Annotated in this window: 52 protein-coding genes and 1 pseudogene; 21 read left to right on the forward strand and 32 right to left on the reverse strand. The window is 42.7% G+C overall.

Annotated features, from left to right (window positions below):
* Nucleotides 1–192: transposase (locus AAEZ00_RS15660; RefSeq protein ID WP_351089024.1), on the reverse strand; the 192-nt coding region annotated here is incomplete at its 3' end.
* 257 nt (nucleotides 193–449) lie between these two features.
* Between AAEZ00_RS15660 and AAEZ00_RS15665 the strand changes: the two genes are divergently transcribed.
* Nucleotides 450–1,226 carry a haloacid dehalogenase type II gene (locus AAEZ00_RS15665; RefSeq protein ID WP_502959332.1) on the forward strand — a complete coding sequence of 259 codons (777 nt, stop codon included), beginning with the start codon at nucleotides 450–452 and terminating at the stop codon, nucleotides 1,224–1,226.
* 61 nt (nucleotides 1,227–1,287) lie between these two features.
* Here the strand turns inward: AAEZ00_RS15665 and AAEZ00_RS15670 are convergent, their stop codons facing one another.
* Complete coding sequence (locus AAEZ00_RS15670) at nucleotides 1,288–1,776, reverse strand: DUF2846 domain-containing protein (protein ID WP_351089028.1); 489 nt, start codon at nucleotides 1,774–1,776, stop codon at nucleotides 1,288–1,290.
* A 357-nt stretch (nucleotides 1,777–2,133) separates the two neighbouring features.
* On the opposite strand from AAEZ00_RS15670, the gene AAEZ00_RS15675 reads away from it, so the two are divergent.
* The 3 genes from AAEZ00_RS15675 to AAEZ00_RS15685 all read left to right on the forward strand — a co-directional run bounded on the left by AAEZ00_RS15675 (nucleotide 2,134) and on the right by AAEZ00_RS15685 (nucleotide 4,729).
* Nucleotides 2,134–3,795, forward strand: a complete 1,662-nt coding sequence (locus AAEZ00_RS15675) for an amidohydrolase (RefSeq protein WP_351089030.1) — start codon at nucleotides 2,134–2,136, stop codon at nucleotides 3,793–3,795.
* A 155-nt stretch (nucleotides 3,796–3,950) separates the two neighbouring features.
* Entirely contained in the window at nucleotides 3,951–4,226 is a 276-nt protein-coding gene (locus AAEZ00_RS15680) for a type II toxin-antitoxin system TacA family antitoxin (protein WP_124012866.1), read from the forward strand.
* The gene (locus AAEZ00_RS15685; RefSeq protein WP_124012867.1) at nucleotides 4,220–4,729 is read left to right on the forward strand and encodes a GNAT family N-acetyltransferase; all 510 of its coding nucleotides are present in this window, start codon (nucleotides 4,220–4,222) and stop codon (nucleotides 4,727–4,729) included. The genes AAEZ00_RS15680 and AAEZ00_RS15685 overlap by 7 nt, the downstream gene beginning before the upstream one ends.
* A 289-nt stretch (nucleotides 4,730–5,018) precedes the next feature.
* Here the strand turns inward: AAEZ00_RS15685 and AAEZ00_RS15690 are convergent, their stop codons facing one another.
* Nucleotides 5,019–6,272 carry a DUF3644 domain-containing protein gene (locus AAEZ00_RS15690; protein WP_124012868.1) on the reverse strand — a complete coding sequence of 418 codons (1,254 nt, stop codon included), beginning with the start codon at nucleotides 6,270–6,272 and terminating at the stop codon, nucleotides 5,019–5,021.
* 289 nt (nucleotides 6,273–6,561) lie between these two features.
* On the opposite strand from AAEZ00_RS15690, the gene AAEZ00_RS15695 reads away from it, so the two are divergent.
* Nucleotides 6,562–6,750 (forward strand): hypothetical protein, encoded by a 189-nt coding sequence (locus AAEZ00_RS15695; RefSeq protein ID WP_124012869.1) that lies wholly within the window; start codon nucleotides 6,562–6,564, stop codon nucleotides 6,748–6,750.
* Between the two features lie 114 nt (nucleotides 6,751–6,864).
* On the opposite strand, the gene AAEZ00_RS15700 is transcribed toward AAEZ00_RS15695, so the two are convergent.
* On the reverse strand, nucleotides 6,865–7,104 hold the full coding sequence (locus AAEZ00_RS15700; protein ID WP_101033374.1) for an HP1242/YdcH family protein: 240 nt from the start codon (nucleotides 7,102–7,104) through the stop codon (nucleotides 6,865–6,867).
* 181 nt (nucleotides 7,105–7,285) lie between these two features.
* Here AAEZ00_RS15700 and AAEZ00_RS15705 point away from each other — a divergent pair, with 181 nt between their 5' ends.
* A complete protein-coding gene (locus AAEZ00_RS15705; RefSeq protein ID WP_351075410.1) occupies nucleotides 7,286–9,157 on the forward strand; it encodes a DUF885 domain-containing protein in 1,872 nt (623 codons plus the stop codon).
* 170 nt (nucleotides 9,158–9,327) lie between these two features.
* Here AAEZ00_RS15705 and AAEZ00_RS15710 read toward each other — a convergent pair whose 3' ends face one another.
* Complete coding sequence (locus AAEZ00_RS15710) at nucleotides 9,328–10,527, reverse strand: alpha/beta hydrolase-fold protein (RefSeq protein ID WP_351075408.1); 1,200 nt, start codon at nucleotides 10,525–10,527, stop codon at nucleotides 9,328–9,330.
* A 213-nt stretch (nucleotides 10,528–10,740) separates the two neighbouring features.
* Between AAEZ00_RS15710 and mtnC the strand changes: the two genes are divergently transcribed.
* A complete protein-coding gene (gene mtnC / locus AAEZ00_RS15715; RefSeq protein WP_124012872.1) occupies nucleotides 10,741–11,421 on the forward strand; it encodes an acireductone synthase in 681 nt (226 codons plus the stop codon).
* A gap of 63 nt (nucleotides 11,422–11,484) precedes the next feature.
* Here the strand turns inward: mtnC and AAEZ00_RS15720 are convergent, their stop codons facing one another.
* Entirely contained in the window at nucleotides 11,485–12,501 is a 1,017-nt protein-coding gene (locus tag AAEZ00_RS15720) for a hypothetical protein (protein ID WP_124012873.1), read from the reverse strand.
* A 142-nt stretch (nucleotides 12,502–12,643) separates the two neighbouring features.
* Between AAEZ00_RS15720 and AAEZ00_RS15725 the strand changes: the two genes are divergently transcribed.
* Together AAEZ00_RS15725 and AAEZ00_RS15730 are read left to right on the forward strand one after the other, a co-directional pair.
* The gene (locus AAEZ00_RS15725) at nucleotides 12,644–13,066 is read left to right on the forward strand and encodes an acyl-CoA thioesterase (RefSeq protein WP_101033379.1); all 423 of its coding nucleotides are present in this window, start codon (nucleotides 12,644–12,646) and stop codon (nucleotides 13,064–13,066) included.
* Between the two features lie 60 nt (nucleotides 13,067–13,126).
* On the forward strand, nucleotides 13,127–13,330 hold the full coding sequence (locus AAEZ00_RS15730; protein WP_267898632.1) for an N-acetyltransferase: 204 nt from the start codon (nucleotides 13,127–13,129) through the stop codon (nucleotides 13,328–13,330).
* Between the two features lie 4 nt (nucleotides 13,331–13,334).
* On the opposite strand, the gene AAEZ00_RS15735 is transcribed toward AAEZ00_RS15730, so the two are convergent.
* The 5 genes from AAEZ00_RS15735 to AAEZ00_RS15755 all read right to left on the reverse strand — a co-directional run bounded on the left by AAEZ00_RS15735 (nucleotide 13,335) and on the right by AAEZ00_RS15755 (nucleotide 17,440).
* The gene (locus tag AAEZ00_RS15735) at nucleotides 13,335–13,721 is read right to left on the reverse strand and encodes an acyl-CoA thioesterase (protein WP_372491486.1); all 387 of its coding nucleotides are present in this window, start codon (nucleotides 13,719–13,721) and stop codon (nucleotides 13,335–13,337) included.
* 54 nt (nucleotides 13,722–13,775) lie between these two features.
* Nucleotides 13,776–13,949, reverse strand: coding sequence for a hypothetical protein (locus AAEZ00_RS15740; protein ID WP_351089032.1), 174 nt, complete (start codon nucleotides 13,947–13,949; stop codon nucleotides 13,776–13,778).
* Between the two features lie 312 nt (nucleotides 13,950–14,261).
* The gene (locus AAEZ00_RS15745; protein ID WP_351089034.1) at nucleotides 14,262–16,055 is read right to left on the reverse strand and encodes an AMP-dependent synthetase/ligase; all 1,794 of its coding nucleotides are present in this window, start codon (nucleotides 16,053–16,055) and stop codon (nucleotides 14,262–14,264) included.
* Nucleotides 16,056–16,182: 127 nt separating this feature from the next.
* The gene (locus AAEZ00_RS15750) at nucleotides 16,183–16,323 is read right to left on the reverse strand and encodes a hypothetical protein (protein WP_157822234.1); all 141 of its coding nucleotides are present in this window, start codon (nucleotides 16,321–16,323) and stop codon (nucleotides 16,183–16,185) included.
* A 730-nt stretch (nucleotides 16,324–17,053) separates the two neighbouring features.
* Entirely contained in the window at nucleotides 17,054–17,440 is a 387-nt protein-coding gene (locus AAEZ00_RS15755) for a GntR family transcriptional regulator (protein WP_124012879.1), read from the reverse strand.
* A 94-nt stretch (nucleotides 17,441–17,534) separates the two neighbouring features.
* Here AAEZ00_RS15755 and AAEZ00_RS15760 point away from each other — a divergent pair, with 94 nt between their 5' ends.
* From AAEZ00_RS15760 to AAEZ00_RS15775, 4 genes are all read left to right on the forward strand, one after another.
* Complete coding sequence (locus tag AAEZ00_RS15760) at nucleotides 17,535–19,145, forward strand: alpha/beta hydrolase (RefSeq protein WP_124012880.1); 1,611 nt, start codon at nucleotides 17,535–17,537, stop codon at nucleotides 19,143–19,145.
* Nucleotides 19,146–19,147: 2 nt separating this feature from the next.
* Nucleotides 19,148–19,882, forward strand: coding sequence for an ABC transporter ATP-binding protein (locus AAEZ00_RS15765; RefSeq protein WP_101033385.1), 735 nt, complete (start codon nucleotides 19,148–19,150; stop codon nucleotides 19,880–19,882).
* Nucleotides 19,882–21,015, forward strand: a complete 1,134-nt coding sequence (locus AAEZ00_RS15770; RefSeq protein ID WP_351089036.1) for an ABC transporter permease — start codon at nucleotides 19,882–19,884, stop codon at nucleotides 21,013–21,015. The genes AAEZ00_RS15765 and AAEZ00_RS15770 overlap by 1 nt, the downstream gene beginning before the upstream one ends.
* Nucleotides 21,016–21,155: 140 nt before the next feature.
* Nucleotides 21,156–21,296 (forward strand): hypothetical protein, encoded by a 141-nt coding sequence (locus tag AAEZ00_RS15775; protein WP_164839420.1) that lies wholly within the window; start codon nucleotides 21,156–21,158, stop codon nucleotides 21,294–21,296.
* 605 nt (nucleotides 21,297–21,901) lie between these two features.
* Here AAEZ00_RS15775 and AAEZ00_RS15780 read toward each other — a convergent pair.
* From AAEZ00_RS15780 to mog, 3 genes are all read right to left on the reverse strand, one after another.
* Nucleotides 21,902–22,267 (reverse strand): hypothetical protein, encoded by a 366-nt coding sequence (locus AAEZ00_RS15780; RefSeq protein WP_124012882.1) that lies wholly within the window; start codon nucleotides 22,265–22,267, stop codon nucleotides 21,902–21,904.
* Nucleotides 22,267–23,289: a hypothetical protein gene (locus tag AAEZ00_RS15785; protein WP_124693458.1), complete on the reverse strand. Its 1,023-nt coding sequence runs from the start codon at nucleotides 23,287–23,289 to the stop codon at nucleotides 22,267–22,269. Before AAEZ00_RS15785 ends, AAEZ00_RS15780 begins: the two co-directional genes overlap by 1 nt.
* Before the next feature lie 192 nt (nucleotides 23,290–23,481).
* Entirely contained in the window at nucleotides 23,482–24,015 is a 534-nt protein-coding gene (gene mog, locus AAEZ00_RS15790; protein WP_101033387.1) for a molybdopterin adenylyltransferase, read from the reverse strand.
* A gap of 244 nt (nucleotides 24,016–24,259) precedes the next feature.
* Here mog and AAEZ00_RS15795 point away from each other — a divergent pair, with 244 nt between their 5' ends.
* Nucleotides 24,260–24,757 (forward strand): prepilin-type N-terminal cleavage/methylation domain-containing protein, encoded by a 498-nt coding sequence (locus AAEZ00_RS15795; protein ID WP_124012885.1) that lies wholly within the window; start codon nucleotides 24,260–24,262, stop codon nucleotides 24,755–24,757.
* Between the two features lie 155 nt (nucleotides 24,758–24,912).
* On the opposite strand, the gene AAEZ00_RS15800 is transcribed toward AAEZ00_RS15795, so the two are convergent.
* Entirely contained in the window at nucleotides 24,913–25,536 is a 624-nt protein-coding gene (locus tag AAEZ00_RS15800; protein ID WP_124012886.1) for a TetR/AcrR family transcriptional regulator, read from the reverse strand.
* Between the two features lie 410 nt (nucleotides 25,537–25,946).
* Here AAEZ00_RS15800 and AAEZ00_RS15805 point away from each other — a divergent pair, with 410 nt between their 5' ends.
* Together AAEZ00_RS15805 and AAEZ00_RS15810 are read left to right on the forward strand one after the other, a co-directional pair.
* The gene (locus AAEZ00_RS15805) at nucleotides 25,947–27,179 is read left to right on the forward strand and encodes an efflux RND transporter periplasmic adaptor subunit (RefSeq protein WP_124012887.1); all 1,233 of its coding nucleotides are present in this window, start codon (nucleotides 25,947–25,949) and stop codon (nucleotides 27,177–27,179) included.
* A gap of 12 nt (nucleotides 27,180–27,191) precedes the next feature.
* On the forward strand, nucleotides 27,192–30,353 hold the full coding sequence (locus tag AAEZ00_RS15810; RefSeq protein WP_351089039.1) for an efflux RND transporter permease subunit: 3,162 nt from the start codon (nucleotides 27,192–27,194) through the stop codon (nucleotides 30,351–30,353).
* Between the two features lie 232 nt (nucleotides 30,354–30,585).
* Here AAEZ00_RS15810 and AAEZ00_RS15815 read toward each other — a convergent pair whose 3' ends face one another.
* The 15 genes and pseudogenes from AAEZ00_RS15815 to AAEZ00_RS15885 all read right to left on the reverse strand — a co-directional run bounded on the left by AAEZ00_RS15815 (nucleotide 30,586) and on the right by AAEZ00_RS15885 (nucleotide 44,554).
* Nucleotides 30,586–31,140, reverse strand: coding sequence for a C40 family peptidase (locus AAEZ00_RS15815; protein WP_351089041.1), 555 nt, complete (start codon nucleotides 31,138–31,140; stop codon nucleotides 30,586–30,588).
* Between the two features lie 87 nt (nucleotides 31,141–31,227).
* Complete coding sequence (locus AAEZ00_RS15820) at nucleotides 31,228–31,812, reverse strand: TetR/AcrR family transcriptional regulator (RefSeq protein ID WP_351089043.1); 585 nt, start codon at nucleotides 31,810–31,812, stop codon at nucleotides 31,228–31,230.
* A gap of 332 nt (nucleotides 31,813–32,144) precedes the next feature.
* Nucleotides 32,145–33,797 (reverse strand): diacylglycerol kinase family protein, encoded by a 1,653-nt coding sequence (locus AAEZ00_RS15825; RefSeq protein WP_124012890.1) that lies wholly within the window; start codon nucleotides 33,795–33,797, stop codon nucleotides 32,145–32,147.
* Between the two features lie 211 nt (nucleotides 33,798–34,008).
* The gene (locus AAEZ00_RS15830; RefSeq protein WP_101033394.1) at nucleotides 34,009–34,203 is read right to left on the reverse strand and encodes a hypothetical protein; all 195 of its coding nucleotides are present in this window, start codon (nucleotides 34,201–34,203) and stop codon (nucleotides 34,009–34,011) included.
* A gap of 80 nt (nucleotides 34,204–34,283) precedes the next feature.
* A pseudogene (locus AAEZ00_RS15835) lies at nucleotides 34,284–34,459 on the reverse strand (DUF1328 family protein).
* 326 nt (nucleotides 34,460–34,785) lie between these two features.
* Nucleotides 34,786–36,003 carry an organoarsenical effux MFS transporter ArsJ gene (gene arsJ, locus AAEZ00_RS15840; RefSeq protein ID WP_351075396.1) on the reverse strand — a complete coding sequence of 406 codons (1,218 nt, stop codon included), beginning with the start codon at nucleotides 36,001–36,003 and terminating at the stop codon, nucleotides 34,786–34,788.
* 5 nt (nucleotides 36,004–36,008) lie between these two features.
* Nucleotides 36,009–37,019: an ArsJ-associated glyceraldehyde-3-phosphate dehydrogenase gene (locus AAEZ00_RS15845; RefSeq protein WP_124012892.1), complete on the reverse strand. Its 1,011-nt coding sequence runs from the start codon at nucleotides 37,017–37,019 to the stop codon at nucleotides 36,009–36,011.
* 54 nt (nucleotides 37,020–37,073) lie between these two features.
* On the reverse strand, nucleotides 37,074–37,592 hold the full coding sequence (locus AAEZ00_RS15850; RefSeq protein WP_124012893.1) for a phosphatase domain-containing putative toxin: 519 nt from the start codon (nucleotides 37,590–37,592) through the stop codon (nucleotides 37,074–37,076).
* A gap of 85 nt (nucleotides 37,593–37,677) precedes the next feature.
* Entirely contained in the window at nucleotides 37,678–38,697 is a 1,020-nt protein-coding gene (gene arsB, locus AAEZ00_RS15855) for an ACR3 family arsenite efflux transporter (protein WP_124012894.1), read from the reverse strand.
* Between the two features lie 24 nt (nucleotides 38,698–38,721).
* Nucleotides 38,722–39,564 carry a metalloregulator ArsR/SmtB family transcription factor gene (locus AAEZ00_RS15860; RefSeq protein WP_206191844.1) on the reverse strand — a complete coding sequence of 281 codons (843 nt, stop codon included), beginning with the start codon at nucleotides 39,562–39,564 and terminating at the stop codon, nucleotides 38,722–38,724.
* Nucleotides 39,565–39,695: 131 nt separating this feature from the next.
* The gene (locus AAEZ00_RS15865) at nucleotides 39,696–40,535 is read right to left on the reverse strand and encodes an alpha/beta hydrolase family protein (protein WP_233768595.1); all 840 of its coding nucleotides are present in this window, start codon (nucleotides 40,533–40,535) and stop codon (nucleotides 39,696–39,698) included.
* A 552-nt stretch (nucleotides 40,536–41,087) separates the two neighbouring features.
* Nucleotides 41,088–42,269, reverse strand: a complete 1,182-nt coding sequence (locus tag AAEZ00_RS15870) for a BaiN/RdsA family NAD(P)/FAD-dependent oxidoreductase (RefSeq protein WP_124012896.1) — start codon at nucleotides 42,267–42,269, stop codon at nucleotides 41,088–41,090.
* Nucleotides 42,270–42,404: 135 nt separating this feature from the next.
* The gene (gpsA, locus tag AAEZ00_RS15875) at nucleotides 42,405–43,421 is read right to left on the reverse strand and encodes an NAD(P)H-dependent glycerol-3-phosphate dehydrogenase (RefSeq protein ID WP_101033401.1); all 1,017 of its coding nucleotides are present in this window, start codon (nucleotides 43,419–43,421) and stop codon (nucleotides 42,405–42,407) included.
* 3 nt (nucleotides 43,422–43,424) lie between these two features.
* Nucleotides 43,425–43,913 (reverse strand): protein-export chaperone SecB, encoded by a 489-nt coding sequence (gene secB / locus AAEZ00_RS15880; RefSeq protein ID WP_101033402.1) that lies wholly within the window; start codon nucleotides 43,911–43,913, stop codon nucleotides 43,425–43,427.
* A 206-nt stretch (nucleotides 43,914–44,119) separates the two neighbouring features.
* Nucleotides 44,120–44,554, reverse strand: coding sequence for a rhodanese-like domain-containing protein (locus tag AAEZ00_RS15885; protein ID WP_101033403.1), 435 nt, complete (start codon nucleotides 44,552–44,554; stop codon nucleotides 44,120–44,122).
* 249 nt (nucleotides 44,555–44,803) lie between these two features.
* Between AAEZ00_RS15885 and gpmM the strand changes: the two genes are divergently transcribed.
* From gpmM to AAEZ00_RS15900, 3 genes are all read left to right on the forward strand, one after another.
* The gene (gene gpmM, locus AAEZ00_RS15890; protein ID WP_351079276.1) at nucleotides 44,804–46,348 is read left to right on the forward strand and encodes a 2,3-bisphosphoglycerate-independent phosphoglycerate mutase; all 1,545 of its coding nucleotides are present in this window, start codon (nucleotides 44,804–44,806) and stop codon (nucleotides 46,346–46,348) included.
* Between the two features lie 10 nt (nucleotides 46,349–46,358).
* The gene (locus AAEZ00_RS15895; RefSeq protein ID WP_124012898.1) at nucleotides 46,359–47,492 is read left to right on the forward strand and encodes a murein hydrolase activator EnvC family protein; all 1,134 of its coding nucleotides are present in this window, start codon (nucleotides 46,359–46,361) and stop codon (nucleotides 47,490–47,492) included.
* A 255-nt stretch (nucleotides 47,493–47,747) separates the two neighbouring features.
* Nucleotides 47,748–48,464, forward strand: a complete 717-nt coding sequence (locus AAEZ00_RS15900) for a divergent polysaccharide deacetylase family protein (RefSeq protein WP_335686938.1) — start codon at nucleotides 47,748–47,750, stop codon at nucleotides 48,462–48,464.
* On the opposite strand, the gene AAEZ00_RS15905 is transcribed toward AAEZ00_RS15900, so the two are convergent.
* Both AAEZ00_RS15905 and AAEZ00_RS15910 read right to left on the reverse strand, forming a co-directional pair.
* Nucleotides 48,439–48,894, reverse strand: coding sequence for an Rrf2 family transcriptional regulator (locus AAEZ00_RS15905; RefSeq protein ID WP_124012900.1), 456 nt, complete (start codon nucleotides 48,892–48,894; stop codon nucleotides 48,439–48,441). The two genes, AAEZ00_RS15900 and AAEZ00_RS15905, sit on opposite strands and share 26 nt — an antisense overlap.
* Nucleotides 48,895–48,929: 35 nt before the next feature.
* Nucleotides 48,930–49,181, reverse strand: a complete 252-nt coding sequence (locus AAEZ00_RS15910; protein ID WP_101033408.1) for a YkgJ family cysteine cluster protein — start codon at nucleotides 49,179–49,181, stop codon at nucleotides 48,930–48,932.
* A 319-nt stretch (nucleotides 49,182–49,500) separates the two neighbouring features.
* On the opposite strand from AAEZ00_RS15910, the gene rihA reads away from it, so the two are divergent.
* Together rihA and rbsK are read left to right on the forward strand one after the other, a co-directional pair.
* Nucleotides 49,501–50,433 (forward strand): pyrimidine-specific ribonucleoside hydrolase RihA, encoded by a 933-nt coding sequence (gene rihA / locus AAEZ00_RS15915; protein WP_124012901.1) that lies wholly within the window; start codon nucleotides 49,501–49,503, stop codon nucleotides 50,431–50,433.
* Between the two features lie 53 nt (nucleotides 50,434–50,486).
* Nucleotides 50,487–51,395: a ribokinase gene (gene rbsK / locus AAEZ00_RS15920; RefSeq protein ID WP_351079282.1), complete on the forward strand. Its 909-nt coding sequence runs from the start codon at nucleotides 50,487–50,489 to the stop codon at nucleotides 51,393–51,395.
* Nucleotides 51,396–51,777 lie beyond the last annotated feature (382 nt).

Here is a 51,777-nt window from a genome sequence, read left to right on the forward strand (position 1 = left end):
TAAAAATCGACGGTAAATGGTATTCCATAAGCCAAAATATTCAGGTAAATCTCGCCAAGGGCAGCCAACACGCAATCGGTAAAGGATACCTTCCATCGTAAATCGATGCTCTTGCTTGTTATAAACTCTATCATCAAGCAGAATAGCTTTTAGCTTCGACCACATCTCATCAGTGAGCATTAATCGGGGCATGGTAATCTCGTTGTATTTGTTTTTGGCGAAGTGAATTATACGAGATTACCTTCTTCGCACAAAATTCAAACAAAGATCAACAGCCCCTAGTAAACGTGACAATAAAACCGTGATTTTAAGGTCAGTTTCATTTAGGCTGACTATATTAATGAACAATCGTTCAACTTGTTAATGTCAGTATCACTGACAACAACAGTGAGATGAAGACTCGATAAATTCTTTTCAACCAACATTACATTGTCAGAGGTTTTATGAAAATCCGTATTTTATTATCGCTTGCCACTGCTTTTTTTATGCTTAATGCCAGTAGCGCTTTTGCTAAAGATCCAGCAAATACTGCGGTGCAACCCCCATTAACTAAGCCTAAAGTGATTATTTTTGATGTTAATGAAACCTTGTTAGATCTTGAAAATATGCGCGCCTCTGTGGGTAAAGCACTTAATGGCCGTGAAGATTTACTGCCATTATGGTTCTCAACCATGCTGCACCATTCTTTGGTTGTTTCAGCGACAGGTGATTACCAAACGTTTGGCAGTATTGGCGTTGCGTCACTGCAAATGGTCGCCGAAATCAACGGCATTGCCATCACACCAGAACAAGCTAAAACCGCCATTCTAACGCCACTACGTTCATTACCTGCCCACCCAGATGTTGCCGAAGGCTTAGCTAAATTGAAGGCCCAAGGCTACAAACTAGTCACCTTAACTAACTCATCATTAGAAGGCGTAACCTTACAGCTTAAAAACGCTCATTTAAGCCAGTATTTTGATGCCAACTTAAGCATAGAATCTGTTGGGGTATTTAAGCCGTATTTAAAAACTTACCAATGGGCCATTAAAGATTTAGGCGTTAATGCAGATGAAGCGTTAATGGTTGCTGCACACGGCTGGGATATTGCCGGTGCAGATAAAGCCGGCTTACAAACCGCCTTTATTCGTCGCCAAGGTAAAGTGTTGTTCCCACTAGCCGCACAACCAGACTACAAGGTACTGGATGTTAACGAACTCGCCAGCACCCTAGCTAAGGTTAAATAGCCTTAACGACTATCGCCCAGCATTGGCTGGGCGATAGAGTTGAACAGAATTAGGTTAGCGTTTAAGGATTTGCAGGCGCTTGTTTAGGCAAGTAAATATCCAGTTCTGTTTCTTTAGCTAATTTACACTCTTTGATATTTTTCATACCGGTTTGGTTATCTACTGTTTTCAAAGCAGCACCACCAACAAAAACACCCATCTTAATATATTGCTCTACAAAATAGAGCTGACCAGACTCTACTGGTAACTCAATATTATTCTCACTAAACTCAGACTCTGTCGCAAGAGCATAACTACCCGGTGCTAATTCTTTATAAAAGTAGACTTTATTTGCAGTCTCACCGATTAGCTTACCACCTATATATACGTTCTTTTTAAGTGCTTGGCCGACAAAACTGTTCCGATAAATATATAAACCAGCATTACCATTTTGCGGCTTCTGAAACTGCTTTAAGGCATTATCTTGCTCAGAAGAAGCCATTGGAACTGACGCACAGCCAGAGAAAAATGTCACAGCGATAAGAGATAGAACTAAATAGATTTTTTTCATTATTATTTACTCTGATAATTATAATTGAACAATATAAGCCCATCGAAACAGACTATTTACTCAAGTAATAAGACGGGTAAAAAGGTAGGTAGTGAGACAATAGCCATCCTGACTTTAGTTTGCTCTGTCCTTGAGTTTAATAGAGCAGTCTTAGAGGTGTAATGTAGATCAAACCACTTTGTCATACAATAGCTGCATGAACGTAATTTAAATGTTGTGCTCTAATTACAATTTTACGTCTACATCTGAAAAAATACAGTCACATATAGAATTTCCTCCCTCACGCCCCTTGCCATTAACCATTATTTAACATTTAATAAGTGCTGATTAAATGGTCGCATGAAAAGAGATAATAAGATGAAAAAAGGGTATTTAGTGCTATCGGTTGCATTAGGTTTTGCAGGGTTAAGCGCCAGCAGCATGGCACAGACAACCTTGGTACATCACGTTAATGGCTACACACTGGTTAATGGAAAATTACAGACCTTTAATGCGATCCAATTTACCGATGATAAAATTGATCGACTATTTACCTTAAACCAAACCTTACCTACAGCGACAGATATCACCTCAATTGATGGCCAAGGTAAAACCTTACTCCCAGGCTTAATCGATGCCCACGGTCATGTGCTGGGTTACGGATTAAGTTTATTAACCGCCGATTTAACCAATACCAGTAGCGAGCAAGATGCCGTTGCACGCGCACAAGCATTCAACAGCAAAAATCCAACTGATGGCTGGTTAATGGGCCGCGGCTGGAACCAAGAATTATGGGATAGTAAGCAGTTTCCGACTAAAGAAAGCCTAGATAAAGCCTTTAGCGCTAATCCAGTGTCATTTGGCAGAGTCGATGGTCATGCTATTTGGGTTAACAGCAAGGCGTTAGCACTCGCGGGCATTTCGTCAACCACAGTGGCACCAGAAGGCGGTGAAATTGTTAAAGACGACCAAGGTAATCCTACTGGTGTGCTTATCGATAATGCGATGAGCTTAGTGTTTAACGTCATCCCTGAACTTAACCCGCAACAACTTGAATCGACTTTAATCCTAGCGATGGACAGTTTGGCGTCATATGGACTCACCAGCGTTCACGACGCTGGGATCAGCATTAACAACATCAACGCCTATCAGCAATTAGCCGCAAAAAAGGCCATGAGCTTGCGCGTCAATGGCATGTTGTCGGTAGAAGCCCCCCGCTTTGATAGCATATTAAAACAAGGTTTTATCACCACGGCTGACGACATGTTTAAAGTCGATAGCGTAAAAATCTCTGCCGACGGCGCGCTTGGCAGCCGCGGCGCCGCATTGATAAAAGAATACTCAGATCAGCCAGGCCATAACGGTCTACTGCTTTATTCAGACGAGCAATTAGGTAAACTTATTTTACAGTCGATGAAAGCCGGATTTCAGGTCAACACCCACGCCATTGGCGACAACGCCAACCAAGTGGTACTCGATAAATACCAAACCGCCATTGCAGCAACAGACTCAAAAGCATTGCGTCACCGCATTGAACACGCACAAGTTCTCGATTTAGCCGATATACCGCGTTTTTCTAAACTTGGGGTGATTGCCTCTATTCAAGCAACCCATGCCACCAGCGATAAGAACATGGCTGAAAACCGCTTAGGCAAAGCCCGCCTAGCCGGAGCTTATGCGTGGCGCAAACTGTTAAACGCCAACGCCGTCATCGCCAATGGTTCCGACTTCCCCATCGAATCTCCCAATCCATTTTTCGGTTTGCATGCCTCCGTAACTCGCCAAGATCATATAAACAAACCACTGGGCGGCTGGCTCGCCACTGAAAAACTCTCACGCATTGAAGCATTCAAAAGCTTCACCATCGACGCCGCCTACGCAGGCCATCAAGAGAAGCTCTTAGGCACATTAGAACCCGGCAAAAAAGCAGACTTTATTTTGGTCGAAGATGATTACTTTGCAATAAACCCACAAAAAATCTGGCAAAACAAAGTCATCGCCACCTGGGTTGATGGACGCAAAGTGTTTGCAAAAGAGTAAACAATGTTGAGCATGGCTTATTGGTAAGCAAGATAAGTGCAATGAGTCTTGAACACCTTATTAGCCCGTGTGCCAAAGTGACACCCAGATTGATTTTTGAACAATTTAAGTTCACAATACTCATGTGACATTTTGGCACAACTGGAGATTACATTATGACGACGACTTTACCTCGCATCACCGCTAGAGTTGATGTCGACACCCAAGATTTACTGGCTAAGGCAGCAGCGATCGCTGGCATGTCGAGCATTAACTCATTTGTTCTGAGTGCGGCAATCGAAAAAGCCAAACAAGTGATAGAACGTGAACAAACGCTAAAACTTAATCAAACAGATGCAATCTTGCTTATGGAAGCGCTAGACAGTCCTGCAACACCAAACTCAAAACTCAACGAGGCTGCTGAACGTTACGAAAGCAAAACCCAATCATGAATACGGTACTGCTTGATAAAGCTAAACACGATAGAAACCGATTTAACTGTGGTATTGAAGCGCTTAATAACTACCTGAAAGTCATGGCGAGTCAGCAAGCCAAGAAAGACAACAGCAGAACTTTCGTTTTAGAAGATGATAACGATAACTCGCATATCATCGGCTTTTATACATTAACAATGACGACGATTGACTTGAAGGCTTTGCCGAATAAGCTACACAACAAGTATCAATCATCCACCTCTGGCGGCCTTATAGCCCGCTTAGCAATTGATGAGCGCTATAAAGGCCAAGGCTTTGGCGAGTGGTTACTTATTGATGCACTCCGAAAACTGTTAGCAGCGAGTGATAGCGTAGCATTCCCAGTGGTCATTGTTGACGCCAAAGTTGACGCAAAAGATGGCGCAAAACACTTCTATGAACGCTATGGATTTCAGGCCTTTCAAGACGCAGAAAACAAACTGTTCATCATAATTGCAGATGTAAGAGCAAGCTTAAACTAGTTAACCACAAGCCTTTGACATACTCACCGTAATTCGTCGAACTTACTTGGTATTGGTTTAGCTTAATTTGAATCGTCACTTCATTGTCACTAATTGCCTGCCGCAGGCTACGTGCAGATGATTAAGCGAGACGCCGCAAGCACATCCATGTGGGCTTAGCCAAAACATCCATGTTTTGGATACTCGCTGACTCATCTGCACCTGTGATTCTACTCTCTTCGATTTAACTTCATGGTTGTCTAACGGCAAGACGAAGCTCACCTTTTGACTAGCAGGAGGCTCATATATGTTAAATGGCTTGCCTGCGCACCCTTGCAATCTCATCCTTATTGCTTAGTTGTCTAATAAGAAATTCTGCCCATCGACGTGAATATAAGTAACCGTCAAAACCTTCAGAATAAGCTGCATATTCTCCTTTGAAGGTGATTACCATTTCACGAGGTCTCGCATTATAATACTTCCAACATTTAGTATGTAACGTAGGATTAAAGTCTTTTATTTTCTCTTTAACGATAGTAACAACTTTGCCTGGTTTTAACTTAAATGGAGACTCTATACCTTTAATAAAAGCTACGCCTCGCTCATAGTTTTCCATTTCATTATCATTGAGTTTATTAACGTTAATAAACTCAATAGCTAAGTCAGCTGATTTTGCATGATTTCCGAGCTTGGGGACTAAAAAAGCCCTTATTCTATATTTCTGGCTTTCCAATACGTCATCAGATAAATCGTTTTTATATGTTTCCATGTACTCACGCACAACACGGTAATTTTCGGTTTGAAATTGTTTTAAAGCATCGAGTTGAGCTTGTTCTGAAGTTCGGGTTAATTGCATAGCAATCGCTAACCTAGCCATTAATGCATGACTATCACCAAACTCTTCAACTAGAAGATTCTCAAAATTATTAAGTGCAGATTGGCATTCACCGCTAGTTGCGAGATCAACTGCTGGTAAACTTCTATGTTCAATCTTATTTCTGAGTCCAATAAGAAAATTTAAATTTTTGGTTTCAGGGTTATCCTCGCCACGCCAATATTCGTTACAGCAACGATACAACTCCCATGCTTTTTCTTCACCATCAATTATTATTGGATTTCCTTCTTCATCAAGATGAAAATAATTTTGTTCTTTTTTCTCAAAAATAGCATGAAACAAAGCTGTGTAAGCAATGACGATATTAACTATAAAGCCATATGTTTTAAATTCCGTATAAGGATTGTTGTACGTCGATACAGCCAGTAAAGCGAACTCTCTAGCTTTGTGAAGCAAAATACTTTTTGGCGAAAGGTTGTTTGGATCTTGCAAATTTTGTGAATGTATAAGACTAAATTCAGCCTTGCTTAAATAGATGAGCCCCGTAGAAGTATATTGGCTACCGTCTCTTTGAACGAATTGGTGCCATCTTTTAGTTGGATATGTTTGACAACTACTTATTGCCCAGCCTGATGCCTCTGCCAATTCAGTCATTGTGAAAGCTTCTCCAGCTTTCTCCTTAGCGAGCATAAACTCAAATGCTAGCTCTACTCTTTGATTCCGATTCAACGCAATACTCCATGAGTTATTTTAAAGCTGATTAATTAATTTCATCCTACATTTGCTATCTCTTTGGTGTAAAGCAATTAAATCTATTCACGTTGCCTTTACATGTAGACTGCTTAAGACAACCGACAAAATAATGCGTGAGCAGACTTAAACCATCAGGATTCAATCACATTGAGGGCGTTGAAGAAAATGACGTGAGCTGGCCATGGACGGCCAGCTAGCTTTCGAGGGGAAGGGACGCCCCATCGGAAGCGTTAGCATTTTCGAATAAGGCCGAAGCAGGATTCAAATGAAGTTAAAAGCTGGATCAATTTCCGTCGCGACCTTTTCGCTGTTTGAAAATGTTGCCGGAACGGCAGGGGTGATCCAAGAGGGGATTGCTGTTGATCCCCTTTTGGCCAGTGCAGGGTGGAACCTTGCGATCTTAATTCAAACGAAGTTTGAAAAAGCTGGTGTGGGCGAAGCGCCACGACCTTAGTGGCCGCAGGCCATAAAAATAAGAATAAGAATATAGCTGAGATAGCAGCAAAAATTGACCATGTCATCACAACCTAAGTGGTGACATAGCCAGAAAAAATGCTGAATAAACGAATTAAGCTTGAGAAATCTGCTGGTAAAGCTTGTCTTTGAGTACTGTTCGGTCAAGCTTGGCTTGATGCATAAAGTCATCGCTTGTTGGAGAGTTTCGTAACTCCAGCTTACGAATTTCAGTATCTAATTTATGATACTGCTTCGCATCTTCTACAAACTCAGTATCACTCGCGGTTAACAATAAAATCTTATTTTGATACTCAGGAAAATCAACTAATAGCGCATGGCTTTCACCTAACATACCTCTCTCCTTTTCATGTCAATGTCTAGTTAAGTTAGACCATATTTAAACGTCATCGTCAAATTTACCCCCACATCTTTCAATAAAATGGACATAAAAACTGCAACAACGTAACCGTTATAACTGTTAGGATGTCGTCATATTCCTACTTGAATGCCGCGATTAACTTAATGAGTAATCAATGAAAAAATTTTTCCATGTATTAATCATAAGCCTGCTAGCCACCGCTTGCTCCGACTCTACCACCGCGGACAATAACTCAAACGCTGCAAGCTCCCAAACAGATAGCTCAGCCACCAAGCTCAGTCTTAAGCAGCAAGTAAAATCGATCACTAAAGACTATTTCCTACTAAGGCCCGAAATTGCCACCTACTATGGCGTGAGTGATGCCAGTATCGATGCCAATGTCATGTCTAAACTCACCGACTACAGCCCTAGAGGTGAAACCCATCGCCGCCAAGGCCTTAAAGCAATACTAGGCCAGCTCAACGATATTGATGCAGCAAGCTTAAGTTCATCCGATAAAATTAGCTTAAACGCAATAATCTCGGAAGTAAAAGGTGCATTATTACCCGCTCAAATTGTTAATTATGGCAATGTCCTGGGCGAGTATGGGGTGTGGTTTCTACCCTATGCGGTTAACCACTTGTCGGGTTTGCAAATTGAGTTCCCCGGCTATATGGAAGACAAGTTTGCGGTGACCAATACGGCCGAAGCCAATGCCTATTTAACTCGTTTGAACATTTACCCTGCGGCTATGGGCACTCTGGTTGACAAACTCAACCACGACGTTGCCATGGGCGTCATTCCACCGGACTTTGTTATTGATAATACTCTACGCGGCTTAAGATCACAGATCAGTGGCCCAGCAAACATGCATCCTTTAGTCACCAGCTTTAACGCTAAACTTAACGCCGCCAAAATGGCAGATAGCGCTGCTTTGGTAAGCTCTGCCGCCGAATTAGTCGATACCAAATACTATGCCGCCACCCGTCAACTTATTATGGCATTAGAAGCCGTGCGCCCAAAAGCGACCCATGACGCCGGAATAGGTCGTTTACCCCAAGGCGCTAAACTGTATAAGGCACTTATTCAGCATTTAGGTAACTCAAACAGAACCGCCGATGATATTCATCAACTAGGGTTAACTGAAGTGGCGCGGATCAGCACTGAAATGGACGGATTACTTAAAGAAGTCGGTTATGTTGACGGCTCCGTGGGTGAGCGCATGCAAGTGCTACTCAACGACCCGCAGTACCTTTATCCCAACACGCCTGAAGGTAAACAAAAGCTGATGGCAGATATTGATGCTGACCTGGCCTTAGTTAACGCAAAATTACCAGACTGGTTTGGCCTATTACCCAATCAAGATGTGGCTATTGCAGCCGTACCAGCCAGCCGCGCAGCCTCTACTAGCGGCGCGTTCTACGATGCCCCCTCACAAGACGGTTCGCGCAAAGGCACCTTCTGGATCAGCTTGTATGACACCGCATCACTTCCCTCTTATTCATTGCAAACCTTGACCTACCACGAAACCAATCCAGGTCATCATTTACAAACCATAATTGGCTTATCTGATGAACTCCCCCTGATGAGCACAGTCTTTTACTCTAATGCCGCTGGTGAAGGTTGGGCCTTATACGCCGAGCGTTTAGCTGCCGAAATGGGCATTTACGCTAATGACCCTATCGATAACATTGGTCGCCTCCAATCTGAACTGCATCGTGCAGTTCGGTTAGTGGTTGATACTGGTATGCATGCCAAAGGTTGGAGCCGCGAGCAAGCCATTGATTATGCTATTGCTACCGAAGGCATTCATTTGTCTGAAGCCACTGGCGAGATTGAACGTTACGCCGTCTGGCCAGGCCAAGCACTAGGCTATAAGTTGGGAGAATTAAAGATTCTCGAACTCCGCAAAAAAGCCAAACAAGTGTTAGGAGACAAGTTTGATATTAAAGTGTTCCACGATCGTCTACTTGAAAATGGCGCTTTGCCACTTGATTTAATGGAGCAAAAAATCAATCAGTGGTTAGCCAGCGAAACTGCTGCGTAATCAACCTAAGCTCGAAGTAGTAATCTCAGCTCAGAATAATATTATTTAAGCAGGTTAGACAGTAAAGCCACAGGACGAATACTCGTGCTGTGGCTTTATTGTCATTTATCTTTTTTCTAGTTTGGTTTAGTTTGGTTTAGCTTGGTTTTGACACGCTTAGTTTGAAATGCTTAATTTTGAAACGCTGCTAATTGCTTAGTGTATTTATTTTGATAGAACGGATGGTCGGTACTCGCTAACGCTTGTTGTTCAGCTTCGATAGCCTCACTCATTTCACCTGTGGCGGCATAAACACTGGCTAACTCATGGTAGGCCGAATGCGCTTTAGGGTAGGCTTTCAGCGTATCTTGATAAACCCCGATCGCTTGCTCTGGCGCTGCTTCAACTAAGCTATTACCTAAGGCTAACAACGAATCAATTGCTGGCAAATCAAAGCCATAAACCTCATCAGATAAGCGTTTATAATAGGCTAGAATTGCTTGAGCCCCCTGTCGCGATACCTCTGAATCAGCCGCCAAAACAGTGTGAACATCATTAAATATCATCTCTATGCCCAACGCCGTCGCCAAGATAGGTTGAGTCATATAATAGCTGCCGTCAAAACGCTTTATTTGATAGTTCAATTTACTGTTGGCATTGGTTTGAATCATATCTTCCAGCTTAGCAAACGAATCAAGCTGCCTTTGCTCAAAGTCGCTATCACTGGTGCTAACAAATAGAAATCTTGGTTTGCCTTGCATATTTTTGAGCTTTTTAGGCGCATCATTTAGCACATAAGCAAAGTCTGAAGATAACACTGGGCTGGCAGCAATATAGGCATTAAATAAGCTAGGACGATTAATTAAGCTGTATAGCACTAAACCTGCATTACCAGTAAAGCCGTTAAAAATACGAAAGCCATTGGTGCGATAGCGTTTATCAATTGCGGGCAGTAAATCTTGCTCAAAAAAGTCCAGTAGTCCTTGATCGCCTTGTCGCTCAATGGCACGCTGTTTTAACTTCCCCAAGCCTTGGTGGCCGTCGGGCGCGGTAACAATAATGGTTTCTAACCACGGCCAGCCACCATTATGGCTCATCCAGTCGTGCATGCCCGCTAAATACAAATGGCTACGTGGATGTAAGTCAAATAACACCACGTAACGCTTATCGGTTTGCTTGGTATAACTGTTTGGTAAGGTCACCAAAAAATCGGCTTGCTGGCTAAATAATGCGGACTTCACACTTAGTATTTCAGTAGTCTGCAGTGGCAATATTTCTGTGGAAGACACTACACCTATGTGAAAAAAACTTAATAATAACGTGCATATAGACAGGCTTTGAGCCCATAATCTCGACCATTTTAAATAACGTTTTATCCCTATTGTAAGCATGGTTTCTTCCTTGTGAAACGTGACAGTTAAGTTATCCCTGAAGCTACCAGACCACATCACTCAAGGCAATTTAGCATTACCTAAACCCAGCTCACATCTTGTACTAATAGTCAGCTAACAAGAATGTTATATCATCAATAGCACTAGCCTTAATCGCCAATAAAGCATAGGATCATCATTAAGTTAATTAATTGTTTTGGAGTAACAAATCTTATGAGTATTAGAGCTATCATCGTTGATACCGCCGGTACCACTACCGATCTTAACTTTATTCAGGATGTGTTATTTCCTTACTCAAGAAAGGGTATGGCTGATTTTCTTGAGCAAAATCAACATAACGTATTAGTTGATTATTGCATTAGCGATGTTAAAGATATCGCCCTAGAACCAGATGCATCACTCGAACGAGTTATCGAGATTTTACAACAATGGATTGACGAAGACCGTAAAGTTACGCCACTGAAAACCCTGCAAGGACTCATCTGGAAACAGGGTTATAACCGCGTTGAGTTTACCGGTCATATTTATCCAGACTTTATTGACAGCATTGAACGGATTAAAGATAAAGGCATTCGTATATATAGCTTTTCATCTGCCTCAGCTGAAGCGCAAAAACTGCTTTTTAGCCATACTAACTCAGGTGATTTAACCCATTATTTCAATGGCCATTTTGATACCCGTACAGGTAATAAATTAGACAAACAAGCCTACTGCAATATTTGCAATACGATTAGCTTGAAGCCAAAACAGATCTTATTTGTATCTGATGTAGCAGAAGAACTCAAAGCCGCAGAAGCTGCAGGCATGATCACGTGCCAAATGATCCGTTTTGCCGACCAACGTCAAGCAAAGTGCAAAAAAATCAGTAGCTTTAGTGAATTATCCTTCGATTAATGCTTTTTCATTAGCGATAAAAAAACGACCTTTTTAGGTCGTTTTTTTTATTCACCTCGTCTGCTAAAGAGGAAAAGCAGGAGAAATGCATTTTTTTACTTCAAAATGATAGCCATACTCTGCCTTTATATCAGGTGTTATCTCGAGGATTTCGTAATCATTCAGCTCGACCACATGCGACTGAGGTAACTTTTTACAACGCGATTTAACATTAGCTTCCAACTGAAACGCAAACAACGCAATCGCTTTACGTACGCCGGTAAAGTACTGGCTACGTAAATGATTATAAGGCTGCTTGGCTATCTCATCTATTGCAGCTAATTCTTGTTCGTGAACTATCTCATCAGCCGTCATGACCATTGGAGATTCATCGGCTTCTTTCTCAACGGACGGGGCTTTCACTATGGTAAAGACATCGTCATCGAATTCGGTTTCTGCTTCGACTAACGTCACCATTTGCGGATCGTCTAAGGCCTTTTCAAACTGACCATACAAATCCATCAGCATGGCTAAGTGGTACAACAACACCGCTGCTAGAATAACCCGCACCCAAAAGGTACAGCGATGAAAATGCAGATGGTTAATTAACCGAAAGTTTTTTACCCCCAATGGACGCAGCAAAAAAGAAACGGTGAACATTAATGGGAAAATCAACTGTAACATTAGCAACACAATGCAGCTCATTACCACGCTCCATGCGGGTAAATAGAGCAAAATGGCAAAGTTATGGGTGTAATTAAAATTGCTGGCGGCCACGCCCACCACATCATTGACGACTGAACTTGAGCTAGCCAAGGCAAAGTTGGCCACGATGGCGTAAAACAATAACAACACCGCTTTGCCCGCCAAACTGTGCCACATACGTTCAAACAAATGCCAGAATTCAATCGACATGGCTATCACACTGATCATTGCGACCCACACCACCGAATCGGTGGTAAACAATAATACTATCGCCACAAAATATAGCTTTTGCGGCAAACTCAGTTGATTTTGTAAAACGGCAATGCGTGCCGATAACACCGCTTCACATGACGATAGCCATGAACGTGACTGAGTTAAAAAAGCCAGCTTTTGCAAAGTTAAATCCTCATAAGTGTAATGACCTGTATGTCGGTATTATCTGCTTAAATTGACTCTTGTTGATCACCTGTATGGCTGATAGATTAACGCTGCTCATTTAAACAAGCGTTTAATTTATAATCCATAACAGAGAACCGCCATGAATGACTTTTTAGCACAACACTCTATTAGCACTGATATTCAAGTAGCATGGGGTGACATGGATGCACTGCAACACGTTAATAACTCGGTGTATTTTAAGTACTTTGAAACAGCTCGTCTCGATTTTTTTAATCAAATCAACCTACTTGGCGATCTTAAATCCACTGGTGTTGGCCCAGTACTTAGTGAAACCAATGCCCGCTTTAAGCGCCCAGTGACCTTTCCTGACTCAATCGTTGTCGGAGTCAAGATAAGTGATATTCATAAAGAGCGCTTTGTCATGCATTACACCGTGTTCAGCAAGGCACAACAAGCCGTTACTACCATCGGCTGGGCTAAAGTGGTTATGTTTAACTTTAAAACTGGCAAAAAATCTGAGTTAACCCCAGAATTACTTCAAGCCCTAAAACAACATGAATAGCGATATGAAGATCAATATGAACAACAGCACATACAACTCCTGCCCGAGCAACATCGTTTTGTGGTCGTCACCCAAGGTGTTGAAGCCATGCTTGAATATCACCTAGATGATCAAAATATCGATTTTTACCGTGCCTTGGTACCGCTAACATTACGCCGCCAAGGTATTGCCGAAAAATCAGTTCGCACTGGGCTGGCATGGGCTAAAACAGAAGGTCTTAACATCAGTACCCGCTGTAGTTATGTGGTCAATTTTTTGCGCTGACACCTTAAACTACACCGGTTAATGCTGCCAATTGCTGACGCACATGTTCAGCAAGCGGCTGACTTTTTTCTGTTTGGTAATTGTAGTGCACCATGGTCGTAGTTGCTTCGGCAGTTTTTTTACCCTGCTGCCAGCAGCTTTGCAATACATCAAAGCTGCTATTACCTAAACGGCTAATGTGGGTTTTTATCGTCACTTCCTCGCCGTAATAAGTGGGCGCACTAAAAGCAATGGTAAAGCCGGCAATAATCATATTCCACGTAGTTAAATCTTGGCCTGGATGAACGATTTCAAAAATCGGCTCGCGCGCGGCTTCAAACCACACCGGGATCACTGTGTTGTTAATATGCCCTAATGCGTCGGTTTCACAAAAACGCGGTTTCAAAATCATGCTAAATTGGGTATCTGCCACAAAAATTCCTTTATTATTATTTTAATACGATGGCTATAAATCCATGGTTTTTTTCTTGATGCAAAAAACGCCTTTGCCCCATTCTAACGACTCAACTTGTTGCGGGTCATCAAAAAAATAATCGTAACCGTAATAAACCTGGTAACGATTATCCTTAAACGGCTTAACGTCAGGCAGGCACTGCAGATTGATTAACCATTGATGCACGATCTACGCGCCGTGAAATCCCCAGCATTTCAGGATAATCATCGCGCCACCACATCGGGGCACAAATAGCCCCCGACGGTTAGCCATTTCGGCATAATTGTCGCGTGAGATCCTTAACTTTGCGGATCAAAGTCGTTTTGATACGTTACCTTACATAATAGTGCATAACCTTCATATAGGTCGCGTTTGAGTTTTTTCCAATCAATGCTATCGGTCGAATAAGACCTATTTATGCTTAAAAAAAATCACCGCTCTGTGAGTCATCAACAAAAAAGACGCGAATGCGTCCTTTTGAGTCTTTCACACTATGATTTAATGCCCATACATGGCATTAATTTCATTATGGTATTTGCTGTAGATCATTTTACGGCGCAGCTTTAATGTGGGGGTGATTAAGCCGGCTTCCATTGAAAAGGCTTCATGTAATAGGGTGAATTTTTTAATTTTTTCAAAGCCGGCCAACTCATGTTGTAACTCTTTTAAGCGCTGCTCAAAATGAGCGACCACTTGTGAATGCCGCAACAAATCAATCGGATTTTCAACATAAATACCTTGGGCATGGGCCCAAGATTCTAGGGCGGAAAAGGCTGGCACAATAAGCGCTGACACGTAATTACGCGCATCGGCAATAATGGCCACCTGCTCAATAAACGGGCAACACCCCACTTTACCTTCAACCCGCTGTGGGGCAATGTATTTGCCGTTAGAAGTTTTCATCAGTTCTTTAATGCGATCAGTCATAAACAGATTACCCTGCTCATCAATGCGGCCAGCATCGCCGGTTTTTAACCAGCCGTCTTCAAAGGCTTCAGCAGTATCTTCGGGGCGATTGTAATAACCGCGCATTACCGTGTCGCCTCGCACTAGAATTTCATCGTCTTTGCCTAGCTTTATTTCCATGCCATCTAGTGGTTTGCCATTCGATCCCGGCACGCGATTGTCTAAGGTGTTACAGGTTACCGTGGCACTGGTTTCTGTCATGCCATAACCACATAACACAGGCACACTAATGCTGTGAAAAAAGCCGCCGACATTAACGTCTAACGCCGCGCCGCCCACTGGCATAAACTTCAAACGGCCACCCAACACTTGCTGTAGTTTGCGGTAAACCAGCTTGTTGGCCAGTTTCCACTGAGCACTTAACCATAAACTACCTGATGCTCGACCTTGGCTGACTTCAAATTGGCGTTTGCCTACTTTAATCGCCCAAGTAAATAGCGCTTGTCGAGCTTTAGGGGCTTGGCCCACTTTATCGTGCACTGCACTGTATATTTTTTCTAAAAATCGCGGCACCACACATAAGGTATGTGGTTTAACCGCAACAAGGGCTTCTTTAATGCGGTTAGTATCATTTAAATACACATTGTGACCGCCACGACACAGTACGTACATGGTCCAACCACGTTCAAATACATGGCTTAACGGTAAAAAAGCTAATGACACATCACCTGGAGTAAACGCTAATTTACTGTCATGTTGGTTGATCATTGAAGCAAAATTACGGTAGTCCAGCATTACACCTTTAGGATTACCCGTGGTGCCTGAGGTGTAAATCAGCGTGAATAAGTCATTTAAATCTGCAGCGTCGAGTCTGGCTGTTAACTCTTGTGCAATGCTTGGATTAAATTGGGTTGTTAGCAAGTGATCAAAATAAACATGATTATCGCTATTTAGGATCACGTTCGCGTCAAACACTACAATATGCTTTACGCAGTCTGCTTGTGCGGCAACGGCACATGCCATGTCATATTGTTGTTGGTTACCGGCAAAAATTAATTTTGCTTGGGCATCATTAACAATGAATGCGGCTTGATCTATGGTGCTGGTTGGATACACAGGCACCACCACATTGCGGGCTTTAAGTGCACCAATATCAGCACACGTCCACTGTGGGCAGTTTTGAGCTAAAATCACCACTTTATCTTGCACTTGTAAACCAAACTTAATTAACAACTGTGCGACTGAGTCTGTGACGGTATTGAATGCATTCCAGGTCACAGTATGCCACGGCGCGGGCATATCAAAGCCTTCAAGCGCAATGTTATTAGTTAATAACTGGCTCTGCTGTTGCATGAGTCGTACGACATGGTATTGATCTAGTGACATATTACAGTGCCTTCTTAGCTTACAAGTGTTCCGCTTTTCTATTCTACCTTAAGCGACTAAAAATCATATGAGTTTTTGCTCTATTTTTGAGCTTGAAGTCACGTTCATACTAAAAATTGACAACTTATTAAGCTGTGGTGATGCCATTTTTCCACAATTTTCGCTTACCTCTGGCTAGGGCTCCAACACCTATGGCGAGCAATGGGATGTCGATAAACAATACCCTAACCGCTCTAGCAACGGGTTCGCCTTGGGTATCCACCAGCACACGTTGACCTTTTTTTGATCAAGGCAACATGGCTAGCAACGCGCGCTAAGTCTGAGGTGATACCCAATAAAAATATCACGGCAGCCCCGAATTAAGCACAAGATCAAATAAGTCGTTTATAAGCTGGCGTCTGGCAGCGGGGTCAAGACTCGGGATGGGCTCATCGAGTAATTATAAGTGGGGCGATACGCCATTGTCATAGTTAATGTCATAGTTAATGCCATAGTTAATGCCATTGATTGACACTGAGCAACAGACAATTTTTGCATCGTTTGAGTGACATCTAAATCAAAATAAAAATCAAAATATTTCAGTCAATCTTGTTCGAGTGTTCTATCCCAGTTAAGGTTGGAGTTTAGGTGTAGTTTTTACGTTTATCTATGATGAAACCTTCATAGCCAAAAGGCTGTTGCGGCAAATAATTAATGTGTTCTTTTGCTTATATTGACAGGGCTGTAGGTGTTTAATCGAGAGTTAAAATATCCTCGGTCTCAATACCAACAAGGCCTAAGACACAGCGCATAAAGGGTCGACTGACCGGCACCATTTTAACCGAATAATCTGACCACAGTGCAAGGGTGAAGTGTCATCGACAGATCAACCAACACAGTGTTACCGCGGTAGATTTGTCTTTGGTGGCAAAGAGTTTGCTCACATGATTAACAGTAAAACGGGCTGTTGTTCAAGTTCCATTGTCGACTTCCTTGAGGGTGTTGTTAACAAAATCGACTTAATTACCGCTGTTTTTATTCCAAAATTGTTCCAATAAAATCTGTAACTGGTCATAATCGACCCCTAATTGTCGCGCTTGCTCAACCAATGCGGTTAATTGCGGTGCCAACAAACTACCGCCAGAGGTATTATTAGCTGGCGTTCTTGCGGCAATCCGCGATGGCTGACCACGACGGCGTTCAATCCAGCCTTGCTCAGCAAGTTGCTGCATTGCTCGCGATACTGTCATTGGGTTTACCGCTAAATGCTCGGCAAGATGGCGCACCGAAGGCAGAATCTCTTCAGGGTGCAACTGCCCGCCGACAATTAAGCGCACGATTTGATCGTGCAACTGTCGATAGATGGGTTCACCACTGTTAGGGTTAACATTTAATAATTCTAGCATTCGCCTTTAACAACCGTATTAACGCATTGATACACTCATACACTAAATGCTAAGGTAGCATAATCGCCATGAAATGCAAAAAGGAAACATTCCGATGATCAACAGGAAGTTTGTCAACACCGCCTTGGCTCAACCGGTTAGCCGCTCAGGGTTATGCCAATCGGCAACACTTACCAGCCGTTGGCTCGCGGTGGCCATTGTTATTTTATTCGCCAACTATAGCTATGCCGACACACAGGAAGCCAATGAGACTGCGCCCGCTAAAACTACAGCTTGTTACTTAGACGGTTTAGACGAGCAATTACAATGCGGTAAAATGAGTGTGCCAGAAAACCCCAAACAACCTGACGGTAAGCAAATCGACATTCATTTTGCGATTTTGCCGGCGATTAAAAACACTTATCCGGATGAAGCTTTACTCGCCATAGCGGGTGGGCCAGGCCAATCGGCTATCGAAAATGCCGCCAGCTTTAATCGTATGTTGTCAAAAGTCCGCCAGCAGCGTGATATTTTACTCATCGACCAACGCGGTACAGGCCAATCGAACATACTATCTTGTGACGATGACACCACAGCAATACTCAGTATGAATGATGATGATATGGATATCATTGCTATGACTGAAAAGTGCCTAGCTCAAATTGATGCCGACGTGACTCAATACGGCAGTAACTCAGCGTTAAAAGACTTCGAAGCGGTACGCCAATTTTTAGGTTATCAAAAACTGCATCTCTATGGCATTTCATATGGTTCACGCATGGCACAGCTTTATATGCGTCATTATCCAGAAGCCTTATTAACAGTGACATTAGATGGTGTGGTGCCAATGCAACAGAGTGTTGTCGCGATTGGTAGTTCAATAGAGCGTGGCTTAAATGTGTTATGGCGTGACTGTAAAAGTACACCGGCTTGCCAGCAACAGTTTCCTGATTTGGCAGATGAATACAATAAAGTCGACCAGCTGTTGGCTAGCGCACCGATTAATCAGCAGGTGCGCGATCCACAAACTAATCAACTTAGCGACTTTCTACTCACCCGCGGTAAGTTTTCTGGTGCTATTCGGATGGCAATGTACATGGCCAATATTCGCGCACTACTCCCCCATGCTATTCATCAAGCGGCACAAGGTAATTATCAATCGATATTAGGCATTTACGCGTTAACCATCGACAGCACAGGTATTGCCATGGGCATGCATGCATCGGTAGTTTGCGGCGAAGACATTCACCGCATTAGCGAACAAATGCGTAAAGATGCCAAAGAGTCGTACATTAGTAGCAGCATGTTAGATGGGTTAGAAAAAACCTGCCAAGCTTGGCCGATGCCAACGGTTGACGATAGCTTTAGCGAGCCCATCCACAGTGACATACCAACCCTACTCTTGTCTGGTGAACTAGATCCCGCCACGCCACCCAATTGGGGCGCCTTAGCGCAAGAGAAACTCACTCAGTCAAAGCACTTGATTGCCCCCTACGCGACTCACGGGGTGGCTGGTCAAAGCTGTGGTAATGATTTAGTCGCCCAATTAGTTGATCAAGGTTCGGTAAAAGACCTCGATGGCGCATGTTTACAAAAAGACGTACGTCGCAGTTTTTACCTCAACGCCAATACTGTAGAAGCACTGCCGGTTACCGACAACCCAGCCGACATCGAAACCAATCTCGACACAACGGCGCCAGCGAATATCGCTACAGATAAGGAATAGTCATGATTACTGTTGCAAACTTAACCAAAAAGATTGGCGATATTCAGGCATTAGATGATTTAAGTTTTAGCGCCGAAAATGGTCAGATCACCGGCTTACTCGGCCCAAATGGCGCCGGTAAAACCACCTGTTTACGCACCTTGTTTGGATTGCTCAAACCCGATTCAGGCACTGCCACGGTAAATGATATTGATGTAGCCGATGATCCGATTGGAGCCAAGAAGCAGTTGGGTTTATTCCCCGACCCTTTTGGTTTGTACGAGCGCCTTACCCCACGGGAATACATTAGCTTTTTTGCCGAACTGAGCGGTATGTCGCGTAAACAAGCTAAACAAGCCACCGCAAATGTCATTGCACAATTGAAGCTTGAAGACATTAGCGACCGTCGCTGCAAGGGCTTTTCCCAAGGTCAACGGATGAAAACCGCCTTAGCACAAGCGATTGTACATAGACCAAGTAACATTATTTTAGATGAGCCGACTCGTGGACTCGATGTGATGAACACCCGCCTATTGCGCGATATCTTGCTACAACTCAAAGCCGAAGGGCATTGTGTACTGTTTTCAAGCCATGTAATGCAAGAAGTCGCCGCCTTGTGTGACCGCGTCATCGTGATGGCTAATGGTAAAGTGATCGCCATGGGCAGCCCTGACGAACTGTGTCAGCAAACCGGCAAAGACTCACTAGAAGATGCATTTATCGAACTTATCGGTACTGACGAAGGAATTGCAGCTTAATGAAAATGATACTCGCAATGGTGCGCAAAGAACTCGTCGATGCCGCACGTGACAAGCGTTCGGTAATGGCTGGGCTGTATTACGCCATTGGCACCCCGCTGCTCATGTGTGGCATGTTTATGGTGTTAATTGGTCAACTGTCTAGCCCAGAAGATTTAAACATCAATATAAACAACGCAGATAATGCACCCGATTTAGTACGCTACTTAAGCAATAACGGCATTAACCATGGTGAAGGCGAAGACGCCAACAAAATCACCTTAACCATTAGCGACGATTACGCCACCAACATGGCCAAAGCCAAACAAGCTGAAGTGTTATTAATCGCCGATAATTCAGATGAGAAGCTGCAAAAGTCTATCCGCCGACTAGAACGTCAGCTGCAAACTTATAGCGCCGAAATGGGTAGCATACGGCTAATTGCACGAGGTATTAATCCACGTATTACCCAACCACTCAAAATCAATGTCGAAGACCAAGCCACCCCAGATTCTAAAGGCGGGATGATTTTAGGCATTGCCATTTTCACCATGATGTATTCGGTGTTCATCTCGGGCATGAACCTTGCTATCGACACCAGTGCCGGCGAGCGTGAGCGTAATTCACTGGCACTATTACTCAGCCACCCAATGAGCACCCGCCAATTAGTGATAAGTAAAATCATTGCCGTAAGCTGCTTTGCGTTACTTGGCTTAATCCTGATTTTATTAGTCTCTAAAGTGGCGTACGCCTTTGTCCCGTGGCAAGAAATAGGCTTTACCGTCAATATTACCCAAGACTTTATGGGCTTAATGTTCATTGTAAGGATCCCGGTTGCCTTGATGGCCGCAACCTTACAACTGTATGTGTCGTTTATGGCTAAAACCTTTAAAGAGGCGCAGTCATATTTAACCATGGTGCTGTTTGTGCCACTGGCACTATCAATTGCAGCCAGTTACAACATCGCCCCAGATGTATTGCAGTGGTTACCCGTATCGGGCCAGCAACAAGCCTTAATGGACTTTATCAAAGGTCGTGAAATTCCGATGCTGCAGCTAATTATTTCATCAATCACCACGCTGATCATTGCCATTGCATTAGCCGCAGGTTTAGAAAAGTCGCTTAAAAGTGAAAAAGTCGTCTTTGGCTTATAAGAGTTGGTTTATATCGATGTGATCCCAGCCTTGACGGCTTGAGATAAGGCTGGCTGATTTACCCGTAATCATTAACAAGGATGGTTTAACAGGGAATATTAACAACCAATAATGACGGACAACGCTATCGCGATTATCTGTTGGCATTCGTTGTTATTGTCGGCACGACAGCATCTGAAATGTCTAAACACTATTTAGAGCATAAACAACAAACTGACACCGGCAGCGTTGCTGAGCTTAAAATCCAAAACCAAGCGCTGACTGAGCGAGTGCCAGAGTGAGTGAAACGCGTTAGCGACAATGGCGTTAAGCTGAAGCAGCCGTTTAAACAGTTGTAGTGTTTGCACTAAAGTCCAGACACCTAACTACACAGGGAGGGTTGTCGGCTATTTCTGTTGGCTAATAGCATTCATTTGAAGTCAATAAATAGCTGATAAATAAACTATTAACCGAATTTTTAATCAATTAATATATTCCAGTAAATGCTGGACAATCGCGATGACCTTAAGAGTTAATCAACGAAAGTTCTGACAACATACTAGCAATAACAGCACATATGCAATTAGACATGAAAACAATGAAAAAGCTTGAATTGCCATTGTACGTTTAGAGGGATTTCATGCCTTAACTCAAATAATTTATAACGTTTAGTATGCCAATAAATATAAATATAATGTTCAAAATCCAACATAAAAACATTCAATGAATAAAAAAGGCCCTTCCTCTAAATTTTTCTATACGCTTTTAAAGTAATACTTATATAATAAAGGAGAAGTCAAAATAATCATCAAAAAACTTGATAATAAAAATTTTATCTGTTAAAAATCCTGGATAACTATCATACTCAGATAATATTAGATCTAAATATTAAATTCCCATCATAAAATTATTTTATAGTTGGATATATGTAATCTAAAATAACCATAGTAACAAAACAGAGTGAATCAATCATAAAAATGATATAATAAACTTTAAAAATACGTGTTATTTTAGTTGGTACACAATCTTTTAAATGAAATAAATTATACCGCTTTGCATACCAATCAAACATAAAAACACTCGCATAATGAAGCGTTCCATGTCCTGTTAAAAAGATGTTTAATGAGAAATATTCACGTCCATTTTCTAATATCCCTTCAACTGACTTAATACGTTTTTTGTATATATATAACAACATAGGCAACAAAACAAATAAACCTAAAAATACAAAGCTGCCACCTAATAAAAGCCCTATAAGATCTGTTATTGACATTATTTTTCTATCACCTCGTACAAAAGTTCTGCTTTATCTCCTATATAATGACCCCCATGCTTCGCCCCAAAATATCCTCCAACACCACCGGCGACTATCCCACACCATAGTAAACTAGTCCCGCCACTAGGAAGACCAAAAACAATTGAACATAAACCATAACTTGCAATAAAACCACCGCCAGCGCCCCCGACAATAGATCCAGCGCCTTTGCCCGTCTCAACATATTTAGCTTTAGTACACTCAAGACCTGTACCTTCAAGACAAGCTCGTTGGATATTTGCTGTTGCCTCAACACCCGTTAATACAACGCCTACATATCCAACACGCTTTAAGTTTTTTGCCATATTCGCTACAGTTTTATAATGTTCAGCAAAAATAGGAATATTTTGAGCATGTCCGCCCATTTTATCCCAACGTCTAATTAAACTTTTGCTACTTAAACCTAATTGAGTTCGAATATCTCCTGGCATTAAATTTTCACCAAACGCGGGCTGACCAAAGCGTCTTAAAGCATTCTTTAAATTAGAAAAGATAACCTTCCTTCGATGTTGAAACTCAGGAGACCTCAAGTTACCTTTTGCGTTATAAGTCTTAACATACGTCTGCTCTAAATTTTTTAAGTTCTCCTTTACAAAGCTAACATGCGAGTTCCAAGTGTTATTAGCTACGCCTAATAATAAGCCGTTATATTTAGCAACATTACTGAGTAAGTCGTACCGCTTGGCCAAAACTTCTTTTTCAATCTCATCAAGCTCTCTCAACTTTTTATCAATAACCAACGCATACTTTTGAAACTCTTGTTCTTCTATTGTGCACTCAAATGTATTTAAAGGAGAAATTAAAACGATTTGACCAGGCTTAGCAAAGCCATCGATTAGATGAGAGTTAACAAATTTAAAATGCTCAAAGGTTTCTTTTGTTGGCATGTTGTATAGCGCAAGGATCAATACATTGACCGCCATACGCTTCTCAACAATATGTATTGCAAGACCACTTGGTATTGCAGAGGTATTACTCATAAAACATCCTTGCTTTCACGATTTAGTCCTTCAATATTTAGATCTATATTTTACACCTATGCCTCTAATTTTCTATTATCAAATAGGATATAAATACCTTTACCTCCACATCATAATGGTTATAAAGCGTATCGTATGGGTCTTTTTATCCTCACGACACGCTTTAACATAGCAGAAACTGAATTTTTTTAATTACTTAGCTTTAGGTCTAAATGGCTTGATCACTGCTTCGTCACACACCAAAAACGGTCCATCCATTAAGTCGATACAGTATGGAATGGCTGGGAATACCGCATCTAAACATTCGCGAATAGACTTAGGTTTACCGGGCAAATTGACAATCAGCGAATCGCCGCGTAATCCTGCAGTTTGACGTGATAAAATAGCAGTTGGTACAAACTTTAATGACTCGGCGCGCATGAGTTCACCAAAGCCTGGCATCATTCTATCGCACACAGCTTCGGTAGCTTCTGGGGTAACATCGCGTTTGGAAGGACCCGTTCCACCAGTGGTCACGATTAAACAACAATCTTGGTTGTCGGCTAAATCAATTAATGTGGCTTCAATAACGTCACCCTCATCTGGGATCACCTTGTAAACAGGTTCCCATTCAGAGGTTAAGTATTCAGTTAATACATCAATAATAGCTTTGCCCGACAAATCTTCATATATACCCGCGCTGGCACGATCGCTCACGGTAACGATGCCTATTTTAGCTTTGCTCATGGTTATCTTTCCCTAATGTGGGTAAATCAATCTCAGCTAGAGTTGAGGTTAAATCAATAATGCACTTATAGACCGACAATCTACCAAATAAATGCAAGTTCACAAAATAACAGATCGATAAATAGATCACTGTTTCAGTATAAACAATGACTTCGTCTAATAGAGTATTTATCCTATATTACCTTTTTAGTTCGGCTTAGTTTACATGCTAGGTTGCTGATGACTATAAAAACGAGATCACAATATGCATACTAATCGACAGCGCGGCTTTACCCTTATCGAGCTAGTTGTAGTGATCATTATTTTAGGTATTTTGGCTGTGGTAGCTGCGCCGAAGTTTATTAACCTAAAAAGTGATGCGCTTATCGCCAATTTAAATGGTTTGCAAGGGGCGTTAAAGTCGGCCAATACCTTAGTGTATTCTAAAGCAGTATTAACTGGTCAAGAAAAGCTCGAACCCGGTTCGGTGGCAGTTAATGGCACACCGATTAGCACCACTGTGGGCTACATTACATCTTCACCAGCCAATGTAGCAGCGGCTATTGACGGTTCTTTTGAAGTGATGACTGGTGCACAAGATGAGATTACCGCGGACTGGGGATTATTTAATGATCCAGGAAAAACCATGCATATTTACCCTAAAGGATATGGCAATACGGGTAACAGTAGCTTGCTTTACAATGTTGATTCAACGAATACCACCGAACCGACGTTTTACAGTATTACCAGCAGCGGCTGTTAGGGCTATATGAACAAGGAGTAACAAACAAAAGAGTCAATATTGAGAGAAGATTGAGACGGTAAAAGATACGGTGAAAATTACAGTATCAATTGATTTACTGAATGGCTAGCCTTAGTAACCGAGTTAATAAGCTACTGAATAAGCTACTGAATAAGCTACTTAGGATTGACGTATAAAATCAAAATACCTGCAATCGCCATGCTAGCGACTTGCTGCAACTCTTCAATGCTTGCCCCTTCTGATGCTTGAATCGACATTCCCTGAAACAAGGTGCTAATGAATCGCGCTAACACTTCAGGCTGACAATCTGCATTTAATTCACCTTGATGCTTGGCTTGCTCAAATCGGGCAATCAACTGGAGCTTATGTTGCGCTTTGCGCTCTAAAACAGCTTGTTTAATAGACTCGCTCGCCTCACTACATGAAAGGGTGCTGTTAATTAATGCGCAACCTTGAGGGTGGCTACAGTCAGTAAACTTGGCTGCAGCGCCAAGCAATAAGCCGCGAACCACATCAGCAACATATTGATGTTTAAAAGCCGTATTAAATAATGAATCTGGGCGGTTTTCGTATAAATCGATGGCTTTTAAAAATAGCTGCTCTTTATTACCAAATGCGGCATACAGGCTAGGCTTCTTGATCCCCATTGCCTCGGTTAGCTCGTTTAAAGAAGTCCCTTCATATCCATGACGCCAGAAAACATTAAGCGCTTGCTCTAATGCTAAGTCGATATCGAACCCACGAGGGCGACCAACGCAAGCTGCTTTTGTGATTGTCATAAATAGTACCTCATATATTAACGCAGCTTTACTTATCAGAAACTTAACTGGCTTTCTAATGACAAATAACCCGCATACTTTAGCATAATATTAAGCCATCTTAGGGTTAATATTGTGCAGATTTGTCGCAATTATAACAATTGAACAAGTATTGATTAACGCTATTTCATCGCAACAAATCACCTTGTAAGTAGTGATGTTACTTTATCTTCCCGCTAATTGAACCTCTTGTCAAAATAATTTAATACCTGTCGGTACAAAAGTCATTGACAGGGTTATTTTAATCTATATATTACCGTTCGGTACAGAACATTTTTTACCTATCGGTATAAAATTAATCCGCACACCAATATAACGACCCTATAGCCTGCTGAAACAAACGTAAATGCTATTGATTAAAGGACCGCACCATGAAGACGTTAACATCAATTAAAACCACTTTATTAGTCAGCCTAACGGCATTGCTATTAGTGGCGTGCGGCGAACAACCTGCACAACAAGCCAATACATCTGCAGCGCCTAAGGTAGATGTTGCTAACGTGCTTTATGAGCGCATTACCGAGTGGGATCAATTTACCGGACGCTTACAAGCCCCTGAAAAGGTCACTTTAGTGCCTCGCGTATCGGGCTATATTGAATCGATTAACTTTAAAGAAGGCGCGCTAGTGCAAAAAGGCGATGTGTTATTTACCATCGACTCGAGTGTTTTTATTGCTGAATATGAACGCCTTAAAGCAGAATTAACCAGTGCTCTATCGGCCAATCAACTCGCTAAAAATGACTACGCACGGGCAAATAAACTTTTTTATCAAAAAGCGGTATCAGAAGAGCTAATTGATACTCGTCGCTCTACTATGCATCAAACTGCGGCAGCGGTTGCGTCAGTTAACGCCGCATTAACCCGCGCACAACTTAACGTTGAATACACCCATGTTACCGCTCCTATCACGGGTCGTGTTTCATATGCCAACGAAACCGCAGGTAACTTCGTTACGGCAGGACAAACACATCTCACCAGTTTAGTATCAACATCGCATATGTACGCTTATTTCGATATCGACGAGCAAAGCTATTTAAAATATGCGGCCTTATCGTTCGAGAATAAACGCCAGAATCCTCGTTTAGGTAACAATGCCGTGGTTATGGCGCTTGCCAATGAAACCAGTTTTAATCACCAAGGCGTGATCGACTTTGTTGATAATGCAGTAAACCAACAAACCGGTACTATTCGTGTTAGAGCCAACTTTGCTAATCAAGACAATCAGTTACTTCCAGGCTTATTTGCTCGCATCAGCATTGCTGGTAGCGAGTCGTATCAACGTATTTTAATTGACGACAAAGCCATTATGACTGACCTAAGCAACAAGTTTGTCTTAGTGGTAAGCGACAAAAATATCCTTGAATATCGTGGTGTTAGCCTCGGAGCGAAACTTCATGGTTTGCGTATTATTACCGCAGGGTTATCGCCTAACGACACCATCGTGGTTAACAGCCTGCAAAAAGTACGTCCTAACGTCACTATTGAGCCAAACCTGACCGAAATGGCAGGTGACGGTCAGCTTGAAGCCTTGCATCAAGCGCAACAAATCCTCGATAACCAGCCTCTCACAGCACAAGTTGCTGATGACGCTAGTCAAGGTTAAGGAAACTACACTATGTTGTCTCAATTTTTTATTAAAAGACCGATTTTTGCCGCTGTTCTGTCGCTACTGTTCTTTATTTCAGGCGCGCTGGCGGTATGGCAATTACCGATCACCGAATACCCTGAGGTAGTACCGCCAACAGTCGTTGTTACGGCAAACTACCCAGGCGCCAACCCAAAAGTAATCGCCGAAACGGTTGCCTCACCACTTGAGCAAGAGATAAACGGCGTAGAAAACATGTTGTACATGTCTTCACAAGCCACATCCGATGGCCGCATGACGCTAACCATCACCTTTGCGATTGGTACTGACGTTGATTTAGCTCAAACCCAAGTGCAAAGCCGTGTAGAGCGTGCAAAACCTCGCTTACCAGAAGAAGTACAACGCTTAGGTATTGTGACCGAAAAGTCATCACCGAGTTTAACCATGGTGGTGCATTTAACCTCGCCCGATAACCGTTATGACATGTTATATCTGTCTAACTATGCGGTATTGAAAGTGAAAGACGAATTAGCCCGAATTACCGGTGTAGGGGCGGTGCGCGTATTTGGCGCAGGTGACTACAGTATGCGTGTATGGCTAGATCCTAATAAAGTGGCAGCAATCAGTTTATCTCCGAGTAATATTGTTGCCGCTATTCGTGAGCAAAACCAACAAGCAGCAGCAGGAAGCCTAGGCGCACAACCTAGTGGCGACAGTGATTTCCAATTATTGATCAACGTTAAAGGTCGTTTATCCAGCGTTGAAGAGTTCGAGAATATTATTATTAAAGTGGGCGATGAAGGTCAGATCACCCGTTTAAAGGATGTTGCTCGGGTTGAATTAGGCGCATCAACTTATGCCCTACGTTCAATGTTAGACAATAAAGACGCTGCTGCACTACCTGTTTTCCAAGCATCGGGTTCAAACGCGATTCAAATATCTGATGATGTCCGTTCTAAAATGGCTGAATTGTCTCAGGCATTTCCAGAAGGATTAACCTACGACATCGTCTACGATCCAACCGTGTTCGTCCGCGGTTCAATAAAAGCGGTAGTGCAAACACTGCTCGAAGCTTTATTGCTGGTAGTACTCGTCGTGGTACTGTTTTTACAAACGTGGCGCGCATCCATTATTCCATTAGTGGCCGTTCCGGTATCGCTTGTGGGTACCTTTGCCTTTATGCACCTATTGGGCTTCTCACTGAATGCCTTATCATTATTTGGTTTGGTATTAGCCATCGGTATTGTCGTTGACGATGCTATCGTGGTGGTTGAAAACGTTGAACGAAATATCTCTGACGGTTTATCTCCTGCTGCTGCCACCCAAAAGGCAATGAAAGAAGTGACCGGCCCGATTGTCGCCACCACACTGGTTCTAGCAGCAGTATTTATTCCAACCGCCTTTATGTCAGGTTTAACCGGCCAGTTTTATAAGCAGTTCGCGCTGACGATCACCATTTCCACCTTTATTTCAGCGATTAACTCGTTAACCCTGAGCCCTGCATTATCGGCATTACTGCTTAAAGGTCATCACGAGAAAAAAGATGTGCTTACTCGTGGCATGGATAAACTGCTGGGAGGCTGGCTATTCAATCCATTTAATCGCCTGTTTGCGCGCATGTCTGAAGGTTACGGTTGGCTGGTTAAAAAGATCATCCGTTTTGGTGCGGTTGTCGGCATTATTTATATCGGTTTAGTCGGCTTAACAGGCTTACAATTTGCCAACACCCCTACTGGTTATGTACCAGGGCAAGATAAACAATATCTTATCGCCTTTGCACAATTGCCTGATGCCGCGTCATTAGATCGCACTGAAGCTGTCGTGAAAGAAATGTCACGAATTGCCTTAGCGCAACCTGGTGTCGCCCATGCGGTAGCCTTTCCAGGCTTAAGCATTAATGGCTTTACTAACAGCACCAATAGCGCCATTTTGTTTACCCCGTTGGATGACTTTGCCGATCGCAAAGATCCATCATTATCAGCAGGCGCAATTGCAGCAGCGTTAAATCAACAGTTTGCCGCCATTGACGGTGCGTATATTGCGATTTTCCCACCACCGCCAGTACAAGGCTTAGGCACCATTGGTGGCTTTAGATTACAAATTCAAGACCGGGCAAACTACGGTTATGAAGAGTTGTATAAAGTGACCATGGAAGTGATGCAAAAAGCATGGGCAACGCCAGAGTTAGCGGGGGTGTTCTCGAGTTATCAAGTGAGTGTGCCACAACTTGACGTGAACATTGATCGTACTAAAGCCAAACAACAATCGGTGTCGTTAGACGAATTGTTTTCCACATTACAGGGTTACATGGGCTCGGTTTACGCCAACGACTTCAACCAATTTGGCCGCACTTATCAAGTTAAGGTGCAAGCCGATGAGCAGTTTAGACAAACGCCAGAACAAATAGCCCAACTTAAAGTACGCAACAACCAAGGCGAAATGGTGCCTATTGGTTCATTTATTAATGTGACCAATACATCCGGGCCTGACCGAGTCATGCATTACAACGGTTTTACCACTGCAGAACTTAACGGTGGTGCTGCGCCAGGATACAGTTCTGGTGAGGCACAAGCTGCGATTGAAAAAATATTGGCAGAAACCTTACCCAATGGCATGACTTACGAGTGGACAGAGATCACTTACCAGCAGATTTTGGCCGGTAATGCGGGTACCTATATTTATCCGTTAATTATCTTATTAGTGTTTATGGTATTAGCGGCGCAATATGAAAGTTTAACCTTGCCATTAGCCATTATTCTTATTATTCCAATGACACTATTGTCAGCATTAACAGGGGTGCTTATCTACGGTGGCGATAACAATATCTTTACCCAGATTGGTTTGATTGTACTGGTGGGGCTGGCAACCAAAAACGCCATTCTGATTGTTGAGTTTGCCAAGGAGTTACAAGACAAAGGCATGCAACCATTAGAGGCGATACTTGAAGCGGGTCGTTTACGTTTACGGCCTATTTTAATGACCTCGATTGCCTTCATTATGGGGGTGGTACCTATGGTATTCTCGAGCGGACCAGGTTCAGAAATGCGCCAAGCAATGGGTGTTGCAGTATTCTCTGGCATGATTGGGGTGACTATTTTTGGCCTTATCCTCACGCCACTGTTTTACTATGCTCTGGCTAAGCGTGGCAAACATAACGCCGAGTTAGCTGAACCAGTCGAGTCGCACGACTAAATACCTAATGGGATCAATCATCACAAAAAAGAGCTAACCCTAGGGTTAGCTCTTTTTTATTGCCCTGCCACTAACTCAAGCATCTGCTGTACATGAACCTTATGCCAAAATATAAATAGTTAAAACAAATTAATAACTTAGATGAAATAGCATTAGGTAATCTAACCCTTTAAAATATAACCGATGTCGACATTCACATTGAAGAGCACCCGCTCATTAGGCTGATGGCGCATTATAAATTGTCTTGCTGTTGAACATGATCAACAAGACTGGCTATCGACATATTTTGCTCAAACGTTGGGTTTTTTAAGCGTGTTGCAAACCAAAAACGCGGCTTCCAATAGATATTATTCAAACTCGAAATTTTGACCCCTTTTTTAGTCGAGGCATGTAAAAAACGATTGTTGCCCATGTAAATACCGACATGGCGAACGGTTCGAGTGGTTTTAAAAAACACTAAATCGCCCGTTTGCAACTGAGCTCGCGGCACCTCTTTACCCATAATACGCTGCGCGTTTACAGTACGAGGTAATTTGTCACCGACAATATTAAGGTAAGCCAAATACACAAATCCTGAACAATCAATACCGTTTTTACTCAGCCCACCTAAACGATAAGGGGTACCTTTCCATTCGTTATGAAAACTTAGCAGGTTTGACTCGCTCCATTTTGGCGGCGGTTGCAACATAGGCGGTACCGCCACAGGTATAGGCGCAACCACAGGAGGCTTTGCCGCACACGCAGACAACAACACCACTACACAACCAACTAATAATCCTTTAGTCAATTCGACCCACTCCAAGACCCGAAAAATCACCCAAAATATAAACGTGTCACAATAAGCAATCAAAATCACGCTTGCCGATATAGACGTTTAACGAGTCATCATTTGCATGCACTGCACTAAAGCCCGTTTAGTCGCTATTTTATCCGCTTTAATTTGTGAGCGTAGCATAGTTCCTTGCCAGTTTGACCAAAAAACACTCGCTAATATTGATGCCGATAAGTCGGCACGAATATGCCCTTGTTGTTGACCTTGTTGAATAAGTGCACTCAATAAACCTAACCATTTATCGTAAAGATGAGTCAATGTTTGATGCAATAATAGTGATTGTGGACTCACCTCAACCATCAAGTTACCGATAACACAGCCGCGAGGCTGATGACCACTAAAAAGCTCATCAATGAGTTGATGATAGCCATTCAATAGCGTCGATAAATTGGCTTTAAAATTCGCACTAGGATCAATCGCAATGGGTTGAATGCGTTGTTGGAAATAATGTTCGGCAACGGCAGCTGCAAACGCTTCTTTACTGGCAAAATAATGGTAAAAAGAACCTTTAGGAATGCCGACTTCATCGAGGATCAATTTAATGCCTACGCCACTGTATCCATGCAAAGCAAAAAGCTTTTCGCCTACGGCACAAATCGACTGTTTACTGGTGATATTTTTGTTCATAGGGCCTCCCATTTTAGTGACAGAATAAACAAGAATAGACCAGTCGTCTACATTTTTGCGAAACATCGAGTCTGTTATTGTATTGTCATGGTAAAATAAGCATTATTAGTGAGTATTTGGCTTAATACTCTCGTCCAGCCGTTGATTGTCGGTGCGTTTCAGCGCAACCGTGGTCGATATGCTGATGACCCCTTTTCTGGCACTGTTTGCGCTTGTACAACACGCTTCAGCTGCCACTTAACAACAAGATACAAGTACATATCAACGCAGTAAAATAACCGCTTGCGGTATTAATTATCCCAACCAAAAGCTAGCGACTTAGCAAACATTCGCTAAAGGTGTTTACTGACATTAGGTATAAACACCTTTAGGGACTTGGGCTTGACTTTAATACACAGATCTTCAGATTCAAATAACTCACCGTCAATCACATATTGGCATGACGAATCAGTATTTAAGTAGATTTTCTTGGCTTGTACATGCCGAATACCACTCACTTGATCATCCTCACGCGCTCCGGTTAAGCCAGCAAATAGCAGCTCGGTCATACTCAATAATTGTTGTTGTGATACTTCACTCGACTCAATCCAAGTAATGTCTAACAAGCCATCGGTGATATTGGGTTCACCATTACCTTGTGCTAACAAACTGGTAAAGGGTGCAGCATTGGCAATCACTAGGCTAGTGGTGTTAATCACTTGAATTTCACCACCATCAAGCTGTAACCTCATCGACAATGGTTGGTTTTCTTCTATCGCCTCCCACAAACCATTAAGATATGCCCACTGGCCTAGCTGATCTTTTCGGTCACGATCAGCTTTTTCAATCATTTTTTGCTCAAAGCCTAATCCCACCAGCAACAACATCAACTGATTATTACAAATGGCGGTATCAATTCGCTGACAATGACCTTGAATTAAAATATCAAGCGCTTGCGACACAGGAACCAACTTACTGGTTACGCCAAATAAGGTATGACTTAGTGCGTTGGTGGTTCCCATCGGAATAATACCTAAGAAAATATCAGTATCGACAATAACCGATGCCACCTCGTTAACTGTGCCATCACCACCGCAGGCCACAATAATATCCGCACCCTTGTTTTTGGCATGTTCGGCGAGTTGCCCAGCTGACTTATCTTTGGCGGTATGCAGCACTTCAAGCTGAAAATAGTCCGACAAGGTTTGGATTATATGATCAGCTTCATCATGCCACTTGCCACCACCTGACACTGGGTTAACAATTAACCAAGCGCGTTTGTGGATGTTAATTTGGTTCCGGCTATGCATTTTCTCTACCGCAGCCAACTGCCATTTATTTAACCGTGCCGTTTGACGAATATTATTAATGGATTTAAGCACATCACTAAAATCACTGTGTTGATCACGACACACCAAATAAGCCGCTAACACCAACACAGAACGTCCTCGACCTAAGGCACAATGCACCACCACATTTTTGCCGTTACCGACTTGAGTGTGCAACCAATTGATGGCTTGATTTAACTGCGCGACAGTCGGCACGCTGTGATCCAATACGGGAATATTTAAATAGGCGATATGTTCATCAACCAAGGTCCACTCTAATGCGTCAAATTCGGCAGTAACATCCAAAATCGCATCAATTTTTCTTTCCTTAAGCAGGCTAATATCACTCGGAAACAATCGACAAGCCAAATACAACTGCTTATCAATTTTTTGGATTGCGGGCACTTTATCGTGCTGTCTCGCCCAAGCGTTATACACTTGGCAACCCATTAAAAATGGAATAAAACTCCAACTGATATACCAAGGAATACTGCCATCTTGGCTTTTACGGAATATGCCTGCGCTATTAACCCAATACGCCGAACTCACCAGCCCCAAAGACAATGCAATCCAGCCAAAAATGAGCTTAAGTACCACGTAAGGAAGCGCCACACATAAGCACAAAGCCAATAATACGCCAAGGGTATAATAATATTTAATATGAATTCGGCTGAGCATGGGGGTCCTCCTGCGATAGAAAAGCAGCACATGTGTGCTGCTTGGGCTAATGCTTATTGTAATAACACTCTGGTCTCTTCGCGGCAGTCACTCAAGTATTCCACTTCAGCTTACATTAGCGTAAAGGCAATTACCCCTACATCAATAATCCTAAGCTAAAAAGCTTAATGGCTCTGAACGGATAAAATAGTTAATTAGATAGATTTGGTAGTTAACAGTCTGGATCTTCTGCTTTCATACCTTCTTTTACATCTTCACATGCATCTTCAACAGCATTACCTGCATCTTGGATCATTTCATCCACTTTCTCGCCAGCATTCTCAGCTTTGTTATCTGAACAGGCTGATAAACCTGCGGTTAAAAACACCATTAAGCTTGCCATTGTCAGTAATTTTAATAATTTCATATTCATCTCCAAGATGATGGTTGTAATCGAATAATTTTATATCGCTAACCTTATCTCGAGTTAAGAGATCAGGTTAACTACTATGCTCGGGGACCTTTGCCTCTAATCGCATTGGCTACTAATGAAATCACCAGTAACACAATAAAAATAAAGAAAATAATTTTCGCGATACCTGCTGCGGCACCGGCAATACCCGTAAAACCCAATAGACCCGCTATAACGGCTATAACTAAAACATTAATGTCCAGCCCAACATAAAAACCTCCTTGGTGTACGGTTCACATTGTGATGTGCGTTGAATTTACGCTGACGGTTGACACAAATATCTTATCTCTATCGTCAAAATTAACGATTCACACCACGACTATGTGTTAGTTAAAGCTAACATTGTGCCAACTTCAACAAAAAACTATAAGACCATGATTTGTAGATATTTTAATTTAAGGTAAGAAGATCAATAATGAAGAAGCCATAGTCGAGCAGGCAATTTTTACCGATGATACGGTAAGGATTTCAGGCTATCACGGTTAGGTAGCGAAATATCGATATGTAAACAAAAATGCATCTATTAGCTGTAATGGCTTACCCTTTATGAGGCAACTTAAGTGAAATTAAGGCAGCAAGAGCGACAAAACTACTGGATATCCATAAACAGGCTTCTAAGCCATATTCTTGAAACACCCAACCTGAAAGTACTGTACCCATTAACCGTCCCATGGCATTAGCCATATAGTAAAAACCCACATCCAGTGACACTCCATCACTGCTGGCGTAGCTAACGATTAAGTAGCTGTGCAGTGATGAATTAATCGCAAACACCGCGCCAAATAACAATAAACCCGCTATTAATGTTACCTGGATATAAAAGTCAAAATGCAGAGTGAGAGCAATAGCCGCCGGGATCAGTAATAAGTAGCTTGCCCATGCAAATGCAGCTCGACCGCTCGGCACTTTGCCCTGCCGTTTACCGGTGAAATAAGGTGCAATAGATTGTACGATCCCATAACCAATTACCCAGCTAGCCATAAAGCCGCCAACCCACCAATGATCCCAGCCAAAGGTTGTGGCTAAAAATACCGGTAATGCCACCACAAACCATACATCTCTGGCGCCAAACAAAAACATCCGCGCCGCCGACAGTAAGTTAATCGCCTGACTTTTCGAAAAAATATCTTTGAATTTGGGTTTGTTTTTAGCTTTGCCTAAATCATCTTTTAAGGTCACTAAACTAAATAACCATACAATGCCTAATAACGTGGCCATTAACATAATAGCCCCTCTAAATCCCAAGCCCGTAAGCAACACACCACCTAAAAAGAACCCCACCCCTTTTAAGGCATTTTTAGAACCGGTTAACAGCGCCACCCACTGATAAAGCTTACCCTCGGCATCTGCTGGCACCAGAGTTTTAATGGCACTTTTGGCGCTCATTTTATTCAAATCTTTGGCGATACCCGACAAGGCCTGCGCTGCCATCACGTAAACCACTGTGAGCATGTCAGCAGGCACGGTTAGCATGGCTAACGCCACGATTTGCAGGCCTAAGCCAATATTCATGGTGTTATTAAGGCCAAGCCTTGCCCCTAACCAACCGCCAATAAGATTGGTGATCACCCCAAAGATTTCATAAAACAAAAACAACATCGCAATATTTAACGGGCTGTAACCTAGCTGATGAAAGTACAGCACCACCAGCATACGCAAGGCGCCATCGGTTAAGGTAAATGCCCAATAATTAGCGGTGATCAGCAAATACTGCTTTATCGATGGTGGTAAGCTACGCAATGAAACCAGCCCCATGAACGCTATTCCTTATCAGCTAAGCCGACTTTGCGCGCCAGCTCTGCAGTGCGATTAGCGTATCCCCACTCATTGTCGTACCACACATACAGCTTAACTTGGGTGTCATTGACTACCATGGTCGACAAGGCATCGATAATGCTTGAACGTGGGTCGGTTTTATAATCTACCGACACTAATGGACGTTCTTCATAGCCCATAATGCCTGCAAGTTCTTGTTGTGATGCCTGCTTAAGCAGCTGATTTACTTCTTCAACTGTAGTGCCTCGCGCCACTTCAAACACGCAATCGGTAAGCGAAGCATTAGCTAACGGCACGCGTATCGCATGGCCATTTAACTTGCCTTTTAGCTCAGGAAAAATATGGGTGATGGCAGTCGCTGACCCCGTGGTGGTCGGAATTAAACTGATGCCACAAGCCCTTGCGCGGCGTAAGTCTTGATGCGGTGCATCCAAAATAGTTTGGGTATTAGTAATGTCGTGGATTGTCGTCATCGAGCCATGCTTAATGCCAATTTTCTCATGGATCACTTTCACCACTGGCGCCAAACAGTTGGTGGTACAAGATGCCGCGGTCACTATAGGGTGGATGGCTTTATCGTATAAATGCTCGTTTACACCCATCACAATGTTTAACACGCCGTCTTCTTTTACTGGCGCAGTCACCACAACCCGTTTTACACCTTGATCTAAATAAGCTTGCAGCAAGGCTGTGGTTTTTATCTTACCTGATGCTTCAATCACCACGTCACATTTTGACCAATCGGTATCTTTAGTCGCAATATTACGACTACAAGGAATGGCGTTACCATTAATCACTATCGCCTCCCCATGATGGGTCGCCTCATGATGCCAACGGCCATGCACTGAATCAAAGGTCATTAAATGGGCCAAGGTCGCAGCGTCGCCAGCAGGATCGTTAATGTGCACTATTTCAACATCGTCCCAATCATATGCAGCGCGCATAGATAAACGTCCCATACGGCCAAAACCGTTAATGCCTATTTTTATCGTCATAATGGTGTCCTACTAAATAAAGTTAACTAACCTCAACTCGAGTAAAAGATGAGGTTAACAATTAAAAGCATTGAAATAATCGCGTTGGATCGAATGCGTCAGTGCTTTTGGCCGTAAGCTTTGCACCGCAGTTACTGCTTTATCTTTTGGCCAACCAAGGCTGGCAAGAATTAACCCAATCACTAATCCAGTGCGTCCCGAACCGCCTTTGCAATGCACCGCAATGGTGCCTTGGTTATTAATCACCTCAATAATCTGCGCTTTATTAGCTAACCAATTAGCTTCAAATTCGGCACCGGGTGCGGCATCGTCTAAAATGGGCAATTGCACCCAGGCGATCTGTTGTTTGGCGCATTCTGTCGGTAGTTCGGTAGCATTATTGCGCGCCATTTCGTCATCGAACATCAAGGTGATTAACATCTGCGTGCCGGCACGTTTTAATGTGGCAAGCGACTCGATTAACGGTTCATCTTTGGTACCAGGGCACGGGGTAAAAATTAATTTGGCGCCATTCTCACACAATGAGTCTAATGGCGAATCTAACGCTAAGATATCGAAAGGATGTTGCTGCATGATTAATTCCACTGTTAATTTAGAACGTATTATTTCGTCGTCATAAAAAACGTATTCGAAATACTTATCAAAATAATCGTCAACATTAATGCTTAAACCAATGTTGAGTACGATTAATAATCGCCACCAGCGACAACATCACCGGCACTTCTACCAACACCCCAACCACAGTGGCTAAGGCTGCACCCGAGTGCAAACCAAACAGGGATATAGCTACCGCAACGGCAAGCTCAAAAAAGTTAGAGGTACCAATTAAGCAAGCTGGCCCAGCAATATTATGCTTTAATTTCAATAATATAGCAGCAAAATACGCTATCGCAAAAATCCCGTAAGTTTGAATCACCAATGGCACCGCGATTAAGCCAATGGTTTGTGGGTCGGACACGATAACCTTGGCCTGAAACCCAAACAGCAACACCACAGTGGCCAGTAAGCCGACAATCGACCATGGTTTTAATCTTGCCACTAATCGATCCACTCCTGGTGTGCCGCCTTGATGATTAAGCACATAACGCGTGGTCACACCCGCCATTAATGGCAGTAATACATACAGCACCACTGAAATAAGCAAGGTTTCCCATGGCACCTGAATGTCACTCACCCCCAGCAAAAATGCCGAAATAGGCGCAAAGGCAAAAATCATAATCACATCGTTAACCGACACTTGCACTAAGGTGTAATTAGGATCGCCCTTAGTTAATTGCGACCATACAAATACCATTGCCGTACAGGGTGCAACACCTAATAAAATCATCCCTGCGATATATTCTTGTGCCGATGCGGGGTCAACTAAGTCGGCAAACAGCACTTTAAAAAATAACCAACCTAATGCGGCCATGGTAAAAGGTTTAATCAACCAGTTAACGACAATCGTCAGTAATAATCCCTTGGGGTTTTTACCGACATCTTTAATGGCTGAAAAATCAATTTGCACCATCATTGGGTAAATCATTACCCAAATAAACAACGCCACCACAAGGTTAACGTGGGCAACTTCAAGACTCGCAATGGTCTGAAATACTTGTGGTTGCCATAGCCCTAACAGCACTCCGGCAAGCATACTTAAGCCAACCCATACCGATAAAAATCGTTCAAACAAGCCCATTACGATCACTCCTATTTTGCTGAATCAGCGACAAAAACTCACTTTATTAGGCCGGTTTTGCATAATATCTAGTCGTTGTAGATGAGCCATAATCAAGCCAATATTGTTCTCGGTCGTTGCAGCTATTACAGACTTTGCCCATAACGGTAAATTAGGGTTAATTCGATAAAATACCCACTGGCCATTTTTTCGGTCGCTAATAATAGCGGCCTTTTTTAACAACGCTAAATTGCGAGACACCTTAGGTTGGCTGTCCTCATTCAATGCCTCCATCAGCTCGCACACACATAACTCACCATGATAATGAGTCAGCATTAGGCTTTTTAAGCGAATGTCATCGGTTAAGCATTTATAAAATGCGATGGGATCAACATCGGCGAATACCTCGGGAGGTGTTTCATTTGCGCCAATGACGTCTACCTTGGCGGTCACCTCCGCCGTGGTCTTAGCCTTGGCAGTAACGTTGTTTTCCACCAGTAGAAACATCGACAAGCGGTTATTCAGCTCAGCTAAGGTACTTGAAAAGGGTTGATGACCTGCGCGGCTTTTAGGATCGGGAAAATCCCAAGCCAGTTGTTTACCTGCACCAGGAAAACGACGGCATTCTGTATTGGCTTTATCACAAAGGGTAATCACGTAATCAAATGTTTTACCTGCAAACGTTTGTACGTTTTTAGACACTAAACCACCCGTATCAACACCAAAACGCGCTATGGCCTCAATCGCCCTGCTGTCGATATCTTCGGGCTGAGTCCCTGCACTAAACACATCAAATTGATCAGACGCTTTACTTCTTAGCAAAGCTTCTGCCATTTGAGAACGCGCCGAATTGCCGCTACATAGAAACAACACAGTTTTCTTTTTCATTGGTGGCACATCCAATTAAAACACACTGAACATTGTATATATGCTTTTTTACATATACAACCAAGAAAAACAAAAAAGCCTATTCTGTAAATGAATAGGCTTGAATGGTTAACTTAAATGAAGAGGTCGCTTTAGTGCTTATCTAACCAGTTAAGCGCCAGTGGCCATAAGGTTTGCGACTTACTGCTAAAAAACTTCATATGGCCAATGTCTGATAATCCATAATCACTTGGGGTTAAGGTTAAGGTTTGCCCGTTAAGCTTAGGAAACACCGACATCATGTCTGCTACGTTGGCGTTATTGGCAATGTCATCATCAACGGCGTTAACCCACAATGACGGTAAGGTCAGCTCATTGTAATAATGCTGGTGCACGGTTTTACCAAAAGCAGTTTTGACATACCCTTGACCATTGCACCATTGCTGCCATTGTTTGGCGACATCCTTTGGCAATGGCTCTCCCATACCCAGCCACTGAGACTTGGTATGACCAAACATCGCATTACTGAAAGGAATAAAAAAGTTCATAAAAAAATGTGCTTGAATCAGATAAGCCAACTTCATATTTTTTAACTGACCAGAAGAACAGGCAAAATTGAACATTGAACTGATGTCCATCGCATTATGCATTAACCCAATGAGTTGACCACCAGCACTGTGGCCCACCAGATGATAGTTTGTATTCGGAAATACCTCTTTTAAACATTCCAACACCGCAGGCATATCTTTTTCACCCCAACACTGTAACGACGAGGCACTCTTCGCAACTGGCACCGTTGATGATCCACCAATACCCCGGTTATCAAACGTAATAACGCCATAGCCATTGCAGGCAAGGTAGTTAGCAAAATTTCCGTAAAACTGTCTTTTGATCCCAGTAGCAGGCGCCATCAATACCGCACCCTTCACTGTAATAGTTGGCTCATAAATAGTTGCAGCAAGTAACTCACCATCGCTGCACTTAATTGTCATTTGCTTTACATTCTGCTGATTCATCGTTTTTAGTTACGCCAAATGGGTGTTAATGCAAATTATCTATATGCCAAGATATTTTGTACCATGGGGGGTATTAAAACGATAGTTTTAATCTTGTGTTTAAAGTAAATACTCGGCCACACTGGCATGATAGAACATCCATTACCTTTATAAAGAACAAGCCGTTTCCACAGGTGTCTTTCCATCAAGGTCGTTTTATGGCTTGTTGTCTAGTGTCGTTACTGTTGAAAAGTCTGAGGTTGAGTCCCTAGCTCCCAAAGGGGCCAATCTTGAAAACTTAACATTGGAAGGCTTAGCGTTAGAAGGATGGCATTCAGAGAATAAGACTGGTTGCCATTTATCTTCTGCAGGGGTTTATTGCTTATGACTATCATCCTTAATATCACTCGACACTCAATATATTCCTTATTGCTGTTTAACAGCGATAAGCCCACCAACATCCCTTGGTGATTTCAGCTCACCGCTTTTACTGATTACTTCACCACTTAAAATCCCCAGACTACTGGTTCTTTTATCATAGTTACAAATCTAAACGGCCAACCCTGCCGCGACACCAGAGCTCCAGGCCCATTGAAAATTAAACCCGCCTAACCAACCACTTACGTCCATTACTTCACCAATAAAATACAATCCTGGGACCTTGTTGGCTTGCATGGTTTTAGATGACAGTTCATTGGAGTCAACACCACCTAAAGTGACTTCTGCGGTGCGGTAACCTTCAGTACCATTCATGATGATTGACCAATGATTTAACTCATTAGCCAGCTTTTCACGCTCACCATGACCGAGTTGGTTTAGGGCTTTATCTAATTGAGACTCTTCAAATAGCGCTTCAACCAAGCGTTTAGGTAACCATTGGCTTACTGTATTACGTAGACTTTGTTTTGGGTGATGTTTTAAGGCAAATTCGATTTTATCTAACGCGCTTTCACCCGGCAACAAGTTGATTGAGATAGCTTCACCTGGCTGCCAATAATTTGAAATTTGTAATACGGCTGGACCTGATAGACCGCGATGAGTAAACAATAAAGCCTCACTAAACTGGGTGCCATCTTGCGCGGTAATGGTTGTTGGCACGGCAATGCCAGATAACGGCTCAAAACGAATTTTTTGATCGCTATGCCAAGTGAACGGTACTAGGCCTGCACTGGTAGGTAACACTTTTAAGCCAAATTGCTCTGCCAACTTATAGCCATAAGGCGTGGCACCCAGCTTTGGCATCGATAAGCCTCCGGTGGCAATAACCAGTGAATCACAGCTTAAATCACCGTTAGAGGTATTTAAATTGAAACCGGCTTCAGTCTTGCTAACCGAGAGTATTTCAGTGCGCAGCTTTACCTTGGCACCTGCCCATTCGCACTCGGTCATCAACATAGTGACGATTTCTTTAGCGGAGTCATTACAAAATAACTGCCCATGGTCACGTTCATGGTATTCAATCCCGTGTCGCTCAACCAGTTCAATAAAGTCGCTTGAGCGATAGCGGGCCAATGCCGATTTCACAAAGTGCGGATTACCACAAATAAACTGCTGCGGCTCAACTTTTTGATTGGTGAAGTTACAACGTCCGCCGCCACTGATCAGAATTTTTTTGCCTGCTTGTTTGGCATTATCCAGCACCAACACATCACGACCTCGATAGCCCGCGGTAGCAGCACACATTAACCCTGCCGCACCGGCGCCGATAATGATTACGTCATGATGTTTCACGTTTTACTCCACACGGTTTAAATGGGTTACTTGGTTCTTAATTGATAACTATTAAATGCAAAAAAGGATGCTATTTTAGCATCCTTTTTACTAGGGTCTGTTAACCTTTATGGCTAACTTAACTACTGTGCCGCACTATTTTTTGAGTGTTTCAGACTTTTTATCTCGGCTGAGTAACACTTTTGACGCTTCAACAGGAGATTTACCTTGGTAAAGCACTTGATAGATTTGCTCAGTAATCGGCATTTCTACCCCTAGGCGTTTGGCTAAGGTAAACACTTCTTTGGTATTACGGTAGCCTTCGACTACTTGACCAATTTCTTGTTGCGCGGTGATCACGTCTTTGCCTTGACCTAAAGCCAAGCCAAAACGACGGTTACGCGACTGATTGTCGGTACAAGTTAACACCAAGTCACCTAGACCCGCCATGCCCATAAAGGTTGATGCATCAGCGCCAAGCGCGACACCTAAACGGCTAAGTTCGACTAAACCACGGGTTATTAATGCCGTACGAGCATTAGCACCAAAGCCAATACCGTCAGACATTCCAGCACCAATCGCAATCACGTTTTTAACCGCGCCGCCTAGTTGTATACCAGTAAAGTCGTCATTGGCGTAAACGCGCAGACGTTCTGGACTGTGGAGTAGCTCAACCAAATCATGAGTAAACTGAGGGCAAGTACCGGCAACCGAAATGGCTGTTGGTAAACCAGCCGCTAATTCTCTCGCAAAGGTTGGACCTGACAATACCGCCAATGGATACTGTTCGCCTAATTGCTCGCGGGCAACATCTTGTAATAAACGACCGGTTTCGGGTTCTAGCCCTTTAGTCGCCCACACAATCCGAGCATCTTCACGCAATAACGGCTTAGCTCGTTTGAGTACATCACCAAATACATGGCTAGGGACTACCACTAAGATATTTTTGCTTGCCGCGAGTGCCTTTCCTAAATCAGCTTCGATGGCTAAACAATCAGGAAACTGAATACCAGACAGAAACTCCTCATTACTGCGCTGCTCAGTTAAGCGCGCCATATGATCGGCTTCATGACCCCAAAGTAATACCTTGTGGCCGTTACTGGCTAAAGAAATAGCAAGGGCGGTGCCATAAGAGCCCGCCCCTAATACCGTGATTTCGGCAGCGTTATTCATAGCTTATGCTGTGACTTCTTCGGCAGAATTTGCTTGTTCTGCTGCAGTTTGACGCTGTTGAACGTACTGAGCAAATAGCGCATCAAAGTTAACTGGAGCAAGGTTTAGTTGTGGGAAAGTACCACGGCCAACTAAATTACCCACTAATTCACGTGCGTATGGGAATAATACGTTAGGGCAGTATGCACCTAAAGAATGAGCAAGTTGTTGCTCAGTTAACCCAACGATGGAGAAAATACCCGCTTGCTGAACTTCACATAAAAATGCGGTGTCTTCGCCGTTTTTAGCCGTAACGGTTAACGATAAAATCACTTCATATGTGTCATCAGACAGCTTGTTGCTGCGAGTATCTAAATCTAATTTTACTTCTGGGTTCCATTCTTTCTGGAAAACAGCTGGGCTGTTTGGCGTTTCAAAAGACAAATCCTTTGTATAAATACGCTGAATGTTGAACTGTGGTGCTTGCGCTTCGTTGTTTGCTACTTCAGCCATAATTTCCTACCTATCGATGTTATTTAGCTTTTCTGTGAAGCTAATTGTGTTGGGCTTGCTCTTAATGTATATAGAATTAATCTAACATTAGTGCTATCCCGTAAAGTTGATCCGGCTCGATAAATGGTAACGAACAAGATCTTGATAATAAACAGTGTTAGCTCATTCCCAAACTTGTTAACACTGAATACCATTAAGCAACAGTATTAACGCTTGCTTTTAACTACGGGTAAATTTGCACCCTTCCATTCGCCCATGCCACCTTTAAGGTTAGACACGTTTTCAAACCCTTGTTTAGTAAGAAGTTGAGCGGCTTGAGAAGATGTAGTACCTGAGTCACATACTAATATAATGGGGTTAGTTTTGAAATTTTCAAGGCTAGTGACTTGATTATTTTTAATTTCTGATAAGGTCACATTAAGCGCATCAACAATATGGCCTTTTTTAAATTCTTCTTTACCTCGCACATCAACGACTCTGGCATCTTGCTTATTCACCATGAGTGTTAGCTCTTGATGACTGACAAGTTTCACTTTTGATATACTTGATTTAATGACACTGAAAACAAGCGTTACAAACAAGCCGACCCAAGCCAAACTTAACATTGGGTTCGCTTTAAAAAATTCCATATATTCTTGCATAATTACTAATTTCTCTGACGATGACTAAGATGAGATGGCCTCGAGTATATCGTTTTGCTCGGCAGTTTTCATTAAAGAAACACCTAAAATAGACGCTTTAAGCCGACTTATTCGTGACTGGTCCCTCGTTATTAGCTGCTTTAGTTATATCTTCAAACCTATATGCCTTTTGCACATTATCAAGAAGTAGTAATATTCATACAATTGAAATTTTATAACACTTCTATTTTCAACTTAAAAGGTACTTGCATGACGACAACAAAACGTCCACTCGCATTACTTATCCTTGATGGCTGGGGTTCCCGTGAAAACACGCAAGATAATGCGATTTTTCATGCCAACACCCCTGTTTTAGATAAGCTCAATGCGCAATATCCTCACAGTCTTATTTCGGGTTCTGGTATTGACGTCGGATTACCCGATGGCCAAATGGGTAACTCTGAAGTAGGCCATATCAATATTGGTTCAGGCCGAATTGTGTATCAAGAACTCACCCGCATCAGTAAAGCGATTGCCGACCATGAGTTTGAGAAAAACCCAGCACTTTGCGATGCGGTAGACAAAGCCATTGCCGCTAACGGTGCCGTTCACATTATGGGGCTTTTGTCTGCCGGTGGCGTTCACAGCCATGAAGAACATATTGAAGCTATGTGCCGTATGGCCGTTGAGCGCGGCGCAACCAAAGTGTACTTACATGCCTTTTTAGATGGCCGAGATACACCTCCGCGCAGCGCTAAAAACAGCTTGCTTCATTTTGACGAGCTATTTGCCTCACTAGGTCATGGCCGCACGGCATCGATTATCGGTCGTTACTTTGCCATGGATCGTGATAACCGTTGGGACCGCGTATCGCAAGCCTACGAATTAATCACCGAAGGCAAAGCCAAGTTCGCTTATGCTTCGGCAGCAGAAGCGCTGGACGCTGCATATGATCGAGATGAAAACGATGAATTTGTTGCTGCATCTGCAATTGTTGATGCTCAAGGCGAAGCAGCTGAGTTAAACGATAACGATTCGCTCATTTTTATGAATTTCCGCGCCGATCGTGCCCGCCAAATTACCCGCTGTTTTGTCAATCCTGATTTTGATGGCTTTGCACGTAATAAAACACCAAAAATCAACTTTGTGATGCTGACTGAATACGCGGCCGATATTAACGCCGCAGTAGCCTATCCATCTGATAATTTGGTGAATACCTTAGGTGAAACCCTGCAAAAGCAGCATAAAACTCAACTGCGCATTTCAGAAACTGAAAAATATGCTCATGTGACCTTCTTTTTCAATGGCGGTAAAGAAGAGCCATTTGAAGGCGAAGATCGCATTTTAATTCAGTCTCCTAAAGTCGCTACCTACGATTTGCAACCTGAGATGAACTCAGCAGAACTGACCGACAAACTGGTCGCGGCTATTGAGTCTGCAAAATATGATGTGATAATTTGTAACTATCCAAATGGTGACATGGTTGGCCATACTGGTAAATTTGATGCTGCCGTTAAAGCCTGTGAAGCGGTTGATGCTTGCATTGGTCGTGTAGTAGAAGCATTAGCCAAAGTGGATGGCGAGTGTTTGATTACCGCCGACCATGGTAACGCAGACCAAATGACCGACCCGATAACAGGTCAACCTCATACGGCCCATACCAGTGAGTTAGTACCGTTTATTTATGTTGGCCGTGACGCCACAATAAAAGACAACGGGCGATTGAGTGATATTGCGCCAACTATGTTAACCTTGATGGGCCAAAGCATCCCAAAAGAAATGAGTGGACGCTGTATTATTGACCTTAAAGAGTAAACATTAACTCGTGATAACTCGTTTATTTGTTAAAGCCAGCATTGTTGCTGGCTTTCTAATCTTTTCATTTGTGGCAACTAGTGCTGATTTGTCTTCACGCCAATCGGCTTTGAAGTCTATTCAAGCACAAATAAACCAACAACAAAATTCGCTCAAAGATACAGCCAAGCAACGCGAAAAGCTTAATTCGTTACTTAAAAGTGATGAACAAGCCATTGCAAAAGCAGCTCAAAAAGTTAATCAATCACAAAACCAATTATCTGCGGTTAACCTAAAAGTTAAAGAATTAGATAAACAACAAGTTAATTTAGCCGAACTGAAACTGAGTCAGCAAGATACCTTATCAAAACAGCTTTCTAGTGCTTATTTGGCTGGTAATCATGATTACACTAAAATGATGCTTAACCAGCAAAATCCGGCTACGGTTGAACGCATGCTGGCGTATTATCAATACCTCAACAATGCCCGTATAAAAGCCATTCAGCAACTAAAGCAAACCAGCATTGATCTTAATAAAATCAAACAACAGCAAGTCACAACGCAACAAAAACTCAATGCTTTAGTGATAGATCAAAAACAACAGGCACAGCAATTAACCAAAGAGCAAAGCCAACGTCAACAAACTCTGACTCAATTGCAACGAACCTTATCCACTAAAGGCGCAAAATTAGAACAACTGCAAATAGAAGAGGCGAGTTTAAAACGCATCGTACAACAAGCTATGATTGCCGCAAAAGCCAATCCAACGATGGATGGATTAGTCAGTCAAAAAGCTAAATTAAAATGGCCAACCAAAGGCCGATTAAGTAAACGCTTTGGTAGCAGCCGCTCAGGACAAATTGTGTGGAAAGGTGCAGTACTTGCTGCACCAGAAGGACAAGATATTCATGCTGTGGCGTCAGGGAAAGTGATTTATGCCGACTGGTTACGTGGTTTTGGTATGGTGCTCGTCATTGATCACGGTAAGGGCTATATGAGCCTCTACGGTCACGCCCAAACACTATTAAGACAACCTGGTGATATGGTAAAAAGCGGCGAGTCTATTGCGCTCGTGGGTCGATCTGGGGGGCAAAGTGAGCCAGGATTATATTTCGAAATCCGTAATAAAGGTAAGGCCGTTGATCCTGCCTATTATTGTCGTTAGCCGCTCAAACACTCGGCATTGATATTCCATGATGTAATGCATTGGTTTAGCGCATTATTGAACACCGGCGAACACTGTCCCCAATATGGCGATAAACAGCCCTTGTAATTAGTACGGTATCAATAGAGATATTCATGACTATAATCAATCTGTTATGCTGATATTCTGCTATACTGATATGAATAATAACTCACAACTAGATAAGCTAAACTTGTGCGCAATCGACTCCTAATCCTATTCTGCCTATGCAGCATCATGCCTGCTACCGCCGCTAAATTAGCCATCATCATTGATGATATTGGTTATCGCCTAACTGACGAAGCCACATTGTCATTACCTAATGCCATCACTTTGTCGGTATTACCCCACACTCCGTTAGGACAAAAACTCGCGCAAGATGGTTTCGATAAAGGTCATGAGATTATGCTGCACCTCCCCATGCAAGCCTTAAATGGTAAAGCACTTGGACCTGGAGGGTTAACAAATGACATGACTGAGGTGCAAATTAAACAGAAATTACAAAGAGCATTCGCTAACATCCCATTTGCTAAAGGGGCGAATAATCATATGGGTAGTTTACTCACTCAGATGGATGAGCCGATGCTATGGGTAATGCAAAGCCTCAAACAGCAACAATTGTTTTTTGTCGATAGTTTTACTACTAAATACACCAAAGCGGGTAGCAAAGCCTTACAACTTGGCGTACCAGTACTAAGAAGGCATGTTTTTTTAGACAACAATATTGATGATCGAGCTCTTGAAAAGCAGTTCCAACAGATAATTAAGCGATCAAAGCAACAGGGTCAGCTCGTCGCTATTGCACATCCTTACCCTGAAACCATTCGATTTTTAAACGCTAATTTGGCTCGTTTAAAAGACAATGGCATCACATTAGTGCCCACATCTCAATTATTTGATGACGTGAATGTCGCGACAACAAGCCAGCCTAATCCATCTGCAACACTGAAATAGATAAGTCCGGTAATGTAGACAAAATCTCTGCTTTGTTCGATATAATATCGGCTAAAGTATATTGATCAAGTACAGCCAAATAGGCGGTAACCGCTTGGCCTAAGACTCCTTTTAATCGACATATTGGCGTAAATCGGCAATATGGTAATTCACAATTGATGGGCGATAATGAATGTTCTAAATCGCGAACCAATTGACCGATTAGTACCTCATCCGCGGTTTTTGCCAATCTAAAGCCACCGCTTTTACCTCTGACAGTTTGTAAATATCCCAGCTTTCCCAATTGATGGATAATCTTAGCTACATGGTTTGAAGAAAGATCAAACACACTGGTCACTTCTGCAATTCGAAATAAACTTTCGCGTTCAGGTTGTACCGCAAGATACATTAAAATGCGAATACCAAAATCTGTATATCGAGTTAGTTGCATGATCTAAAATATCCAAGGTAAATAAAACGGGCAGATTAGCATGTTGAAGACTCTAAATCAGTGATCAACCATAAAGCTTGTTCATTTTTGGTGCCACACACATCAATACTTGCACTAAACTCGGCACATACAACTGGACGATGTGGCTGACCGAAGATCATACACAGATTATCATCATTTAATTGAATACAACGCACCCCAGCAGGTTTACCATTTGGCATACCCGGTATTGCACTAGTAATAGAAGGCGCAATACAGCAAGCACCGCAACCTAGACGACAATTCACACTACTCTCCACGATTTCAAAACAGTTATACCTTCACTTAAACACGTTAAACAGCCATATGGAAAAACAAGCTTAATTTGCAGCAATGCTGCAGATGTTATATCGCCAATAGCAGGCCTTTTCACTCGCTTATTGGCCATTATAACATTTGGATCACTCATCACGCTTCGATAGTCTACAACGAGGTTATCATAACGGTATTCAATAGCGACTAGCAGTGGGTTTAATCTCTATATTAGATCACATTTACATCGTTTAAGCATTAATACAATCAGCCATGATGATACAGTAACCACACATTCAAATAAGGAAATCACCCATGAAACGTCCCGTTATACTTGATTGCGACCCAGGTCATGATGATGCCATTTCACTTATCTTAGCACTCAGTTCTTCTGAGCTTGATGTCTTAGCGGTAACAACCAGTGCAGGTAATCAAACACCAGATAAAACCCTAAATAATGCATTACGAGTATTAACATTGCTCGGGCGTCACGATATTCCGGTAGCCGGTGGCGCACCGAAGCCATTAGCAAGAGAACTGATCATTGCTGATAATGTACATGGAGAAAGCGGCCTTGATGGGCCCAAATTGCCAGATCCAGCCTTTGCGCCTGTAGAACAAACAGCCATTGAACTAATGGCCGATAAAGTTGGCAACAGCAAACAACCCGTCACTCTTGTCCCTACAGGGCCACTGACTAATATTGCTTTATTTTTGGCTGCTCACCCTGAACTGCATCACAACATCGACAGCATAGTGCTAATGGGCGGCGCAGCAGGTGAAGGCAATTGGACTCCAGCGGCTGAATTCAATATTTTTGTCGACCCAGAAGCGGCTGACATGGTGTTCAAATCAAGCATACCTATTGTGATGTGCGGCTTAGATGTGACTCATAAAGCACAAATCATGGATGAAGATATTGAGCGTATTAGAGCAATTAATAACCCTATCGCTCTATGTGTCGCAGAATTACTCGACTTCTTTATGATTTATCATCGAGATCCAAAGTGGGGCTTCACCGGTGCACCACTACACGACCCTTGCACTATCGCATGGTTACTCAATCCATCACTATTTACCGCTGTCGATTGCTGGGTTGGCGTTGAGACGAAAGGGGAGTATACACAGGGTATGACCGTGGTTGATCGTTATCAATTAACCGCTAAACCTCACAATGCTAAAGTATTGTTCGATATTAACCGAACCGGTTTTGTCGACTTCATTGTTGAACGATTAAACGATTACTAGCAAATCAATGCCATGCAGAATCACTTAATTCTGCATGGGTTATAAGGAAATACATGAGCACTTTACTGGTTGTCGGCAGTGCCAACGCCGATCATGTCCTAACATTCAACGAATTACCCCAAGCAGGACAGACCTTAATTAGTCAGCAATATCGACTTGAACTAGGTGGAAAAGGGGCAAACCAAGCTGTTGCGGCTGCCCGATTAAGTAATACTGGCCAGAACGTATGTTTTATCAGTGCTCTGGGTGACGACAGCAACGCAGCAACAATGCGTAAAACCTGGGCCGCCGATGGGATTGACCTAATTGGTTGTTATGAAATAGCCAATGAGAGTACTGGCACAGCGGTGATTTTTGTTAACCAGCAGGGCGAGAACTGTATTGGAGTTGTGCCTGGCGCCAATGCCTATTTGTCTGCACAACATCTTCAGCAACAACAGGCATTATTTACCCAAGCTAATTTCTTGCTGGTTCAACTAGAAACTTCGTTAGACAGTGTTCATCACGCATTAACATTAGCCAAACAACATCACTGCACAACTATCCTTAACCCAGCACCAGCGGCAAAACTGAGTAGCGATTTATTGTGTTTAATAGATATCATTACCCCCAATGAGACTGAGGCTTTCGCATTAACGGGAATTGATGTTATCGATCAACAAAGTGCAGCAAAAGCGGCAGAAAGTCTTCACAGGCAAGGGATTAATATTGTCATTATTACTCTAGGCAGTAAAGGTGCTTATGTCAGTGAAAAAGGCCAAGGGCGAATAATTCCAGCGCCCACAGTCAGCGCAATAGATACCGTAGCAGCCGGAGACACATTTAATGGCGCACTGATGGTAGCATTAGATGAAGGAAAAACCTTAAACGAGGCGGTCAAATTTGCCAATAAAGCATCTTCTCTCGCAGTCACTCGCCACGGAGCGCAAAGCAGCATTCCTTATCGAAACGAATTAGCTTAACCAGTAGTAAAAGTAATCCGGGTACGTTTTACTTCACTAAATCACATGAACGAAAAAGGCCTTTGCAGTAATGCAAAGGCCTTTTTCGTAAGTTTGCGGGCGAATATTACGGCTGCAATAAGATAAAGGACGAGAAGCATGGGAGCCGACGGGACTATTAGCACAAGACTATTAGCACAAGACTATTAACACGAGATTGTTTTGCGCAGATTGAGTTGAGAGTGACCCCATGTAACGTCTACCGCGTTGTGTTTTTAGGGAGTCTACAATCCCCATGTATGGGGTGAATGATCGCTCTATGACTGGTATTTCACCAAATTTCAGATACAAAAAAGCCTCGTCATATGACGAGGCTTAGATGTAATTGGCGGAGTGGACGGGA

Source organism: Shewanella sp. S1-49-MNA-CIBAN-0167, assembly GCF_040310145.1.
GTDB lineage: Bacteria > Pseudomonadota > Gammaproteobacteria > Enterobacterales > Shewanellaceae > Shewanella > Shewanella psychromarinicola.

Bases quoted from the DNA above. Each gene is read 5' to 3' on its own strand.
- AAEZ00_RS15670 (WP_351089028.1), bottom strand. From the start codon at position 1,776: ATGAAAAAAATCTATTTAGTTCTATCTCTTATCGCTGTGACATTTTTC.
- AAEZ00_RS15675 (WP_351089030.1), top strand. From the start codon at position 2,134: ATGAAAAAAGGGTATTTAGTGCTATCGGTTGCATTAGGTTTTGCAGGG.
- AAEZ00_RS15680 (WP_124012866.1), top strand. From the start codon at position 3,951: ATGACGACGACTTTACCTCGCATCACCGCTAGAGTTGATGTCGACACC.
- AAEZ00_RS15695 (WP_124012869.1), top strand. From the start codon at position 6,562: ATGAAGTTAAAAGCTGGATCAATTTCCGTCGCGACCTTTTCGCTGTTT.
- AAEZ00_RS15700 (WP_101033374.1), bottom strand. From the start codon at position 7,104: ATGTTAGGTGAAAGCCATGCGCTATTAGTTGATTTTCCTGAGTATCAA.
- AAEZ00_RS15705 (WP_351075410.1), top strand. From the start codon at position 7,286: ATGAAAAAATTTTTCCATGTATTAATCATAAGCCTGCTAGCCACCGCT.
- AAEZ00_RS15710 (WP_351075408.1), bottom strand. From the start codon at position 10,527: ATGCTTACAATAGGGATAAAACGTTATTTAAAATGGTCGAGATTATGG.
- mtnC (WP_124012872.1), top strand. From the start codon at position 10,741: ATGAGTATTAGAGCTATCATCGTTGATACCGCCGGTACCACTACCGAT.
- AAEZ00_RS15725 (WP_101033379.1), top strand. From the start codon at position 12,644: ATGAATGACTTTTTAGCACAACACTCTATTAGCACTGATATTCAAGTA.
- AAEZ00_RS15735 (WP_372491486.1), bottom strand. From the start codon at position 13,721: ATGATTTTGAAACCGCGTTTTTGTGAAACCGACGCATTAGGGCATATT.
- AAEZ00_RS15745 (WP_351089034.1), bottom strand. From the start codon at position 16,055: ATGTCACTAGATCAATACCATGTCGTACGACTCATGCAACAGCAGAGC.
- AAEZ00_RS15755 (WP_124012879.1), bottom strand. From the start codon at position 17,440: ATGCTAGAATTATTAAATGTTAACCCTAACAGTGGTGAACCCATCTAT.
- AAEZ00_RS15760 (WP_124012880.1), top strand. From the start codon at position 17,535: ATGATCAACAGGAAGTTTGTCAACACCGCCTTGGCTCAACCGGTTAGC.
- AAEZ00_RS15765 (WP_101033385.1), top strand. From the start codon at position 19,148: ATGATTACTGTTGCAAACTTAACCAAAAAGATTGGCGATATTCAGGCA.
- AAEZ00_RS15770 (WP_351089036.1), top strand. From the start codon at position 19,882: ATGAAAATGATACTCGCAATGGTGCGCAAAGAACTCGTCGATGCCGCA.
- AAEZ00_RS15780 (WP_124012882.1), bottom strand. From the start codon at position 22,267: ATGTCAATAACAGATCTTATAGGGCTTTTATTAGGTGGCAGCTTTGTA.
- AAEZ00_RS15785 (WP_124693458.1), bottom strand. From the start codon at position 23,289: ATGAGTAATACCTCTGCAATACCAAGTGGTCTTGCAATACATATTGTT.
- mog (WP_101033387.1), bottom strand. From the start codon at position 24,015: ATGAGCAAAGCTAAAATAGGCATCGTTACCGTGAGCGATCGTGCCAGC.
- AAEZ00_RS15795 (WP_124012885.1), top strand. From the start codon at position 24,260: ATGCATACTAATCGACAGCGCGGCTTTACCCTTATCGAGCTAGTTGTA.
- AAEZ00_RS15800 (WP_124012886.1), bottom strand. From the start codon at position 25,536: ATGACAATCACAAAAGCAGCTTGCGTTGGTCGCCCTCGTGGGTTCGAT.
- AAEZ00_RS15805 (WP_124012887.1), top strand. From the start codon at position 25,947: ATGAAGACGTTAACATCAATTAAAACCACTTTATTAGTCAGCCTAACG.
- AAEZ00_RS15810 (WP_351089039.1), top strand. From the start codon at position 27,192: ATGTTGTCTCAATTTTTTATTAAAAGACCGATTTTTGCCGCTGTTCTG.
- AAEZ00_RS15820 (WP_351089043.1), bottom strand. From the start codon at position 31,812: ATGAACAAAAATATCACCAGTAAACAGTCGATTTGTGCCGTAGGCGAA.
- AAEZ00_RS15825 (WP_124012890.1), bottom strand. From the start codon at position 33,797: ATGCTCAGCCGAATTCATATTAAATATTATTATACCCTTGGCGTATTA.
- AAEZ00_RS15830 (WP_101033394.1), bottom strand. From the start codon at position 34,203: ATGAAATTATTAAAATTACTGACAATGGCAAGCTTAATGGTGTTTTTA.
- arsJ (WP_351075396.1), bottom strand. From the start codon at position 36,003: ATGGGGCTGGTTTCATTGCGTAGCTTACCACCATCGATAAAGCAGTAT.
- AAEZ00_RS15845 (WP_124012892.1), bottom strand. From the start codon at position 37,019: ATGACGATAAAAATAGGCATTAACGGTTTTGGCCGTATGGGACGTTTA.
- AAEZ00_RS15850 (WP_124012893.1), bottom strand. From the start codon at position 37,592: ATGCAGCAACATCCTTTCGATATCTTAGCGTTAGATTCGCCATTAGAC.
- arsB (WP_124012894.1), bottom strand. From the start codon at position 38,697: ATGGGCTTGTTTGAACGATTTTTATCGGTATGGGTTGGCTTAAGTATG.
- AAEZ00_RS15860 (WP_206191844.1), bottom strand. From the start codon at position 39,564: ATGAAAAAGAAAACTGTGTTGTTTCTATGTAGCGGCAATTCGGCGCGT.
- AAEZ00_RS15865 (WP_233768595.1), bottom strand. From the start codon at position 40,535: ATGACAATTAAGTGCAGCGATGGTGAGTTACTTGCTGCAACTATTTAT.
- gpsA (WP_101033401.1), bottom strand. From the start codon at position 43,421: ATGAATAACGCTGCCGAAATCACGGTATTAGGGGCGGGCTCTTATGGC.
- secB (WP_101033402.1), bottom strand. From the start codon at position 43,913: ATGGCTGAAGTAGCAAACAACGAAGCGCAAGCACCACAGTTCAACATT.
- AAEZ00_RS15885 (WP_101033403.1), bottom strand. From the start codon at position 44,554: ATGCAAGAATATATGGAATTTTTTAAAGCGAACCCAATGTTAAGTTTG.
- gpmM (WP_351079276.1), top strand. From the start codon at position 44,804: ATGACGACAACAAAACGTCCACTCGCATTACTTATCCTTGATGGCTGG.
- AAEZ00_RS15900 (WP_335686938.1), top strand. From the start codon at position 47,748: ATGCCTGCTACCGCCGCTAAATTAGCCATCATCATTGATGATATTGGT.
- AAEZ00_RS15905 (WP_124012900.1), bottom strand. From the start codon at position 48,894: ATGCAACTAACTCGATATACAGATTTTGGTATTCGCATTTTAATGTAT.
- rihA (WP_124012901.1), top strand. From the start codon at position 49,501: ATGAAACGTCCCGTTATACTTGATTGCGACCCAGGTCATGATGATGCC.
- rbsK (WP_351079282.1), top strand. From the start codon at position 50,487: ATGAGCACTTTACTGGTTGTCGGCAGTGCCAACGCCGATCATGTCCTA.